Raw genomic sequence first — 57671 nt, forward strand, 5'->3', positions numbered from 1 at the left:
GCGGCCGCGGCGGGCGCGCCGGCGGGCGGCTTGGCGGCCGTATCGGAATGCGACACGGCGACGCCCAGCGCCAGCACCGCGGCCGCGCATCCGGCGGCGAGGGCGCGGCGCTTCATGGCTGGCCGGCGGCCACGCGGCCGTCGCGCAAGTGGATGGTGCGCTGGGCGCCGGCCGCGATGGCCGGATCGTGCGTGACCAGCACCAGCGTCTGGCCGCCCGCGTGCAGCTCGCGCAGCAGGGCCATCACGTCGGCGGCGCTGTGCGAGTCGAGATTGCCGGTGGGTTCGTCCGCCAGCAGCACGTCCGGCTGGTTCAGCAGGGCGCGCGCGATGGCGGCGCGCTGCAGCTGCCCGCCCGACAACTGGCCGGGCAGATGGTCGAGGCGCTGGCCCAGGCCGATGCGTTCCAGCAGGGCCCGCGCGCGGGCGGGCGCTTCCGGATCGGGCTGGCGCGCGTAGCGCTGCGGCAGCAGCACGTTTTCCAGCACCGTCAGGCGCGGCAGCAAGTGGAAGGACTGGAACACGAAGCCGATGCGCCGGTTGCGCACGGCGGACGCGGCGTCGTCGTCGAGGGCGCTGATCTCGTCCTGCGCGAGGCGGTAGCGGCCGCTGTCGGGGCGGTCCAGGCCGCCCAGCACGTTCAGCAGCGTCGACTTGCCGGAGCCCGACGGGCCCATGATGGCGACGAATTCGCCTTGTGCCACGTGCAGGTCGATGCCGTCGAGCGCGTGGATGTCGCTGCCGCCCAGGCGGTAGGTCTTGCGGATGGCACTCAGTTCTATCATGTCGGAAAGTATTTCCGACGAAACAACAGCTTGTCAATTCTTAAAATCGCCAGGCCGTATATTATTTTGTCATTGCAACAATCTCACCTGGCCCGCGCCAGGTCGGCCAGCCGGCGGCAATCGGCCGCGACGCGGCCCGGATCGACGTTCGTGACGCCGAGCAGCAATCCGCTCGACTGCGGCATATGCATATGCCACGGCGACAGCGGCACCGGCGCCATCCCGGCTTGCAGCGCGCGCGCCGCGACGTCGACATCGGACGCCCCGTCGCGCAGGCGGGCGACGACCGCCATGCCGGCCGTCGCCTGCACGGTGAGCGCGCCCCGCGCTTCCTCGTGCAGGCAGCGCAGCAGCGCGGTGCGCCGGCCCGCATACAGCCGCTTCATCCGGCGCAGGTGCCGCAAGTAGTGGCCCTCCTGCAGGAAGTCCGCGACGGCGCGCTGGCCGGGCGCGCCGGGTGCCGGCGCCAGGCAGGCGGCGACGTCGCCGAACAGGCGGACCAGTGCCGGAGGCACGACGAGGAAGCCCAGGCGCAGGGCCGGGCTGATGGTCTTGCTGAACGTGCCGACGTGCAGGACGCGGCCGCCGTCGTCGAGCGCGGCGAGGGCCGGGGCCGCGCGTCCTTCCAGTTGCAGCTCGCTCAGGTAGTCGTCCTCGACGATCCAGGCGCCGTTGGCCCGGGCCCAATCGAGCAGGGCGCGCCGCCGCGCGAGCGTCATCGTCATGCCGAGCGGCGCCTGCTGGCCGGGCGTCACGACGGCCAGCGGCGCGTCCGGGGCCAGCCGGATGCCGGCGGCGACGTCGAGCCCGTCCGCGTCGATGGGAACGGCCGTCACCGTCAGGCCGGCGAGCGACAGGGCCGTGCGGGTGAGCGGGAAACCCGGGTCCTCGAACCAGGCGGACTTGCCGGCCAACCCGAGCGCGCGCAGCACGAGCCCCAGCGCGCCCGCGAAGCCCGCCGTGATCAAGACTTGCGACGGGCTGCAGCGGATGCCCCGCGCGATCCCGAGATATGCCGCCACTGCGCGCCGCAGGTCCGGGTCGCCGCGCGGGTCGGGGTAGCCGACGGGGGCGGCGGCCGTGCGCCGGGCAGCCCGCGTCACCATGCGCGACCACAGCTTGTACGGGAACGCGTCCTGGGCCGGTACGCCCATCTGGAATGCCAGCGGCGCGGCGCCGAAGGCGTGGAACAGGTCCGGCATCGGCGGCGCATCCGGCGCGCGCCCGGCCGCTGCCGGCGCGGCGGGACGCTGGGTGACGCGGGTGCCGGCGGCGCCGAAGCTCGTGGCGAGCTGCTCGTCGATCAGGCGCTCGTAGGCCAGGCGCACCGTGCCGCGCGACACCCCCAGCTGGGCCGCGAGGTCGCGCCAGGACGGCAGCTTGGCTTCGGCGGGAATCTGGCCCGACTCGATCGCGGCGCGGATGGCGGCGTAGATCTGCGTCGCGAGGGGGACGTTCCGGGCGCGGTCGACGCCGATGGGCAGCGAGGTCATGGCCGATGGTACATTAAAAATGATCGAACTTGGCACTGTTTCCTGGCCACCCGATGGCGCAAGATTCTCCTGCGGCATGTGCCGCAACGTCGAACAGGAGATATCGAATGACACAGCGCATGGATTACAACGCGGCCAGCCCGGCCGGCATGAAGGCACTCGGTGGCGTGTACGGCCACGTCATGCAAAGCGGCCTGCCCAAGATCCTCGTCGACCTCGTCTACCTGCGCGTATCGCAGATCAACGGCTGCGCCTATTGCATCGACATGCATTCGCGCGATCTGCTGAAGGAAGGCGTGAACGTCGAGAAGCTCGTGCTGGTTCCCGCCTGGCGCGAGGCCGGCGCGTTGTTCGACGCGACCGAGCGCGCGGCACTGGCGTGGGCCGAGAGCGTGACGCGCGTGGCGGAGACGGGCGTGCCGGATGCGGATTACGCCGCCGCGGCGAGCGTGTTCGGCGAGCGGCAACTGGCCGATTTGACCATCGCGATCGGCCTGATGAATGCCTACAACCGCATGGCCATCGGCTTCCGCGCGGTCCCGTTTGCTGCGGCCCGGTGAGGAGCGCGTCATGACACGGATCCTGTCCGCCGCCTGCCTGGCGCTGCTGGCCGCGCTGCCGCCACCCGCCGGCGCGCACGGGACCGGGACGATAGTGAAGCCGCGGTTCCACCGCGCCGGCAATGAGCGCGGCGCCGGCGCTACAGCAAGGCGGCAATCAGGACGCTTCTGAGTGAGCCGAACACGAACCGGGGACTCGTATTCCTGATGGGCCCCCAGGCCGGCCGTCCGATCAGGTCACGGAGCGTGGCCCAACTCAACCGGCTTGGTTGCCGTGCCGCGGCGGCCACCGGTTGCGCGGGGGCGGGATCGCCTTCCGGCGCTGGAGCGGCTGACTCGCCCGATATCGCCTCGGCCGGAGCCTCCTGGGCAGCGCCTCTTTCCATCCCTGCTCCGGCCTCGGCCGCCGCCTCGCCGAATATGCTCTTGGCTGCCGCCGAACCCATTCCGCCCAGGTATCCGGCCGCAAAGCCCGTCAATCCGGCCAGCGCCAATCCGCTCGTCAGGCTCGATCCCGTCAGGGCGTCGTTGGCCACTGCCGCGGCCATGCTGGTGCCGGCGCCCGTGACGGCCATGATCGCCGTCATCGCGAGCAGCCTGGTGGTCGCTTGGGCGCCGGCCAACGCACTGCCGGCACCGACGGCGACGCCACTCGTGACGAGTCCGGTTGCCGCGCCGATGCCGACCTGTATGCCCCAGTCGTTCCAGCCGACGTGCGCGCCGTTCCCGTGCGCGGCCTGTTTGATGTCGTACGCGAGTCCGCCCACGCCCGCGCCGATCAGTGTCGATCCGGCCATTTCCGCGGCGCCGCCGCTGAGCCCGACGACCGCGATGCCGACCGCCACCATCGCTACGTCCAGCACGATCTGGCCCGCGAAGTCCCACCACGAATGGCCGTCGCGGTCGACCAGGTCGAGCGGGTCGTTCGCCACGTACGCGTAGCTGTTGAACGTGTCGCGGTCGAGCAGCCCGCCGCCCAACTGGTCGTCAGGCGTGAGGAAGCGCCGCAGCGCGGGGTCGTAGTAACGCGCGCCGAAATAGTACGCACCCGCGACCGTGTCGTATTCGCGCCCGCTGAACCGGTAGCGGAACCCGGTCGTTCCCGATGCCTGCGCGAGGCCGCCGAAGGCGTCATATTCGAGTGCGGCGGCCACGGCGCCGCCGCCATCGAGCACCACCCTGGTGCTGCCGATCTGGTCATGGATGAAGAATGCCTCGCCGGCCGCGGGAATGCCGGCGCAGGGCGTCGCAACACCGTGCTCGACCGTGGTGACGATGTAGTCGCGCCCGCCGCGCGCCCCGACCATGCAGGAGTGCTGTACGCTGCCGTCGGCGAAGCGGACGACCTCGTACTCGGCACTGACGTAATAGGTCGTGATGCCCTGTTCCGTTTTCGCGAGGCGGCGGTCCAGATGATCGTAGACGTAGTCCGCGCCGGCCGTGCCGTCCTGCCGGGTGACCGACACCAGGCGCCGTTCGTCGTCGTAGGCGTAGTCGGTGGTCGTACCCTCGCGGACCAGTTGCGTCAATTCGCCGTCGAGGTCGTAACTGGCCTCGAACGGCGCCGCGCCGTTGCCGGACACGGGCGCGTAGCCCAGGAAGTCGATCGCGGTGCCGTCGGCGCCGACGCAATTGCCGGATTTGTCGTAGGCGAACGTCTGGGCGCCGATCGACGGGCCTGCGGCCGTCTGCAACCTGCCCACGGCATCGTAGGAAAACTGCGTGCTGCTTCCGGACGCGCCGAGCGCGACTACGGCGTCGTCGGCCGCTCGCGTGACGTCATGGGCGAACAGGATGGCACCGCCTCGGCCCGTCGCCCGTTGCGTGGCATAACGCCCGTAGGCATCGTAGCCCAGGTCCAACGTGACGCCATTGCCGAACGCGACCTGGGCGGGATGGTCATAGGCATCGAAGCCGCCGTAGCCGATGACCTGGCGCGCCGTCGCGCCCGGCGCGCCGAAAGCGATCGCGGCAAGGACGCCGGACTGGACATACGTATTCGTCCGCGACGAACCGTCCGGGAACACGGTGGAGGCACGCCGCCCGTCGGGCAGGAAGGCGTGGGTGACGGTCCACGTGACGCCATCGATCGTGACGTGGCGCTGGGTCACGTTGCCGTCGGGGTCGTAGCCGTAGCGCAGCACATCGCCGGATGGTAGTTGGACCGTCGTAAGCCGACCTTTGCTGTAGGGCATATCCGTTTCGTCATAGACGAATGTCGTGTCCTGGCCGCTGCCCGTGCTTTTCCTGACGATCCGGCCGAACCCGTCGCGCAGCAGCGTCAGGGCCTTGCCTGCGGCCGTGGTCTCGGACGCGGTCCTGTCCTTGTCGTCGTATGCGATGGTGCGCGCCGAGAATACGCGGCCGGACTGGCTGGTCGAGGTCGCGACCTGGCGTCCCAGGCTGTCGTAGCTGGCCTCGGTGACGATGCCGCTCGGATCGGTAAGAGCCAGGAGACGGCCCAGGGCGTCGAATGCATAGCCGCAGGTCGCGCCGGCGCCATCGGTCTTGGCGATCGGAACCCGTTTGCCGCCGCAGAGCGCATACTGGACGGTCGTCGTCCGGGCGCCGGCGGTACCGGCGGCGACGGTGGCCGTGACGGTGTCGACGCGCGGATAGACGGTCGTCGTGGTGACGGGCGTGCCGTCCGCGCCCGGCCCCGACACCGACACTTCGCGCCCGAACGCGTCATATGCCCACTGCGCCAGCGCGGCGGGGGCCGCGTCGAACCGGGGCAGCGACTGCGACAGCCTGGCGCCGGCGGCGTTATAGGTGCTCTCGACGATCACCGGCGCGTCGCCCGCCGCCGGATCGCGCTCCGTGCGCACGACGCGCCCGAGGCCGTCCGTGAAGACGCGATGCACGCGCCACGCGTCGGCCAACCAGTCCAGGCGTTGCGATCCGGACTGGCACAGCATGCCGTTTTCCATCGACCAGGTGTTGCTCGACGTCTCGACCAGCGTCCCGTCGGGGGCCGTGCGGGATTCCGCGACGACGCGGCCGAGCCCGTCGATGACGCGCTTGCGCCAGGCGCCGTTGGGGTCGGTGGTGCCGGTGCATTGGCCGAAAGCGGGTTCATGCGTGTATGTCTGGACCAGCACGTGCCCATCGCCATCGGCCACCGTGTCGGCGGCCACGAACGTCATGAATTCCGCATCCCAGGTCGTGGTGCTGACCCTGCCGCACGGGTCGACCATGCTCGTCCGGTTGCCCAGCCCGTCATAGCCGAAGGCAGTGGTGAGCCATTGGCCCGTGACGTCGTCGTAGCGGTCGTGCGCGGTCATCAGCGCCGTGGCGGGATCGTAGGCGTAGCGGTCCTGGCGCAGCGTGGCCGGGGCGGGACCGTCGGTCGTTTCGCTGCGGGCCACGAGCAAACCCAGCTGCCAGGACGGTTCGTCGACCGTGTATTGCTGCACGACGGTCGATGCGGCGGCGAGCGCATTACCGCTCGTGTCGGTCCGCACGGCGTTGCCGAAATCGTCGTAGGCGGTAACGGTCGTCAACGACGTATCCGGGACCGGGGTCCCGTCGGGGCTCGCGAAGCTGTAGCCGGCGGCGGTGCCGCCGGTGGCGAGCACGAGCCACGCGGCGCCGGCCTCGGGTGTTTGGTAAGTCGCGGTGGTCGCGCGCATCAAGGCGCCGTCGGACGTGCGGGTGAGCAGTGACGCGCTCACCGTCTGGCTGAGCGGGAACATCTGGTTCAGCGTCGTCCTGGTGGTCGTGCCGGCGTCGCTATCGTCGGTTTCGACGGCGGCAAAACCGAGCCAGCCGCGGCCGCCGCGATCGATCAGCGCGCCTTCGTAGCGGTATGCGGATTGCCAACTGCCGCCGATCCCGTCGGCGGTGCTGCAAGTGCGCACCACGTACTTGGGGATGGGTGTGCGTTGCAGCACGTGGCGCGCGCCCACCGACGCGGGCCGCGGGACGGCGCCGCAGCCATAGCTCGCGCCGCCGATGGCCGCGTGCAGCAAATCGCGCGGTTCCATCGCGTCGCCCTGGCTCGGCGCCGGCGTGTACACGGCCGGATCGGTCAACGGCGCATAGGCGGCGCCGTAGCATGCGCCCACGCCGTTCGTCGCGCTCAGCAGCAGGTCGGGATACGGTCCCAGCGCGGGCATGACGAAGGCATCCTGCACGCCATCGACGTCGACGGCATAGACCAGGTCGCTCAAGCCGATGCCGCGCAGGTCGAGCGGCATGGCGTTGCCGCCGACGCGGCTGCCGGCGGGAGGCTGGGTCAGTCCGGGCAAGGGCACGATGCCGTCGGCCGAGGTCCGGAACGCGGTAAGCGCGAGGCCGTCGCCACGCGGGGTCAGCAACAGCAGTTCCGGTGCCGCCGAGCCTGTCAGCGAAGCGGGCACCGCCAAGCCGCCGTAGGGCAGGCCGGTCGACCCGGACGCGCCCGCATTGAAACGGCATCCGTCGTTGACCAGGACCTGGCACAGCATGTTGCCGGTGTCCGGATCGGCGCGCAGGTACACGATGTCGGTGTTGCCGTCCGCATTGACGTCAAGCGGGATCAATTGGCCGCCGTATCGCACGCCGGGCGCCAGCGCCGCGCAGCCTTCGGCAAAGCCGTCGCGCCCCTGCGAGCGGAAGACGGTCAATGCCAGGTCGTTGCCGTCGGCGGTCGGGGTCGCGTACACCAGGTCGTCCATGCCGTCGGCGTTGACGTCGCAAGCGAACAGGGTACCCCCATAGCTCACGGTGAGCGCCGGCTGCGCCGTTGCCGCAGGCGTGAACGAGGTTCCGTTCGAGAACAGCGTGGTCAGCCCAAGAAGGCCCTCGCTGGTCGGCCAGGAAAAGACCAGGTCGGCCATGCCGTCCCCGTCGACGTCTGCGGCGATGACCGTCGCTCCCGGTTCGATGCTCGCATGCCCGGCACCGTGGAGCGGGCCCGGCTCCAGCGTCCATGTGCCGTTTGCCTGTTTCGGCGTGAACAACGTCAGGCCCAGCGCGCCGTCGTTGCCGATCGCATAGACGAGTTCGGTCAGCCCGTCGCCATTCGCATCGAGCGTGACGAACTGCCCCCCGTACGGCAGTCCGGGTGGCGCCACGGCGACAGGCGTGCCGAACGTGCCGTCGGCCCGTGCCGGAAAAATGGTCATGCGCAGGTCGTTCTCCGGCCCGGCGTAGGCGTTGACGAAGTCGACCCGGCCATCGCCATCGATATCCATCGGCAGCAAGGTGCCGCCCCATTGGATCTGCCCCACGTCGAACGCGACCGCGGTGCCGAAATTGGCTGCGCCGTCCTGCCAGGTGAAGGTGGTCGGCGGCAATGCCTGGCCGCTCGCATCGGCACGGGTGAGCGCCACCAAGCGGCTGCGCCCGGTCGCGCTGCCGTATTCGTAGGCCAGCGTATAGGTCGACACGGTGGCGTCGTCGATCATCGTGACGACGTCATGCAGCCGCAGCGTGGTGCTGACCGGATAGCCGGCGACGAACGCGGACTCGACGTCGGTGCGTGCTTCATAGCCGAAGCGCACGCTGCGCCGGGCCGCCACGCCGGCGCCGGGATTGGCGGTGTAGTCGATCCGGCCCGGCAGGCGCGTGCCGCCCGCGCCGGCGTCGACGTAGGAGAAGCTGATGACGTTGCCGCTCCGGTCCGTGATGCTGCTCAGGTACCACGCGCGGATGCTGGGATTGTCGTCGCCGACGACCCCTTGCGAATCGGGCGTGGCGCCGTAGCGAAAGACCCGGCCGTCGCGCTGGTACACGACGAAGCCGTCGGGCCCATGCCGGTTCGGCGTACCGGCGTAGACGGGCACGACCTTGTGCCAGGTCTGGATCTCCGTTTCATAGACGGTGTCCGCGCCAAAATAACCGGCGCCGCTGCGCACGACCAGGCGCGACTGGTCGAGCATGAGCCGGTCGCCGTCGGAGAACGTGATGCCGCCCAGGTAGCCGTCCTGTGCCAGCGTCGACGGACACCGCTCGATCACGGACATGCCCGACAGGGCCCATCCCACCCCGAGGGGGCCGTTGGCCGCCAGGCTCGTGTAGCCGAAGCCGAGTTGCGGGGCGGCGCCGGCGATTCCCGGCGGCACATCGATGGCAACGTTGAACGATGCGCCGCCGTTGTGGTCGACGCGCAATGCACCCGGAAGGGTGCCGACCAGGCCGCTCATAGGGCCTCCGACAGCGCGGCGGAATGTGAGACCTGGACCAGATCCCATTGCGGCAGCGTCATGCCGACATCGAACCCGTACCACGCGATCTGGCGGTGCCATACGGTGGAATTGCCGCGGTTGCAGAAGCCGTAGAGCTGGATGTGCTGGTCGAATCCGAACTGCACCGGAAGCGGCGCGTCGCAGGCGTTGGCCGGGATCGTGTAGACGGCGGTATCGTAGAAAGCCGCACCATTGCAGGCGTTGACATCGATCGGGTTGACGTTGTCGTTGTCGTCGATCACGTTGCCCCACCAGCTTCCGAAGGTGTCCGGCGTATTCGCCAGGCCGTTCCAGTTGTTGTTGTTGTAATATGCCCACGCGATTTCGCCGGTGGCAGGGTTGCCTGTCGGCTGGACGCCCCAGTTCGGATTCGGCGCCGAGGTGGAAATGCCTGCGGCGAACTGCTGGGGCACGGGCCCGCCGTCGCCGGGCACCAGGACGGACATGACCTGCGAGACCGTGCAGGGCACGGGGTCGGCCGTCGTTCCCGGGTCCGGAGACCATTGCGTCAACGTCAACGCGCCGGACGCCACGGTCGTCGTATTGGTAAAGGTCGACAGCGCGTACACGCGCGCGCCTTCGAAGTTGCTGCACATCTGGAGGTTATTCTGCGCATCCATCTGGCAGGCATTGACGGTGCCGTCCTGGACGAGCATCACGACGTACTGGGGCTGCTGGCTGCTGCCGTTGGCGTAGTAGACGAAATACTGTTGCCTCATGTTGATCGACCACGTCTGCTTGCTACCGGCTTGGGCCCACATGGTCAGGTCGATTTCGCGCGAGGTCTGCAGGTTATAGGTGAGGATGCCGAACATGGTGCCTACCGGCGGCGCGTTGGGGGCGCTCGGCGTCGGATCGCCCAGCAGGGCGACGTGCCCGCGCAAGCTTTCGGCGATGACGGTGTCCGGCACGGACGATGCGGATGCCGGGAGTTCGGTCGCCGTGCCGAGTTCGTCGACGACGCCGGCGCGGGCCGGCGCGGCGCCGCCCTCCGGAACCATGGTGACGATGGTGTGGTACATGCCAGGATGGCCGTCGATCGGAATGCGCGTCACCGCGTGCAGCAGCAGATCGGCGGCCACGTCCATGCCCGCGCCCGGACTGACGTCGGCGAGGTGGCCTTTTTTCGCGTGAACGGTCGCGATGGTCTTCCCGGCCGCCAGCGCCGCGCGCGCGTCCGCCGCTTCGATGCCCGTCGCACCTTGCACGAGAACGAGATCGTGACCGGAAGCGTGTGCGCCGCCGGCTTGCGCCAGCGCGCTGATGACGAGATCTTCCAGCATTCCTGCAATGGCACCAATAATTTGGACAGACATTTTTATTCCCCTCGATAAGACCTTGTCGCGGCGGCCGGGATCGACTGCCAGCGCCACCTTCGCGGGCGGCACCGGCAAGTCGTCCGCAAGACGCATGCCATCGCCTGCATAGCCGGAAACGGCTTGCGCCGGCCACCGACGCTGCCGTCGGGCGGGCGCTTTACAGTAAAGCGAGTGTCGCTTTACATTCTTTTTACAGGGTATTGACAGTCGTTTTACATGCTGCCGCGGCGCGGCGCCGGCGGCGGCATCTTGTCTGTTCGAAATGATTCAGGTAGCGTTGCCGCAACGATGTGGTAACGTTGGACACATGCGCCTGCGGGGCGGGAAAGTGAAATCGGAATGCAGAAAACAAGTACGCTGACGGAAGTGGCCGAAGAAGCCGGCGTGTCGTTGATCACGGCGTCGCGCGCGCTGCGCGGCGTCGGGCGGGTCGCGAAGGAGACGCGCGAGCGCGTGCTCGCGGCGGCGGCGAAGCTGGACTATACGCCGGACATGATCGCGCAGAAGATGCGGGGCGGGAACTCGGGCCTGATCGGCGTTTTCGTCAACGGCTTCCGCTCGCTCGTGCTGCACGAGCTGCTCAGCGCCCTCAACGACGAGGCGCGCCGGCTCGGCTTCGACCTCATCGTCTTCAACGCCGAGCACTTCGACGACGCCCGCCGCGCCGGCACGGCGGAGATGCTGCGCAAGCTGTGCGACGGCCTGCTCCTGCTGCTCCCCGATGCCAACGACGGCCTGCTGGCCAAGCTGGAACGCGCGCACGCCCCGTGCGTGCTGGTGAGCTTCGCGGCGCGCCAGATCGACCTGCCCGTGGTCCTCGGCTCCAACCGTCTCGCGGCGCGGGCCGCGGTCGAGCACCTGCTCGGGCTGGGCCACCGCCGCATCGCCTTCATCGCCGGCACCTCGTTCACGGGCCAGAGCGAGGAGCGCCAGCGCGGCTACGAGGATGCGCTGCGCGCGGCCGGCATCGCGATCGAGCCGGCCTATCTGCGCCAGGGCGATTTCAACGATGCGAGCGGTTTCATGGAGACGCAGGCGCTGCTCGCGCTGCCGCATCCGCCCACCGCCATCTTCGCGGCCAACGACGCGATGGCGTTCGGCGCGCTGGACGCGCTCTCCGGCGCCGGCAAGAAAGTGCCGGACGACGTGTCCGTCGTCGGCTTCGACGACGTGATCCGCGCCGCCTTCGTCCATCCCAGGCTGACCACCGTGCGCCAGCCCCTGAACGAGATCGCGATCCGGGCCGTGGCGGAACTGGTCGATGCGATGCGCAGCGGCCGGGCCGACGGCTTCCGCATCGAATTGCCGGCCCGCCTCGTCATCCGCGACTCCACCGGACCCGCTCCCAAGGCCTGATCGCCCCGCCCGCCATGGCGCGGGGGTGGCATCGTTACCATCCCCGGCCCGCCCACGCTTCACGCAAGCACTTGATCGAAATCCTATTGTCATTTGCCAATTCGAGTGGTAACGTTGTCTCACATAACGAGGAGACGACATGAACCGGAGGGATGCGCTGACCCGCGGCGTGCAAGCGCTGGCGCTGCTGGGTTCGCCCGGCCTGCGCGCGGCGCACGCGCAAGGGGGCGGGCAGGGCGGTGCGGCACAGGCGCCGCGCGTGTCCAAGCGCTACCTGCGCACCGTCGTCGACGACGCGCTGCTGGCGCGGCACCTGCTCCCGGCCGACGCGTGGCATCCCTATCCGCAGGCGGGCGACCGCGCCGCCTGGTCGCGCGTGCCGGCCGACGTGGCCGAAGCGCTCATCGCGCGCGCCGACTCTTGGCTGGGCACCGAATGGCCGCAGCTGCCGGCCAGCCTGTTCCTCGAATTCGCGGAAAACGGCAACCGCACGCATTACGAACAACGCTATTTCGAGCGCCGCAGCCGGCTCGCCGGCCTGGTGCTGGCGGAATGCGTGCAGGGCCGCGGACGCTATCTGCACGCGATCGCGGACGGCGTCTGGCACGTGTGCGAGGAAACGTTCTGGGGCCTGCCGGCGCATACCGGCATGCAGAAGCGCGGCGTGGGCCTGCCCGACGCGGCCGAACCCGTGATCGACCTGTTCGCGGCGGAGACGGGCGTGACGCTCGCGTACGTCCACTACCTCGTCGGCGCGCAGCTGGGCACCGTCTCGCCGCTGCTCCCGGTGCGCATCGCGGCGGAAGTGAAGCGGCGCATCCTCGACCCGGGCTGGGCGCGCGACGATTTCAAGTGGATGGGCCTCGCGGTTGGGAAAAATGAGCGCAGGGAACCGCTGAACAACTGGACGTCGTGGATCGCGTCGAGCTGGCTGGAAGCGAACCTGCTGCTGGAGCCGGATCCGGCGCGGCGGCGCGCGGCCACGCTCAAGATCTGCGGCTGCCTCGACCGCTTCCTGGAAGACTATTCCGACGACGGCGCGTGCGAGGAGGGGCCCAGCTACTGGACGATGTCCGCCGGACCGTACCTGGACTGCCTGATGGCGCTCGATTCCGCGCTCGGCGGCATCGTCGATCTCGCGGCCGACCCGTTCGTGCGGCGCATGGGCCATTACGTGCTGGACGTGCATGTGGCGGGCGACTGGTTCGTGAACTACGGCGACGCGCATGCGCAGGTCCGCCATTCGCCGCCGCTGCTGCACCGCTTCGGCCGCGCGACCGGCGACGGCGAGCTGGCCGCGTTCGGCGCCTTTCGCGCGCCCGCGCGCGGCATCGCGCTGTCCGACCAGGGCCGGCTCGCGCGCGACGTGGCCGACGTGCTGGAGGTCGCGCGCATGCGCGCAACGACAGGACGGGATGCGCTGGAGCGCGCGGCGTGGTATCCCGCGCTCGGCCTGATGACGACGCGGGCGCGGGCCGGTTCGGCGCAAGGCTTCTTCCTCGCCGTGCAGACGGCGCCGAACGCGCGCAGCCATGGACACCACGATTCGGGCAGCTTCATCGTGTTCCACGACGGCCGGCCCGTGTTCGTCGATCCCGGCGTCGAAGCCTACACGGCGAAGACGTTCAGCCGCGATCGCTACACCATCTGGACCATGCAGTCGGGCTTTCACAACCTGCCGCTCGTGGGCGGTCACATGCAGCGGGGCCGCGACGCGCGCGACCGCGCGAGCGCGGTGCGCGTCGACGACGGCCCGCGCGCGACCGGCATGGCGATGGAGCTGGCCACGACGTTCGGCCCCGAGGCGGGCATCCGGACGTGGAAGCGCCGCGTCGCGCTGGACCGCGACGCCGGCACGGTGACCCTGCGCGAGACGTTCGAGTTAATGAAGTCCGCCCCGGTGACGCTCGTCTTCATGACGCCGCGCCGGCCCGACGCGGCGCAGCCGGGCATCGTGGCGCTGCCCGTGGCGGGCGGCCGGACGGTGCTGCTGCGTTTCGATCCCCGCATGTTGCGCTCGGACGTCGAGCCGCTGCCGCTGGCGGACCCGGGCCTGAAACACGAATGGGGCGAGGCGCTGTACCGCGTCAAGCTGGCGTCCACGCGGCCGCTGGCCGCCGGCGACCTGGCCATAACGATAGCGACATGACACTGAAGGAGTCAAATTGAACAAGCGAGTGATGGCGGGCATCCTGGCCGGCGGGCTGCTGCTGGGCGGTTGTGCGGACATGGCGGGCAAGCCGGCCGCCGCGCCGGCGCGGGACACACGGGCCGCGGTCCCGACGCGTGCGGAGGCGCTGGCCGTCATCGACAAGGTGAACGGCTACTGGCAGCGCACGACGCCGGCGACGGAATGGTCGTTCTGGAACGTCGCCGTGTACCACACCGGGAACATGGCGGCGTACGAGGTGACGGGCAACGAGGCCTACCGCCAGTATTCGGAACGGTGGGCCGACTACAACGGCTGGAAAGGCGCCAAGTCCGACGACAAGTCGCAGTGGAAGCTCACGTACGGCGAGACGGACGGCCACGTGCTGTTCGGCGACTGGCAGGTCTGCTTCCAGACCTATCTGGATTTGTACCGCCTCGGTCCGCAGGATCCGCGCCGGGTCGCCCGCGCGCGCGAGGTGATGGGCTACGAGATCGGCACGGACCGCGTCGACTACTGGTGGTGGGCGGACGGCCTGTACATGGTCATGCCCGTGATGACGAAGATGTACAAGCTGACGGGCGACCGCCGCTACCTCGACAAGATGGTCGCGTATTTCCAGTACGCGAACGGCTTGATGTACGACGCGGACGCCCACCTGTATTACCGCGACGCGCGCTATGTCTACCCGCGGCACAAGAGCGTCAACGGCAAGAAGGATTTCTGGGCGCGCGGCGACGGCTGGGTGTTCGCGGCGCTGGCCAAGGTACTCGCGGACCTGCCGCGCGACGATCCGTACCGTCCCCTGTTCGCGGAACGCTTCCGCGCGATGGCGCAGACGCTGAAGGACGCCCAGAGCCCGGACGGCTACTGGACGCGCAGCCTGCTCGACCCGGCCCATGCGCCCGGGCCGGAGACGAGCGGCACGGCGTTCTTCACCTACGGCATGCTGTGGGGTATCAACAACGGCCTGCTGGACCGCGCGACCTATCTGCCGGTCGCCGTGAAAGGCTGGGATTACCTGACGCACACCGCCATCCAGCCGGACGGCAAGGTCGGCTACGTACAGCCGATCGGCGACCGCGCCATCCCGGGCCAGGTCGTCGACCGCGACTCGACCGCCCATTTCGGCGTGGGCGCCGTGCTGCTGGCGGCATCCGAGATGGCCAAGCTGGCCCACTGATTCTCTCCTTCGCGGGCCACCCGCCCGTGTTCGGCCTGCCCAGGGATGGCAGGTCTTTTTTTTGCCAAAATTCGGGGTCAGAGCACTTTTTCTTCTAAATTTGGGGTCAGAGCACATTTCCGAACAATGTCCGGAATCGCAACGAATCAGCGGGCCGCAGTCCGCGCAACGAGGGTACGACGGCTCGATCTCGCGCGGGCACAGGGCAAACTTGCCGCGAAGATCGTGCAGCAAAACGTGCTCTGACCCCGAATTTGTCGAAAAACGTGCTCTGACCCCGAATTAAAAAAGCTTGCGCTTTCTGTAAGGTGGGGCGATGCTTTAGCTCTTGTTAGTGGGAAACGCGTCCATGTTGGAAGACAAAAGCGCCTACGCCGTCGGTACCTTGCGGTATGCCGGGGCGGGCCTCGCCATCGTCGTGTTCTGGCTGTTGTTCGGCCAATTCGCCATCGCCTTCCGCGACCGCTCGGCCATCCCGGGCGTCTTGGAATTACTGCGCCAGCACCACGCCAGCGACACGACGATCGCCGTGCTCGTGTCGGCGCTGCCGGCGTTGCTCGGGTGCGTGCTCGTGCCCGTCGTCGGCTTCCGCTCCGACCGCTTTCGCAGCCGCTGGGGACGGCGCCTGCCGTTCCTGATGGGGATCACGCCCGTCGCCGCGCTCGTCCTCGTCGCGCTGGGCCAGTGCACGGCGATCGGCCGCGTCACCGATCGCCTGCTCGGATCGATGTCGCCCGGCGCCGACACCTGCGTGCTCGCGTGGTTCTGCCTGTTCTGGACGGCGTTCGAAGGCCTCGCGCTCGTCACCGTGGCCCTGTACGGGGGACTCGTGAACGACATCGTGCCGCGCCCCGTCCTCGGCCGCTTCTACGGGGCGTTCCGCATCGTCGGCCTGGCGGCCGGCATCCTGTTCAATCTCTGGGTGTTCCGCCTCACGGAACACCATCTGCGCGAAGTCTTCCTCGGCATCGGACTGTTCTTCGGCGCCGCCTGCATGCTGATGTGCGTGCGGCTGAAGGAGGGCGAATACGGCCCGGCCGCGATGGAGGGGCAGGGCGCCGTGTCGTGGCGCTCGATGGGCCGGACCTATTGGCGCGAATGCTTTTCCGACCGCTACTTCCTGCTCGTGTTCCTCGCGCTGACGGCGTCCGAGCTGACCTTCATGCCCTTCAACACCTTCTCGCAACTGTATGCGGACTCGCTGGGCATGGACAAGGCCCAGCTGGGAAAACTGTTGGCGACGTCGTACGCGCTGTCGATCGTCCTGTCGTCCGTGATCGGCTGGATGGTCGACCGCTACAGCGCCGCCAGCGTCACCGTGTGGACGATGGGGCTGTATGCGTGCGTGGCGTGCGGCGGCTTCCTCGCCGTGCATGACCTGACGAGTTTTTCGGTCGTCTATGTGCTGCACGTCGTCGTGGCGGGCACGTATTACACGGCCGCCGCGTCGCTGCCGATGGTGTTGTTTCCGCGCGCGCGGTTTTTACAGTTCGACGGCGCCAAGCGCGTGCTGTTCTCCACGTCGAACATCGCGCTCTCGTTCTTGCTCGGTCCTATGCTCGACTCGACGAGCCACGACTACGGCCTGACCCTGCTGGCTGGCGGCCTACTGGCGGGCGCCAGCGTGGTCACGTTCCGGTGGCTGTCGCGCGCCGCGCGCGCGCGGGTCGGCGCGGCGTCGTCGGCGTGACGGCGGCGCCGGGCGCGGGGCCCGTCGATCCGCGCACGACGAGCTTCGCGGGGAAGGCGATGCGCGCCGGCTCCGTCGATCGTCCGGCGATCATGCCGACCACTTCGCGCACGGCATACGCGGCGATGGCGTCGAACGGCTGGTGCATCGTCGTCAGCTTGGGGAACACGCAGCTGGACGTGGGGATGTCGTCGTAGCCGATCACGGAGATGTCGCCGGGGACTTTCAGACCGCGGCTGTTGATCGCGTCGATGGCGCCGAACGCCATCTCGTCGTTGGCGGCGAAGATGGCGGTCGGCGGGACGGGGAGGGCGAGGAGCTGCTCCGTGGCCGCATAACCGCCCGGCTGCACGAACGCGCCGTTGACGACGAGCGCCGGATCGGGCGCGATGCCGGCCGCCGCCAACGCGTCGAGGTAGCCCCTTTCGCGCTCCGCGCTCTGTCCCGTGCCCGGATTGCCGGCGATGTAGGCGATGCGGCGGTGGCCCAGCGCCAGCAGGTGGTCGACGGCGGTGCGCGCGCCCAGGCGGTTCTCCGCCGCCACGACGGGGACGGAGATCGGACGCGCGTCGAAGCACAGCACGACGCTGGCCAGCTGCTGGCGCTCGATGGCGTCCAGGAAGCGGTCGTTCGCGGTCGGCATCACCAGCAGCAGGCCGTCGCACAGCTTGCCCAGCAGGTCGCAGGTGGCCATGCGATCCGGGCTGTCGAAGCGCTCGGCGTTGAACAGCAACAGGTCGTAGCCCCGGGCGCGCGCATGCGTGCTGAGGGCGCGGATAATCTCGTGCAGCACGACGGGGCCGTAGTTGTTGACGAACACGCCGAGCAGCCGGCTGCGGTCGCCGCGCATGCGCCGCGCCAGCGGGTCGGGTGTGTACTGCAGTTGCGCGGCGGCGGCATTGACGCGCTCGCGCGTCTCGGCCGACACATAGCCTGCGCCGCGGATGGCGCGCGAGGCCGTGATCGGGGCGACGCCCGCGAGCCGGGCGACTTCACTGAGTTTGCTGGCTTTACGCATGAAGGCAGTTTGACGGATAAATGAGACAACGTACATCACAAAATTGGTCAAAGGTATGACTCTTTGGCATGCCTGTCCTTACGCCGAGACACGAAAAGTGCCGGCGCATTGGTCGATATGCTGCAAAAACAAGGGCTTATGTTCAATTTGTCGCCATTCGTGCGCTATTGCCGATTAATAATCGCCTGTGGTAACGTGACCATCGACCGGCGTAAAGACTACTGCAACATGACATCAGCCGGCCCAACTGGTCCAATAACGAGACAAGAATGGAGACAAGATGAACAAGAAGTTGCTCGCCACGCTGTTGCCGGTGGCGCTGGCCGCCGCATACGGGAACCAGGCCCTGGCCCAGGACACCACGCAGAGCGCACCGCCCGCCAACGAGCCGGCGCCGCCGGCGCAGGACGCAGCCGCCACGACGACCGTCGTCGTGACGGGCTTCCGTTCCAGCCTGCAGAAGGCGCTGAACCTCAAGCAGCAGGCCATCGGCGTGCGCGACTCCATCGTGGCGGAGGACATCGGCAAGTTCCCCGAGGCGAACGTGGCGGAGTCGCTGCAGCGCGTGCCGGGCGTGATCCTGAACCGCGACGAAAGCTCGGCGGAAGGTCAGCGCATCTCGATCCGCGGCCTGCCGACCGAATACTCGGTGACGACCCTGAACGGCGCGCCCGTCAACACGACGTCGACCGGCACCATCGGCAGCGCCGCGCGCGGCTTCAACTACGACGTGTTCGCGTCCGAACTGTTCGGCCGCGTCGACTTCTACAAGACCCCGCTGGCCGAACTGCCGGAAGGCGGCATGGGCGGCGTCGTCGACCTGCAGACGCCGCGCCCCTTCGACAACCCGAAGCGCACGATTCGCTACGCCGCCTCGGCGGCCTACAACACGATGTCGGAGAAGACCGATCCGAGCGGCTTCGCGCTGTACTCGAACACGTGGGGACCGTGGGGCTTCCTGGCCGGCGTCGCCCATTCGAAGGCCGTCAACAACCGTTCCGGCTTCGAGGCGACCGGCGGCTACAACAGTTCGCGCCGCGGCAGCGCCTCGCCCGTGCTGGGCAACTTCGCCCTGCAGCTCGACTACGACGACCCGCGCGCGAACCTGTCCGGCTACACGCGCGACCAGGTCGACAACGCGCTGCTGCCCCGCATCTACCGCTTCTACGGCTCGCAGAACCGGCGCACGCGCGACGGCCTCGTGACGTCGCTGCAGTTCAAGCAGGGCGGCCTGAACGTCAGCCTGGACGGCCTGGCCTCGCAACTCAAGAACAGCCGCGACGAGGTGTATTACGGCATCCTGATCCGCAACAGCAAGACGACGGACCGCAGCGCGCCCGCCGGCCAGTCCGGCCACAACGGCCTCGTGCCGCTGGACGTGCACATCGATCCCGCGTCCGACCTGCTGACCGGCACCTTCGGCAATACGTCGTACAGCAGCGGCGTCACGTATGGCGAGGACAAGACCAGGTTCGGCTACCTGGCATTGAACGGCCGCTGGGAAGTCAAGCACGGCACCGTGCTGACCGGCCAGCTGTCGGCGAACAACAGCGACGCGACGAGCTACCAGGACACGTTGTCGGGCCAGATCTTCGGCATCGATTCCACCATCGACTATGGCGCGGACCACGTGTACCCGTCGATGTCCTCGCCCGTCGACTACACGAATCCCGCCAACTTCACGGGCTTCGACATCAATACCGGCTGGACGCGCGAGACGGACAAGGGCCGCCAGGCGCGCCTCGTGCTGGACCAGGACTACGACCTGTGGGGCGACTGGACCGGCCACTTCAAGGGCGGCATCGTGTACGTCGACACGACCAAGGGCGTCGAGAAGCGCAACGGCACGGCAGGCATGGTGGCGAAGCTGAAGCAGTTCGGCGACGCGGGCCTGCGCGCCAACATGGTGTCGACCCTGCCGATCTCGAACCTGGACATGGGCGACGGCTGGCCGCATCAATTCGGCACGTTCACGCGCGGCTACACGATGGGCACGTACGATCCGCTCGCGTACAACACGGGCGCCGCGTTCACGCCGGCGCAAAGCTTCGGCGCGGAAGAGAAGGTCACGACCGGCTTCGTGCAGTCCGACGTCAAGGGCCAGGTCCTGGACCGCGAGCTGCGCCTCAACGCCGGCGTGCGCTGGGCGCAGACGAAGCTCGGCATCGACAATTACAAGAAGGCGGGCACGAACAACACCTACGCGCCGAACCAGGAGCACGGCAAGTACACGAACGTGCTGCCGGCCGTCAGCGCCGCGTACGACCTGACGGACGACCTGATCTGGCGCGCGTCGTACGGCAAGACGATCAGCCGCGCGTCGCTGTCGATCATCGCCGCGCAGACCGTGATCCCGAACCCGTACGACAACACGGCCACGGCGGGCAACCCGAACCTGAAGCCGCAGCAATCGAAGAACCTGGACACCAGCCTCGAATGGTATTTCAAGCGGGGCAGCCTGCTGTCGGCCGCGTACTTCAAGAAAGAGCTGACCGACGCCACCGTCTCGAGCACGACGCAGACCACGTTCGGCGCGCTGGGCCTGCCCGACACGGCGCTGGGCGCGATCTTCCACGACGCGAACGGCCACGTCGACCCGAACCTGCCGATGACCTTGCGCACCTACGGCAACGCGGGCCAGCAGACGCTGAAGGGCTACGAGCTGGCATACCAGCAGGACTTCACCTTTCTGCCGGAGCCGTTCAAGGGCCTCGGCGCGTTGGGCAGCTATACGCACATCGACCCGTTCAACAGCCAGCGCTGGATCACGACCGCGGGCCAGGAAATCAAGGTCAACTCGGTGCCGAAATACGCGTACAGCTTCACGACCTATTACGAGCATGGCCCGCTGGCCATGCGCCTCTCGTACAACTACAAGGGCCGCTACCTGCATCCGGACAATCCGAAGAACAACGGCGACGACCTGATTCGCTGGCGCGCCGCGCGGGGCTACCTGGATGGCAATATCAGTTATAAACTCTCCGAGAACCTGGAACTCCGCATCGATGCGCTGAACCTGTCCAACACGCTGTCCTACGATTACTTCGAGGACGCGACGGGCCGCTACGGCGACGGCCACCGCACCCGCATGGACTATGCGAAGTACGACGGCCGCACCATCAAGATCGGCATCCGCGGCAAGCTGTAATTTTCGAACCCTGACGACAACGACATGACCACATGACCATCAGTTACCAACGCCGCAGTCTGCTGAAAGGCAGCGCCGCCGCCGCGCTGCTGCCCCTTACCGCCACCGTCCACGCGGCCGCGTCCCACCGTTTCGCGATCGGCGAACACGACTTCCTGCTGGACGGGAAGCCCCTGCAGATCCGCTGCGGCGAGATGCACTTCGCCCGTGTGCCGCGCGAGTACTGGACGCACCGCCTCAAGACCATCAAGGCGATGGGCCTGAACGCGGTGTGCGCCTACCTGTTCTGGAACTACCACGAGTGGAGAGAGGGCCGTTACGACTGGGCCGCGCAGCGCGACGCCGCCGAATTCTGCCGGCTTGCGCAGCAGGAGGGCCTGTGGGTGATCCTGCGTCCCGGTCCGTACGCTTGCGCGGAGTGGGAGATGGGCGGCCTGCCGTGGTGGCTGCTCAAGCACGACGGCGACGCCTTCCTGCGCACGCGCGATGAGGCCTACCTGGCGCCCGCGCGGCGCTGGCTGAAGGAGGTCGGGCGGGTGCTGGGACCCATGCAGGTGACGAAGGGCGGCAACATCCTGATGGTGCAGGTCGAGAACGAGTACGGCTTCTACGGCGACGACGTGGGCTACCTGCGCGCGCTGCGCCAGGCGCTGCTCGACACCGGCTTCGACGTCCCGCTGTTCCAGTGCAATCCGACGAACGCCGTCGCCCGCACCTACATCCCCGAACTGTTCACGGTGGCGAACTTCGGCAGCGACCCGGCCGCCGGCTTCAAGGCGCTGGACGCGGTGCAGAAGGGCCCGCGGATGTGCGGCGAATATTATTCCGGCTGGTTCGACACCTGGGGCGCGCCGCACCGCCGCGGCGGCGTGGAAGGCGCGACGAAGGACATCGCCGCGATGCTCAAGGCGAACGGTTCGTTCAGTCTGTACATGGCGCACGGTGGCACGACGTTCGGCCTGTGGGGCGGCTGCGACCGCCCGTTCCGACCCGACACGACGAGCTACGACTACGATGCGCCGATCGGCGAGGCCGGCTGGATCGGCGCAAAATTCGACGCCTACCGCGCCGCCATCACGCCGTTCCTGGCGCCCGGCGAAAAGCTGCCGGCGCCGCCGCCGCGCATGCCCGTGATGACGATTCCTCCGTTCGCGCTGGCGGAATCCGTGGCGGTGAAGTCGGCCATGCCGGCGCGCGTGATCAAGGACGTGTCGCCCCGTCCGATCGAGCAGTACGACATCAGCCGCGGGCTCGTGTCCTACCGCGTGACCTTGCCGGCGGGTCCAGGCGGCGTCGTGGAAGTGGCGCGGGCACGCGACCTGGCGTGGGTCCACCTGGACGGCAAGCAGATCGGCACGTTCGACACGCGCTACCGCCGCTACAAGGTCGACGTCCCGGCGCGCAGCAAGCCGGCGACGCTGGAGATCCTGCTGTACACGATCGCGCGCGTCAACTTCGGCCCGGAAGTCCACGACCGCAAGGGCATCCATGGCCCCGTCACGTTCACGCCCAAGGGCGGGGCCGCGGCGCCGCTGGAACACTGGGAAATCCGCGCCCTCGATTTCGATGCGGACGGCGTGCTGCCGCCGCTCGCGTTCAAGAAGGGGCGCGGCAAGGGCGCCGCGTTCTACCGCGGCGGGTTCGATGCCGCCCGCACGGACGACACCTTCCTCGACATGTCGGCGTGGGGCCAGGGCGTCGTGTGGGTCAACGGCCGCTGCCTGGGACGCTTCTGGAGCATCGGGCCCACGCAGACGATGTACCTGCCGGGACCGTGGCTGCGCAAGGGCCGCAACGAGGTGGTCGTGCTGGACCTGACCGGGCCGCGCGGGCAGGGCACGCCGCACATCGCCGGCCTGGCCGAACCGATTCTCGACCAGCTGCACCGCGAACGCGACTTCCCCCGCCCGCCCAGCACCGCCAAGCTGCACCTCACCGGCGTGAAGCCCGTGCACGAGGGCGAATTCGCGCCCGGCTCGCAGACGCAGGACGTGCACTTCGCCGCGCCAAAAGCGGGCCGCCAGTTCTGCCTGGAGTCGCTCGACGCGTTCGACGGCAAGCCGTATGCGGCCGTGGCCGAGCTGTCCTTGCTGGACAAGAACGGCAAGACCCTGGACCAGTCCAACTGGACCATCGCCTGGGTCGACAGCGAGGAAGCGACGAAGGAAGACGGCGGCGCGCTGAACGCCATCAATGGCCAGAACAGCGACTACTGGCACACGGCGTTGACGGGCGGCGGCCATCCGCATCGCCTCGTGATCGACCTCGGACGCCCGATGGAAGTGGCCGGCCTGCGCTACGTGCCGCGCCAGGGCCCGGACGGCGTCACGGGACGCATCCGCCACTTCCGCGCCTATGTCGGCGACGGCCTGGTGACGGACCAATGACGAGCAAGGGAAACGCATGAAACGACGACACTTCATGGGCAGCTTCGCGGCGGCCGCCGGCGCGTTCGGCCTGGGCGGCAACGACGCCGCGGCGGTGCCCGCGCCGGCGGCGGCGCGCCCGGGCGCGGAGCGCGAGTGGATGCTCGGCCTGCTGCAAAAGTTGGCCGAGCCGGTCCTCTCCGCGATGGCGCGGGGCGAATTGAAAAAACGCTTCCCGCTCGAACTGAGCCCCACGTGGGACGGCCGCAGCCCGCAGGTCGCGTACCTGGAATGCTTCGGCCGCCTGATCTCCGGCATCGCGCCGTGGCTGGCGCTGCCCGACGACGCAACGGCGGAAGGCCGCCTGCGCGCGCGCCTGCGCCAGCTCGCGCTGCAGTGCTACGCGCATGCCGTCGACCCGGCGAGCCCGGACTACCTGGGCTGGAACGCCGGCGGGCAGGCGCTCGTCGACTCGTCCTATTTCACGAATGCGCTGATCCGCGCGCCCAAGGCGTTGTGGGAGCCGCTTGACGCCGCGACGAAGCGCCGCATCGTCGGCGAGATCAAGGGCTTGCGCCGGATCGAGCCGCCCTACATCAACTGGATGCTGTTCGCGGCGATGAACGAGGCCTTCCTGCTGTCGGTGGGGGAGGACGCCGATCCGATGCGCACGAACGTCGCGATCCGCAAGGTCAACGAGTGGTATGTGGGCGACGGCTGGATCAAGGACGGCGAGACGTTCCACTTCGATTACTACAACTCGTACGTGATGTACCCGATGCTGTTCGAGATCCTCGAAGTGCTGGAACGGCACAATGCGCCGTTCTGGAACGGCAAGCCGGCGGAGCTGCGCGCGCAGGCGGGCAAACGCATGCAGCGCTATTGCGAGCACCTGGAGCGCTTCATCTCGCCCACGGGCACGTATCCGCCGATCGGCCGCTCGCTCACGTACCGCACGGCCGTGTTCCAGCCGCTCGCGCTGCTGGCCTGGCGCAAGCTGTTGCCCGCCAGCCTGCCCGAGGGCCAGGTGCGCGCGGCGTTGCAAGCCGTCCACAACGCGATCTGGTCGGACCCGACCAATTTCACGAAGGACGGCTATCTGACGATCGGTTTCGTCGGCCACCATCCGGAACTGGCCGACATCTATTCCAACAACGGCAGCATGTACATCGCGTCGGAAAGCCTGCTGGCGCTGGGCCTGCCGCCGGGCGATTCCTACTGGACGAGCCCCGGCCAGGACTGGACGCAGAAAAAGGCCTTCGCGGGACGCCCGTTCCCAAAGGATTACGCCGTCAATTACTGAGTATGCAATATATGGCGCACATCGTCCTATATGTTTATGGCATGCCAGACCGTAAAGAATCCATAGTGGGATGGATTGCGCGGCTACGTACAATGGTCCCGTGCGGTCGTAAACACCTGGACGTGGCCGCATATCCGCGCAGACCGGCGCAGGCCGCCGGTCCGTGAGCAGGCGAGACCGACGCAACGAACCCCCTCGTTGCGTCGCGATGCGACAACGTTGTCGCCGCCCGCTGGGCCAGCCTGCACGGATCGATCAAAAAAACCAAGCAATCACATAAACAGAGAAAGGGAGACAAATACATGGTCAGCAACAAGCTTTACAAGACCGTACTGGCGACGTTGATCGCCGAACTGTGCGTGACGGCGTATGCCGGCGCGCAGACCACCACCGAACAACCCGCCGACGGCGCGGTGCAGCAGGTCGTCGTCAGCGGTATCCGCGCGTCCCTCTCTTCGTCCCTGATGACCAAGCGGCTGCAGGACAGCGTCGTCGACGCCGTGTCGGCGGAAGACGCCGGCAAGTTCCCGGACACGAACATCGCCGAATCGCTGCAGCGCGTGACGGGCGTGCAGATCCAGCGCAACAACGGCGAGGGCCGCTATATCTCCGTGCGTGGCCTGGGCCCGGAATTCAACAACGTCCTGATCAACGGCCGCACGATGACGAGCGATACCGGCGGCCGCGAATTCTCGTTCGACGTGCTGTCGTCCGACCTGATCTCGAAGGCCCTCGTGTACAAGACGTCGCAGGCCTTCCTGCCGGAAGGCGGCATCGGTTCGACGGTCGACATCCAGACGGCGCGCCCGCTGTCCGGCAAGGCCGGCCAGTCGACCGTGGTCAACGTGTCGGATTCGTACGACTCGAATTCGAAGAAGAACACGCCGAACCTCAGCGCCCTGTACAGCTATGCGAACGCGGAGAAGAACTTCGGCGTGTCCGGTTCGCTGTCGTACACGGACCGCGCGTCGCGCCAATACAAGGCCCTCAACGACGCCTGGAACCTGCTGGACGTGAAGACGATCAACGGCAACCTGAATTCCACGGGCCTGACGGCCGCCGACGTCACGACCCAGAAGCTGATCATGCCGCAAAGCTACGGCTTCCAGAATGAAGACGAAAGCCGCAAGCGCCTCGTCGCCAACACGACGGTGCAATACAATCCGTCGTCCAGCTGGAAGATCACGGCCGACGCCCTGTATTCGCGCCTGAACCAGCGCAACAAGGTGATCGCCATCAGCGACTGGATGAATCCGACCCAGCTGAACGTGAAGTATGACGCGAACGGCCAGGTGACGGGCTTCGACCGTCCGGGCTCGACCTTCGTCGCCAACAATCCGGGCCTGGCCGCGGCGGGCATCCTGACCGACGCCAATTCGAACGACATGATCGTCAAGGGCGGCGACCGCCTGTCGACCACGCTGGCCTACGGCCTGAATTCGAAGTGGAACCTGTCGCCCGACTGGAAGGTGGAAGGCGACCTGTCGACGTCGCGCACGTCGATCGGCTATCCCGACCTGTGGATCGTGGCCGGCATGGTGCCGAAGAACGGCGACGTGCTGACCTTCGGTTCGACGCCGACCGTGACCTTCGGCGACGGTATCGCGGACCCGACGGCCGTACGTGCCCACGCGGTCGGCAACAACATCGCCACCAACCACGACAACCTGCACGAAGCCCGCCTGAACGCGTCCTGGAATCCGGACATGGGCGTGTTCAAGGGCCTCGATTTCGGCACCGCCTACTCGCAGCGCAAGGTCGAGCACATCTCCTGGAGCGCCGACTCGTGGAACGCGTTCTCCGGCTACCACGTGTCGCTGCCGTCGTCGCTGTTCACGGTGACGCCGCTGGGCAATCCGTTCGGCAGCGGCGGCGGCGTGCCGCCGAATTTCCTGAGTTTCGATCCGTACGCCTACATGGCGTACCTGAACCAGCCATCCCTGATTCCGCAATCGAACGATCCGGCCCATTATGCGGACAAGTCGATCTATCCGAACGGTCCGATGGCGATCGACTACACGAAGCCGTCGCTGTGGGCCGTGCGCGAAAAGGTGGCGAATGCCTTCATCCAGTCGAACTGGGAAGGCGACCGCTGGTCCGGCAATGCGGGCCTGCGCTACATGCACGTGAATTCGCTGTCCTCGGGTACCAGCCGCGTCCTGTTGTCGGCGGTGCAAAGCCCGAACGACACCACGTACATCCAGAACTGGGGTCCGATGCAGACGAATTCGGTCGGCAGCAGCTATAACGCCTGGCTGCCGTCCGCCAACGTGAAATTCGACATCACGCACGACATGCTGCTGCGCCTGGCCGCATCGAAGACGCTGACCCGTCCGACGCTGAACCAGATGGGCGTCAGCAACTGGTACGGCGGCCGTACCGGCTACGTCACGAGCGGCGGCGGCAACCCGTACCTGAAGCCGATGCGTTCGACCAACTTCGACGTGTCGTACGAATGGTATCTGTCGAAGACGAACTACGTCAGCGCAGCCCTGTTCATGAAGAAGGTGTCGGACTTCCTGGAGACGTCGCTGCAGGACACGAAAGTGCCGCAGTATCCGAACGAGATCGTGCACGACACCCGCATCCGCAACGGCCAGACGGGCCGGATCAAGGGCGCCGAACTGGCCGGCCAGTATGCGTTCGACGATATCAGCCCGCTGCTGCGGGGCTTCGGCGTGACGGCGAACTACACCTACGTGGATGCGGAAGCGAACCGCGATACGTCCTCGGGTCCCGTGGAATGCGGCTATCCGGGCCTGTCGCGCCAGTCGTACAATGCGTCGCTGTTCTTCGAGAACGCCAAGTTCCAGGCACGGGCCAGCTATAACTGGCGCAATCACTTCTCCATCGATTGCGGCGGCGGCAGCACCTTGCCGCGCAACCGCGCGGCCTACGGCCAGACGGATGCGAGCCTGCGCTACAACCTGACGTCGCAACTGTCGCTGTACGCGGACTTCATCAACTTGACCAACGCCAAGGTGCACGAGTTCGCCAACAACGACTCGCAGTTCCTGACGCTGGAGAACGACGGCCGCCGCGTCAACCTCGGCCTGCGCATGCAGTTCTAAGAACCTATGGTAGGGTGGGCGCCCCGCGCCCACCATGCGTTACTGCGACGCATACGTTTGGTGGGCGGGGGCCGCCCACCCTACTAAGATAGGTTCTAAGCAATCGGGGTCAGAGCGTCACCGCTGCGCGGTGCCAGTCTCTGACCCCGATTTTTATTTGATTAGTTTATGCTCGCGCAGCCACTCCTCGGCGCGTTGCGGCCACAGCGCCGTGTCGCCGTGGTCGTGGGTCATGCCGAACCCGTGGCCGCCGTGCTCGTAGATGTGCATCTCCGCCGGCACATGGGCGCGGGTGAGGGCCTGGAAGAACATGATGCTGTTGTCGACCGGGACCGCGCCGTCGTCCTGGGCGTGGACCAGGAACGTCGGCGGCGTCTGCGGCGTGACCCGGGTTTCCAGCGACATCGCCTTCACGAGCTCCGGCGCCGGGTTCGCGCCCAGCAGCGCGTGGCGCGAACCGGCGTGCGCGTACGGCGGCATCAAGGTGATCACCGGGTACATCAGCATCAGGAAGTCGGGCCGCGCGCTGACCGCGTCGAGCGGGGCGCCCGTGCGTCCGGCCGGATCGTCGTACAGCGTGGCCGCGCTGGCGGCGAGGTGGCCGCCGGCCGAGCTGCCGATCACGCCGATGCGCTCCGGCGCGACGCCGTAGTCGGCGGCGTGGGCGCGCACGATGCGGATGGCGCGCAACACGTCCTGCAGCGGGGCGGGGTGGCCGAAATCCGACAAGCGGTACTTGAGGACGAAGGCGGCCACGCCGAGGCCGGACAGCCACTTCGCGTAGTTGCCGCCCTCGTGGTTGAACGCCAGGAATTCATAGCCGCCGCCCGGACAGACGATCACCGCCGTGCCGGACGCGCGGCCGGGGGCGGCCGGGTAATAGGTCAGCGTCGGTTCGACGACGTGGGAGATGCTCCAGCCGTCGTTCCGCTCCGGGCCCAGGTTTGCCTTCGCACCCGGCACGCCTTCCGGCCAGAGCGGAATGACGGTGGTCTGCGCCTGGGCGCAGGAGGCGATGAAAAAGAAAAATGTCAGCAATAGTTTGCGCATCGGGGGGCCTTGAAAAGAACGAGTGAAGGCGAATTCTGAGCACCGCCGGGCGCGCGGCGCAAGTGTCAAATCGGCGAATCCCGCTCATGATTTTGCTTGATTGGCCCGCCGGCGCGATTTCATGACGGGCGCTGGCGGATTTCAGCATTGCGGCGCCACGGCGCGATCCGGAGAATATCTCCCTTTTTCTCCCGAGGACAAGCCCGTGCACCGACCCGCCGCTTTCAAGAAAATAGTCGTCCTGTTGTGCACCGCCTTCTGCTGCGGCGCCGCGCCGGCCGCCGAGCCGGCGGCGTGGATGAATACGAAGCTCGGCGCGAACGAGCGCGCGAACCTCGTGCTGCGCGAGATGACGCTCGACGAGAAGCTGAAGCTCGTGTTCGGCTACTTCGGGGGGGACGACAAGTGGAAAAAGACCACGCGCCCGGCGCCGGCGTACGACCAATCGGCCGGATTCGTCTACGGCGTGCCGCGCCTCGGCATCCCGCACCTGTGGGAAACGGACGCCGGCCTCGGCGTGGCGAGCCAGGCGGGACCGAACGTGCGCCACGCGACGGCGCTGCCGTCCGGCCTGAACACGGCGGCCACGTGGGACGTGGGGACCGCGTATGCGGGCGGCGCGATGATCGGCGCGGAAGCCCGCGCCTACGGCTTCAACGTGCTGCTGGCGGGCGGCGTCAACCTGCTGCGCGAGCCGCGCAACGGCCGCAACTTCGAATACGGCGGCGAGGATCCGCTGCTGGCCGGCCGCATCGTCGGCGCCCAGATCAAGGGCATCCAGTCGAACCACGTCGTCTCCACCTTGAAGCATTTCGCGCTGAACGACCAGGAATCCGGGCGCACGACGGTGAACGTGCGGATCGACGAGGCCGCGGCACGCATGTCCGACCTGCTGGCCCTGCAGATCGCGTACGAGGACGGCAACCCCGGCGCCGTCATGTGTTCGTACAACCTTGTCAACGGCGTCCACGCGTGCGAGAACGCGCATCTGCTGAACGAGGTGCTCAAGGCCGACTGGGGCTTTCCGGGCTGGGTGATGTCCGATTGGGGCGCCGTCCACAGCACCGTGCCGGCGGCGAATGCGGGCCTGGACCAGCAGTCCGGCATGCCGTTCGACTTGTCCGACTATTTCGGCGCGCCGCTCAAGGAAGCCGTGTTGAACGGCTGGGTGCCGCGCGCGCGGCTGGACGACATGGCGCGCCGCGTCCTGCGCTCGATGTTCGCGCACGGCCTCGTCGACCATCCGGTGGCGCCGGCCCCTGACACGATCGCCGCCCGCGCCGATGCCGCGGTGTCGCTCAAGGATGCGCAGGAGGGCATGGTGCTGCTCAAGAACGATGCCCGCGTCCTGCCGCTGCGCGCGGCCGTCAAGCGGATCGCCGTCATCGGCGGCCACGCCGACAAGGGCGTGCTGGCCGGCGGCGGGTCGTCGCTCGTGTACCCGGCGGGCGGCAACGCCGTGCCGGGCATCGCGCCGACGACGTGGCCCGGTCCGGTCATGTACTATCCGTCGGCGCCGCTGGACGCCATCCGCAAGCGCGCGCCGGGCGCCACGGTCACGTATGCCGACGGCACCGACCGCGCCGCGGCGGCCGCGCTCGCGCGCGCCAGCGACGCCGTCGTCGTGTTCGCGACCCAGTGGATGGGCGAGGGCATGGACGCGCCCGACCTGTCGCTGCCCGGCGGCCAGGACGACCTGGTCGCCGCCGTGGCGGCCGCCAATCCGAAGACCGTGGTGGTGCTGGAGACGGGCGGTCCCGTCACGATGCCGTGGCTGCGCAACGTGGCGGGCGTGCTCGAAGCGTGGTATCCGGGCACGAGCGGCGGCGAGGCCATCGCGAGCGTCCTGTTCGGCGACGTCAATCCGTCCGGCCACCTGCCGGCCACGTTCCCGGCGTCGGAGGCGCAATTGCCGCGTCCCGCCGTGGACGGTTTCCCCTATGTGCCCGAGCGGCGCTTCGAGACCGATTACCTGGAAGGCGCGGCCGTCGGCTACAAATGGTTCGACCTGAAGGGCCTGAAACCCCTGTTCCCGTTCGGGTTCGGGCTGTCGTACACCGATTTCGCGCTGTCCGGCCTCGCGGCCGACGTCAAGGACGGCATCGTGCACGCGTCGTTCACGGTGACGAACACCGGCAAGGTGGCGGGCAAGGAAGTGGCCCAGGTCTACGTGGCGCCCGTCGGCGCGCGCTGGGAGGCGCCGAAGCGGCTGGCCGGGTTCGCGAAAGTCGCGGTCGCGCCGGGCGCCTCCGCCAGGTCGTCGGTCACGGTCGATCCGCGCCTGCTGGCCGTCTTCGACCCCACGACGAAGACGTGGAACGTGGCCGCGGGCGACTACCGGGTCATCCTCGCGGCCAGCGCGGCGGACGACAAGGCCGCCGGCACGACGGTGCATCTCGACGCGGCCGCGTACGACGTCAACGGCAAGCCGCTCCAGGCGCGGGCGGCGGAATGAATGAGGACTGAGGGACGCTATCACGTTGTGTAGGCGCAACGCGGCGGCGATGCGGCGTAGGTGGGCTGTTATGATGCCAGCGACGTCCCCATGAGAGGTGGCGGCTGGAGACATTCACTCACCATGCCATATGCAAGAGTTTTATAGGAAGGCACTGCTCGCGTTCATCGCCATCGTCATCCTGGATGCGCTGCTGGCGGTCGTGCTCGTCGAGCGGAGCTATCTGGCGGCGGCCCTCCTGCCGGACGGCGCGGACGGCGTGCGCTGGCGCATCGGCTTCACGGGGGACGCGGCGAACGGGGCCTCCGCCATCATCGTCGACGGCGCCGCGCGCGACCGGCTGCGCTTCGACGTGAACCTGCCGCCCGGCGGACCGGCCTCTTTTGGGTCGGCGGACCTGCTGGCGGAGGACGCGCGCGGGCAGCCGGCCCTGGCGGACCTGTCGAAGTACAGCACGGTGACGTTCGTCGCCAAGTGCGCGCCCGCCAATTCCCTCGTCTTCGTCATTTCGATCTTCGACGAACACGTCTCGAATCCCGGCTACTTCCTGACCTATCCGCCGGCGCAGACGTTTTTTTCGTGTAACGAGCAAGGCGTGCCGGTGTCGCTCGACCTGACGCGCCTGACGGTTCCCGAATGGTGGTTCGGCACCATGCGTCTCGACCTCTCGCACCAGGACTTCAAGGCGGACCACGTGGCGCGGCTCGTGTTCGGGCCGACGGGGCAAAGCCCGCGCGGCATGCCCGCGCACGTCGAGATCGCCAAGATCGTGCTGCGCGGGCGCGACTACCGCTATCTCGGCTGGCTGGCGGCCATCGTGACGGCGGGGTGGATCGCGTTCGGCATCTGGTTCTTCCGCGCCCACGCGCGCGCGATGATCGCGAACGTGGACGCGACGCTCAAGAAAGACCTGCCGCTCGTCGCCTACCGCCAGCTCACGCTGGAACCTTACCGCGACAAGGAAAAGGCATCCGTGCTGCGGTTCATCGCGACGAACTACACCAATCCCGAACTGGATCTGGAAGGCGTGGTGGCCGGGACGGGGACGAACCGCACGAAGGTCAACGAGGTGCTGAAATCGGAACTCGGCATGACCTTCACCAGTTACCTGAACAAGCTGCGCCTGACGGAAGCGGCCCGGCTGCTGACCGAGAACGGCGCCACGACCGTCGCGGAGATCGCGTACTCGGTCGGGTATGCCAACGTCTCCTACTTCAACAAGCTGTTCAAGGAAGAATACGGCTGCACGCCGAAGGCCTTCCGCACGCTGGCGGCCCAGCAGGACCAGGCCGCGCCCCCCGTCCACGAAACGACCACGCCTTGACCGCCGGCCGGCCCTGCCGGCTGCGCGACCGTCTTCCCATCCCCATTTGCCGTCTCCTCGCACTCCGTATGCGATGTCGTTGTGTGCGCCACACACATCGTTGTTTTCATGTGCGCCGTTGGTGATTTTCGGAATTGTCCTACAGATTGCCCCCAATCAAAATGATTTCAGCGCCAATACGGCGTACATACGCTTTCCGTGTCCCACATCAGCGGAAGCATACAAAAACGCAGAGGAGAAATCAGTGAAACAGTTTCAGAGAACCGCCATCGCCGTGGGCGCCGCCCAATTCGTGCTGATGGCCAGCGGAGCCATGTTCGCGCACAGCGCGTTCGCGGACGACGCCACCAAGAAGGACGACAAGTCCGATACCAACACCGTCGTCGTCGTCGGCCAGCGCGCCGCGCTGGAGTCGGCCGCGATGCGCAAGAAGAACGCGGACGAAGTCGTCGACTCGATCGTCGCCGACGACATCGGCAAGCTGCCGGACAAGTCGGTGACGGAAGTGCTGCAGCGCGTGGTCGGCGTCACCATCGACCGCACGCTGAACCGCATCGACCCGCAGCAGGGCGTGGGCGACGGCATCAACCACTTCGCCGCCGAGGGCACGGGCGTGTCGATCCGCGGCCTGTCGTATGTGCGTTCGGGCCTGAACGGCCGCGATTCGTTCTCCGCCAACGGCGGCCGCTCGCTGAGCTTCGAGGACGTGCCGCCCGAGCTGATGGCCGGCGTGGACGTGTACAAGAATCCGTCGGCCGAGCAGATCGAGGGCGGCATCAGCGGTATCGTGGACCTGCGCACCCACCTGCCGTTCGACTTCAAGGGTTTCAAGGCCGGGGTATCGGGTGACGTTTCGCGCCAGCAACTGCGCGGCAAGAACGCGCCGTCGCTGTCCGGCATGGTGTCGAACCGCTGGAACACGGACTACGGCCAGGTCGGCGTGCTGCTCGACGTCGCGCGTTCGCGCTACAACGCGCGCAGCGACGGCTTGAATATTTCGCCGTACGTGCCGCGCACGGATGCCGTGACGGGCGACACCAGCGGCGCCAAGCGCTGGATCACCAACGGCGGCTCGTGGACCCGCAACGATTTCGAGCGCGAGCGTACCGGCCTGTACGGCGCGCTGCAGTGGAAGAAGGACACGCTGTCGTCCGCGCTGACCTATTTCCGGTCGGATTACGACATGCACACGACGGAAAGCGCGCTGTTCATGGCGGGCAATCCGGCCACGATCCAGGTCGATCCGGGCGCCACGTTCGGCCCCAACGGCGCCCTGCTGCAGGGCACGATCCGCGCGCCGCAGGACAAGGGCGTCGGCCTCGGCACCGATGCCCGCAGCGCCGGCCGCAAGGCGAAGACGACCGACATCTCGTGGAACGCCCAGTGGCGCGCGACCGACCAGTGGACCTTCAGCACCGATCTGCAGCACGTCGGTTCCACCTCGAACGGCTACGACAACACGGTCGGCACGGGCGGCTTCATGCCGAAGGAAACGATGGACCTGCGCGGTTCGATGCCGACCCTCACCTTCGACGATGCCGACCGCGCCGCGCTGGTCGATCCGAAGAACTACTACTGGTCGTTCGCCCAGGAACACCGCGACACGGCCGTCGCCCAGCAGAACGTGGCGCGCGTGGACGCCAAGTTCGTTTTCGACAGCACCGTGCTGAACGACCTGCGTTTCGGCGTGCGCTTCACCAACCGCGGCGCGGAGACCCGTTCGACGCACGGCAGCGAGTGGGCCGCGATCACCCAGACGTGGCAGGCCGGCGACCAGAGCTGGCAGCCGCTGACGAGCCTCGCCTACCTGAGCGATCCGCGTTTCGCCGGCCCCACGACGACCCTGTCGTACCCGAACTTCTTCGGCGGCAAGGCCCCGATGCCGCCGACGATCATCGTGCCGCAGATGTCGACGACGAGCCCGAACGGCGATGCGCCGCCGGCCGCCTTCGCCCAGTTGCACGCCTTCCCGATCCCGCTGTGCCGCAATGCCTGCACGGCCGAGAGCCTCTGGAAACCGGCGCCGTACGGCGACGCGCAAGGCCTGAACCAGCAGCATGAGAAGACCCGCGCCGCGTACGCCCAGCTGCGCTTCGCCGTCGACACCTGGCGCTATCCGGTGGACGGCAACGTCGGCGTGCGCGTCGTGCGCACCGACATGTCGGCGAACGGCTACCTGCTGCTCACGCCGCTGTCGGCGACGGACATCACCAAGTTCAGCGGCGTGCCGCAGTTCGCCGCGATGAGCGACAAGCGCGAGTTCGACAACAAGTACACCAACGTGCTGCCCAGTCTGAACCTGCGCCTGAAGGCGAGCGACGAGCTGCAGTTCCGCGCGGCGTTCTCGAAAGGGATCGCACGTCCGGACTTCTACCAGCTGCAGACCTATACGCAGCTGAGCGAGGGGATCAAGTCGCACACCGATCCGGCGACGAAGCAGGAAATCCTGGATGGCGTCACCTTCACCGGTAGCGGCCGCGGCAACCCGATGCTGACGCCGACGCGCTCGAGCAACATCGACCTGACCGCGGAATACTACTTCGGCCATGGCGGTTCGCTGACGCTGGCGGTGTTCAACAAGAAGCTCAAGGACATCGTCATCGGCCGCACGGCGGCCTACTGGGTGAACGACACGGCCGGCCAGGCGCACGACTTCCTGGTCACGGGCCCCGCCAACGACGCCGACGGTCGCGCCCGCGGCGCCGAGATCGGCTACCAGCAGTATTTCGACAAGCTGCCCGGCCTGCTGTCCGGCGTCGGCGTGTCGGCCAACTACACGTACATCGACAGCCGCCTGAACCTGCGCGAGTCGCCCACGTCGGTGTGGTGCACGCCGAAGGATACGGCGGCAGCGAACCTGAACCGCGACATGGGCGGTTGCGACACGGACGGCCGCCTGCTGAACTACGGACAGCCGCCGATGACGGGCATGTCGAAGAACTCGTTCAACCTGGCCGTGCTGTACGACAAGGGCCCGGTGTCCGCGCGACTGGCCTACACCTGGCGTTCGAAGTACCTGCAGGCGATCAATGCCTACGGTACGGCGGACGGCAGCGGTATCGACGGCAACCCGGACAGCCCGAACTTCGGCAAGGCGTATTCGGTGAACTACGCGTTGCCGACCTGGGGCGGCGCATACGGCCAGCTCGACGGCAGCTTCCAGTACAAGTTCAACGACAACGTGACCGTGTCGGTGCAGGCGTCGAACCTGACCAACTCGCTGTACAAGACCTACATGCAGCAGGGAATCGGTATGATGGAGCGTGGCGCGTTCTACACGGGCCGCAGCTACTCGGTCCGGATGGGTTACACCTTCTGACCGGGATGATGTGAGCAGTACGCCTCCCGCATGCCGTTCCGGCTGCGGGAGGTTTTTGCGTTTCTGTATGGGAGAACAGCATGTCCGGGAAGGCCATTCGTAAAATCGTCATCGTGGGCGGCGGCACCGCCGGCTGGATGACCGCCGCGCCGCTGGCGCTCAGGTTGGGAGGATCCCTCGAGATCGTGCTCGTCGAGTCGCCCGACATCGGTACGATCGGCGTCGGCGAATCGACGCTGCCGACGATCCGTTACTACAACCACGCGCTCGGCATCGACGGCGCCGAATTCGTCCGGCGCACGAAAGCGACGTTCAAGCTCGGCATCGATTTCCGGGACTGGGGCCACCTGGGCAACCGGTTCTTCCACGGCTTCGGCGATTTCGGGCCGCCCATCGAGAACCGTCCGGCCTTCATGTACTGGCTGCGCCTCGCGCGCGACGACAAGAACATGCCGCCGTACGAGGAATGGTCGATCTCGACCGCGATGGCCCACGAGGGCCGATTCGTGCCGCCGTACGGCGACCAGCCCGGCCCGACCAATGCGTATTCCTACGCCTTCCAGTTCGACGCGGGCCTGTACGCCGTCTTCCTGCGCGACTACGCGACGGCGCGCGGCGTGCAGCGGATCGAGGGCACGGTGGGCGAGGTCGAGCAGCATCCGGAGACGGGCTTCATCACCGCGCTGAAGCTGCGCGACGGCCGCCGCGTCGAGGGCGACCTGTTCGTCGATTGCACCGGTTTCCGCGGCCTGCTGATAGAAGGCGTGTACGGGGCCGGCTACGAGGACTGGAGCGCCATGCTGCCCTGTAACAGCGCCCAGGCCGTGCCCAGCGCGCTGGCCGACAAGCTCACGCCCTACACGCGCTCGACGGCGAAGAGCGCCGGCTGGCAGTGGCGCATCCCGCTGCAGCACCGCAACGGCAACGGCCACGTGTACTGCGACGGCTTCATGTCGGACGACGAGGCGGGGCGGGTGCTGCTGGAAGGCCTGGACACCGAACCGCTCGACACGCCGCGCCAGCTGCGGTTCACGACGGGCCGGCGGCGCAAGTCGTGGGTCAAGAACTGCGTGGCGATCGGCCTGTCCAGCGGCTTCCTCGAACCGCTCGAATCGACGAGCATCAACATCATCGAACTGGCGGTCGGCTGGCTCGTCCAGTATTTCCCGGACCGCGACTGCAGCCCCGAACTGGCCGACGAATTCAACCGCCTCGTCTCGCAACGCTACGAGTTCGTGCGCGACTTCATCATCCTGCACTACAAGCTGACCAACCGCACCGATTCCGAATTCTGGCGCTATTGCGCGAACATGCCGATCCCCGACGCGCTTCAGCACCAGATCGACCTGTTCCGCGCCTCCGGCCGCATCGCCATCTACGATCCGGAGGGGTTCCAGGTCGACTCGTACGCATCCATCATGCTGGGGCACGGCATCCGGCCGGAGCGGACCGATCCGAACATCGACCGCATGGACATGGCGCGCCTGGCCGACCATTTCCGCAAGGTGCGCGCCACCATCCGCCAGGTGGTCGGCACGATGCCCGAGCACGCGGCGTTCGTCGACCAGGTCGTGCGCGCGCAATCCTGAACCCGTCCCGGCCAACCACCTCATCCGGCCCGGCGTCCCCCGCCGCGGCCGCGCCAACCTCTCCCGTTTCAACGTCCCCCGCAGTGCTTGCGCGTGGGCGGCGCCGCTGGCTCATGCATTGTTATTAGACTGGCGATATTTCCTTGAGTTTGCGTTGCGTTAATACGACGTTCATAAATTTAATTTCCGGATTGGCAAATTTAAGAATTGTCTCGCCAATGACCCACGGCCAGAATGCATTTGCCACCTTCCGTGACGTGAAGTCGTCACCGCCCGGCACCCACAAGTCCGCACGAACGGACGTACAAGAGACGCGCAAAAAACAGAATGAGGAGAATTTAGTGAAGCAGTTCCAGAGAACCGCCATCGCGGTGGGCGCAGCCCAATTCGTGCTGATGGCCAGTGGCGCCATGTTCGCGCACAGCGCGTACGCGCAGGACGCCACAGCCAAGAAGGACGACAAGTCCGACACCAACACCGTCGTCGTCGTCGGCCAGCGCGCGGCGCTGGAATCGGCCGCGATGCGCAAGAAGAACGCGGACGAGATCGTCGATTCCGTCGTCGCCGACGACATCGGCAAGCTGCCGGACAGGTCCGTGACGGAAGTGCTGCAGCGCGTGGTCGGCGTCACCATCGACCGCACGCTGAACCGCGTCGACCCGCAGCAGGGCGTGGGCGACGGCGTCAATCACTACGCCGCGGAAGGCACGGGCGTGTCGGTGCGCGGCCTGACTTACGTGCGTTCCGAACTGAACGGACGCGACGCGTTTTCCGCCAACGGCGGCCGCTCGCTGAGCTTCGAGGACGTGCCGCCGGAACTGATGGCCGGCATCGACGTGTACAAGAACCCGTCGGCCGAACGGATCGAAGGCGGCATCAGCGGCCTCGTGAACCTGCGCACCGCGCTGCCGTTCGACTTCCCGGGCGCCAAGGGTGCGGTCTCGGTGGAAGCGAGCCGCTCGCAACTGCGCGGCAAGAATTCGCCGGGCCTGTCCGGCCTGCTGTCGAACCGCTGGAAGACGCCCTTCGGCCAATTCGGCGCCTTGATCGACGTGGCCCGTTCGCGCATCAATACGCGCAGCGACGGCATGCAGATTTCCCCGTACATCCCGCGCACGAATGCCGTCCAGGGCGACACCAGCGGCACGCAGCGCTGGATCTCGAACGGCAGCTACTGGACGTCGAACAATTTCGAACGCGAACGCGACGGCCTGTACGGCGCATTGCAGTGGAAAAAGGACCGGCTGTCGTCCTACCTGACCTTCTTCCGTTCGAAGTACGACATGAACACGACGGAATATGGCATGAACACGGGTACGGCGAACCCGTCCACCAGCATGCTCGACCCCGGCGCCACCTTCGCCGACAACGGCGCGCTGCTGACCGGCACGCTGCGTTCGCCGAACGAAACCGGGATCAGCCTGAGCAGCTCGTCGCGCGCAGCGGGCCGCAAGTCCGACACCCGCGACATCGCGTGGCACACGGACTGGCGCGCGACCGACTCCTGGACGATCAGCTCCGACCTGCAGCACACCCGCGCGACCACCACCGGCTACGACAACCTGGTCGGCATGCAGGGTACCCTGCCGAAAATGACGTGGGATCTGGCCAAGTCGCCGGCTGAGCTGCATTTCGACGATGCGGACCGCGCCTTGTTGCTGGATCCGAAGACCTATTACTGGGGAACCTCGCAGGAGCACCGCGACCAGGCCGTCGGGACCATGAACGCGGCGCGCCTTGATGCCAAGTTCATCTTCGACAGCCCGGTGCTGAACGACTTGCGGTTCGGCGTGCGCTTCACCGACCGCAAGGCCGACACCCGCTCGACGCACGGCAGCGAATGGACCGCGATCGCGCAGCCGTGGATGCAAGGCTGGGCCATCAACGGCTATCCCTACCTCAGCGACCCGCGTTTCTCGAAGCCGGTCATGACGATGGGCTTCCCGAACTTCTTCGGTGGCAAGATGATCGCGCCGCCGCCGGTCATCATCGCCGATCCGGCACTGAACACCCCGAACGCGGACGGTGCGCCAGGCGGCTTCGCCCTGATCCATGGCTATGCGAACCAGCTGTGCACGAGCGATCCGTGCGCGATGAACTGGACGCCTGCGCCGTTCGGCGACGCCGAGGGCCTGAACCAGCAGCGCGAGCGCACCAAGGCCGCGTACAGCCAGCTGCGCTTCAACGTCGACACCCTGCCATACCCGGTGGACGGCAACGTGGGCGTGCGCGTCGTGCGCACCAATATGGCAGCGACCGGCTACCTGCTGTACACGCAGCCGGATATCTCCAAGATCTCGGGGGGAGTCGTGCCGGCGTTCGCACCGCTGTCCGACAAGCGCGACTTCGACAACTCGTACACCAACGTGCTGCCGAGCCTGAACGTGCGCATGAAGGTCAACGAGGACTTGCAATTCCGCGCCGCGTATTCGAAAGGCATGACGCGTCCGGACTTCTACCAGCTGCAGGCCTATACGACCCTGAACGAGAACATCAAGTCGAGCACCAACACGACGACGAACGTCACGACCCTCGATTCGATCACCTACACCGGCTCCGGTCGCGGCAATCCGGCCCTCAAGCCGACGAAGTCGGACAATCTCGACTTCTCGGCCGAATACTATTTCGGCCATGGCGGCTCGCTCACGCTGGCGGTGTTCAACAAGCGCCTCAAGGACATCATCATCGGCCAGACGTCGATCTACACGATGAACGACTTGACGGGCAAGCCCTACGACTTCAACGTCACCGGGCCGACGAATGGCGCGAGCGGCCGCGCCAGCGGTGCGGAACTCGCATACCAGCAGTATTTCGACAAGCTGCCCGGCCTGTGGTCCGGCTTCGGCATCTCGGCGAACTACACCTACCTCGACAGCCGCCTGAACCTGAATGCGCCGCCGCACCTGGCATGGTGCACGCCGAAGGACACGCCTGCCGCGAACACGGCGCGCGACCTGGCCGGTTGCGATACCGACGGCCGTGTGCTGGGCGGGCTGCCGATGACCAATCTGTCGAAGAACGCCTACAACCTGGCGCTGCTGTACGACAAGGGTCCGGTGTCCGCGCGCCTGGCGTACAGCTGGCGTTCGAAATACCTGCAGGCGGTCAATGCCTACGGCACGAACGGCGGCGAAGGCATCGACGCGAATCCGGACAGCCCCAACAAGGGCCAGGGTTATTCGGTCAACTATGCGCTGCCGACCTATGGCGGTGCGTACGGCCAGCTCGACGCGGGCTTCCAGTACAAGTTCAACGACAACCTGAACCTGTCCGTGGAGGCATCGAACCTGACCAATTCCATCTACCGCCAGTACATGCAGCAGCATATCGGCCTGATGGAGCGCGGCGCGTTCTATACCGGCCGCAGCTACTCGGTCCGGATGGGCTACTCGTTCTGATCGTCGCGTAGTATGGTGTACACCTCCCGCGGGCCCGGCCGGCTGCGGGAGGTTTTTGCATTTTTGTCACTGGAGAGATCATGTCCGACAAGGCCATCCGTAAAATCGTCATCGTGGGCGGCGGAACCGCCGGCTGGATGACCGCCGCGCCGCTGGCGCTCAAGCTGGGCGCGAACTGCGCGATCACGCTCGTCGAGTCGCCCGAGATCGGGACCGTGGGCGTCGGCGAGGCGACACTGCCGACCATCCGCTACTACAACCAGACGCTGGGGCTGGACGCGACCGACTTCGTCAAGAAGACGCAGGCGACCTTCAAGCTCGGCACCGAGTTCCGCGACTGGGGCCATGTCGGCAACCGCTTCTTCCACGCCTTCGGCAACTTCGGTCCGATGATCGAGAACCGGCCCGCTTATATGTACTGGCTGCGCCTGGCGCGCGAAGACAAGAGCATGCCGTCGTACGAGGAATGGTCGACCGCCGACGCGATGGCACGCGCGCACCGCTTCGTCCCGCCGTACGGCGACGGGCCGTCCGTCACCAACTCGTATTCCTACGGCTTCCAGTTCGACGCCACCCTGTACGCCGCCTACCTGCGCGACTACGCGGTGGCGCGCGGCGTGCAGCGCATCGAAGGCACGGTGGTCGACGTCGAGCAGCACCCGGAGACGGGCTTCGTCACGGCCGTCAAGCTGCGCGACGGCCGCCGCGTCGACGGCGACCTGTTCGTCGATTGCACGGGCTTTCGCGCGCTGCTGCTGGAAGGTGTCTACCAGGCGGGCTACGAGGACTGGAGCGCCATGCTGCCCTGTAACAGCGCGCAGGCCCTGCCGTGCGCGAGTCCGGATGGACCGCTCACGCCCTACACGCGGTCGACGGCGCAAAGCGCGGGCTGGACGTGGCGCATCCCGCTGCAGCAGCGCATGGGCAACGGCCACGTGTACTGCGATGGCTTCACGACGGACGCGGAGGCCACGCGGGTGCTGGAGGCCGCCCTCGAAGGCGCTGCCCTCGACACGCCGCGCCAGCTGCGTTTCACGCCGGGCCGGCGGCGCAAGTCGTGGATCAAGAATTGCGTGGGCGTGGGCCTGTCCACGGGCTTCATCGAGCCGCTCGAATCGACGAGCATCAACATGATCGAGCATACGGTCGGCTGGATCGTGCAGTTCTTCCCGGACCGCGACTGCCGTCCCGAACTGGCCGACGAATTCAACCGCCTCGTCTCCCAGCGCTACGAGTACGTGCGCGACTTCATCATCCTGCACTACAAGCTCACGAACCGCGACGATTCCGAGTTCTGGCGCTATTGCCGGAACATGGCCGTGCCGGACATCCTGCAGCACCAGATCGACCTGTTCCGCGCGTCGAGCCGCGTCGCCATCCTCGACCCGACGGGATTCCTGGAAGATTCCTGGGTGTCGATCCTGATGGGACACGGGATCCTCCCCGAAAAGAACGACCCGTTCATCGACCTCATGGACAAGGCCAGCCTGGTGGAGCACTTCCGCAAGATCCGCCAATCGGTCCGGCAGGCGGTCGATGCGATGCCGGATCATGCGGCGTTCGTCGATTACCTGGTCAAGGACACGCCGTTGGGGCGGCGCGTCGCTTGATTGTCGCGTCCGCGTCTGTTGAAATTATGAGGCCGTCTGGACGATTTCATAATTGCCGCCGTCCGAGGCGGCGGGCAACATCCTGTAGATCCACAAAGAGCCGTCCCGTAGCGGCCAATCGTCCCCAGCCTTGGAAAGATACAGATGAAACGACGTGAACTCTTGCAGCACCTGGCGGCCGCCGTACCGGCGCTCGCCGTGGCCCCCTATGCCGGCGCGGCCGGCACCCGTCTGCCGATGGCCACCGGCCCGTTCGAACCGACCTGGCCGTCGCTGTCCAAATACGAGACCCCCGAATGGTTCCGCAACGCGAAGTTCGGCATCTGGGCGCACTGGGGCCCGCAGTGCGAGCCTGAGCACGGCGACTGGTACGCCCGCGGCATGTACGAGCAGGGCGGCTCCCACTACAAATACCACCTGGCCAAGTACGGCCACCCGTCGAAATTCGGTTTCAAGGACGTGATCCGCGAGTGGAAGGCGGCGGACTGGAATCCGGACGAACTCGTGGGCCTGTACAAGAAGGCGGGCGCGCGCTATTTCTTCGCGCTGGCCAACCACCACGACAACTTCGACCTGTTCAACAGCCGCTACCAGCCGGAGTGGAACGCGACGAAGATCGGTCCGCGCAAGGACCTGATCGGCGGCTGGCGCGACGCCGCCCGCAAGCACGGCCTGCGTTTCGGCGTGAGCGTGCACGCGGCGCACGCGTGGTCGTGGTACGAGCCGGCGCAGGGCGCGGACAAGACCGGCCCGCTGGCCGGCGTGCCGTACGACGGCCGCCTGCGCAAGGCCGACGGCAAGGGCCAATGGTGGGAAGGGATGGATCCGCAGGCGCTGTACGCGCAGAACCACCCGGTCAGCAAACCGGGCGGCACCACCGAAGAGCGCTGGGCGTGGGGCGGCGGCGTGGTCCGGCCGGACCAGGCCTATGCGGACAAGCTGTACAACCGCACCGTGGACCTGATCGACAACTACGACCCGGACCTCGTCTACTACGACGACACGGTGCTGCCGCTGTGGCCCGTCAGCGACATCGGCACGCGCCTGGCCGCGCACATGTACAACCGCAGCGTCGCCAAGCGCGGCAACCTGGACGTCGTCGTCTTCGGCAAGATCCTCGACGAGGTGCAGCGCCGTTCCATGGTGTGGGACATCGAACGGGGCCAGAGCAACAAGATCGAGCCGCTGCCCTGGCAGACCGACACCTGCATCGGCGGCTGGCACTACGACCGCCGCATCTACGACAGCAAGAGCTACAAGAGCGCGAAGACCGTCGTGCAAACGCTGATCGACGTGGTCAGCAAGAACGGCAACCTGCTGCTGTCCGTGCCGGTGCGCGGCAACGGCACCATCGACGAGCAGGAACGCGCGATCGTCGAGGAGATCGGGCGCTGGATGGCCGTGAACGGCGAAGGCATCTACGACTCGCGTCCGTGGTCGACGCTGGGCGAAGGGCCGGTGATGGAGGAGGCGTCGGCGCCGCTGTCCGGTCCGGGCTTCAACGAGGGCAAGGGCAAGCCGTTCTCCGCCGCGGACATCCGCTTCACGGCCGGCAAGGACGCCGTGTACGCGTTCGTGATGGGCTGGCCGGACAACGGCATCGTGACCATCAAGTCGATGCGTGCCGGCGGCGCGCACCTCAAGAAAGCCGTGTCGCGCGTCGAACTGCTGGGCGGCGGCACGCTCGCGTTCCGCCAGACGGAAGCCGGCCTGCAGGTGACGCTGCCGCGCGATCGGGCCGCGCTGCCGTATGCGATCGCGCTGAAAGTCGCCTGAGCATGACGCGGCGCGTGGTTCGGGCGCTCGCGGCGTGCGTGCTGATCCTGTGCCAACACGCCGCGCTTGGCGCGATCCGGGACGTCCATGAGACCGCCCGGGGCATCGAGTACCGGGTGGACGACACCCGTCTGAAGGTCACGTTCGTCACCGACCGCATCGTGCACGTCGCGGCCACGCGCAACGAGGACTGGTCGTCGGCCGCGCACCCGATGCTGGCGCGGGTGGCCGAGCGGCCGGGCCCCGTCGTGGCGAGCGATGAAGACGGCGCCCGCGTCGTGCGCTCGGCGCAGGTGAGCGTGGCGGTGAACCGGGCGACCGGCGCGCTCGAGTTCCGCGACGCTGCCGGCGCGGTCCTGCTGCGCGAGGACGCCGCGGCGCCCCGCGCGTTCGAACGGGTCGCCGTGCTCGAGTCGGCGCCCGATCCGGCGACGGTGTCCATCGTCAAGACCGTCGACGGCGACCGCCAGGTGGCCGGACAATATGTCCAGAAGAAGGACCGCGACGCGTGGAAGGCGACGGCGCGCTTCCGCCTGCGCGACGACGAAGGCCTGTACGGCTTGGGCTTCGACGAGACGGCGGACCTGGACCTGCGCGGCAAGACCAAGCGGCTGTACCAGCACAATCTGCGCATCGTCATCCCGTTCGTCGTGTCGACGCGCGGCTACGGCGTCCTGTTCGACACGTACAGCGCGATGACGTTCGACGATGGGAAGGCGGGGACGGCGGTCACGAGCGACGTCGTGGACGATCTCGATTACTACTTCATCCTGGGGCCGTCGATGGATGGCGCGATCGCCGGCTATCGCCAGCTGACGGGCGCGGCGTCGATGTTGCCGCGCTGGGCGTACGGCTACGTGCAGTCGAAGGAGCGCTACAAGACGCAGGACGAAGTCGTCGACACGGTGAAGGCGTTCCGCCGGCGCCGGATTCCCCTGGACCTCATTGTCCAGGACTGGAATTACTGGACACCGGATCATTGGGGCAGCCCCGTGCCGGAAGCGGCGCGCTATCCCGATCTGGCGGCGATGACGAAGGGCGTGCACGACCTGAACGCGCACGTCATGATCTCGATCTGGCCGAATCCGAGCCCGCTCGATGCGCCCGGCAAGGAGCTGAAGGAGGGCGGCTATCTGAGCGGCGGCACGCCGTACGTCGACTTCTTCCGGCCCGAGGCTGCGGCCGTGTATTTCCGCAACGTGTGGAAGTACCTGGGCCGTTACGGCATCGACGCGTGGTGGTGCGACTCGACGGAGCCGGAAGTCGCCGACTGGACATGGGACCCGAAGCGTTCGGACCGCGCCGACGAGATCAACGTCGCCGGCCTGGCGCGCGTGATGGATCCGCAATACCTGAATGCCTACGCGCTCGTCGATGCGCAGAACTTCATGCGCAACTGGCGCAGGCAGGCGCCCGACAGGCGTCTCGTGAACCTGACGCGGTCCGCCTATCCGGGCAGCCAGGCGGCGGGCGCCGTCGCCTGGACCGGCGACATCGCGGCCAAATGGTCCGTGTTCGCGCAGCAGGTGGCGGCGGTCCAGCGCTACAGCGCTTCGGGCAACCCGTACGTCACCTTCGACATCGGCGCGTTCTTCACGGCCCGCGGCCGGCCCTGGTTCATGGACGGCGACTACGACAAGGGCGCCGCCGACCTGGGATATCGCGAGCTGTACACGCGTTGGCTGCAGTTCGGCGCCTTCCTCCCCATGTTCCGCAGCCATGGCACGGACACGCCGCGCGAGCCCTGGCACTTCGGCGCGCCGGGCACGCCGTTCTACGACGCGATCGTGGCCGCCATCCAACTGCGCTACCGGTTGCTGCCGGCGATTTATGCGCAGGCCGGCCTCGTGCACCTGCGCGGCGCGTCGTTCATCCGTCCGGTGGCGTTCGCGTTTCCGGACGATCCGCGGACGCGCGACCTCAAGACGCAGATGCTGTTCGGCGACGGCATCATGGTCAGCCCGGTGACGGCGCCGACGTACTATGCGGCCGGTTCGACGCCCATCGAGGGCGCGGCGCACACCCGCGACGTGTATCTGCCGGCCGGCACGTGGTTCGATTTCTGGACGGGCGAACGCCTGGACGGCGGCCGCACGGTCACGGTGGCCGCGCCGATTTCCCGCATCCCGGTGCACGTGAAGGCCGGTTCCATCGTGCCGATGGGGCCTGCCGTGCAGTACGCGTCGGAACGGCCGGACGCGCCGGTCGAACTGCGGATCTATCCGGGCGCCGACGGCGATTACACGTATTACGAGGACGCGGGCGAGGGCTGGGGCTACGAGCGGGGCGAATACGCCCTCACCAGGATGCGATGGGACGACGCGGCGCGTAAGCTGACGATAGGGGCGCGCAGCGGGACGTTCCCCGGCATGAAGACGCGGCGCCGTTTCAAGGTCGTCGTCGTGGGACGGGACGGGAAGCCGGCCGACGTGACGTACGATGGCCGCGCCGTGATCGTCGCAACATCATCCACCATGGCGCCGGCCCCGGTCGCGGCGCCGCCATTTTCGGGACCCGAATCATGAAACTCCACATTGCATCGGCCTTGACGGCTGCCGTTCTGTGCGCCCTCGGCGCTTGCGCGCATGCGCAGGACCGCGAGGTCAACGCGGACCGGGCACGCGCCAATTTCGCCCGTCCCGTCGTCCTCGCGGCCGACGACGTGCGCGCCTTCGCGCCGCCGCCCGCGGGCTTCGCGGACGCGCACGCCGGCATCGCGCAGGGCAAGGTGGAGCCGTTCACGTACGACTCCGCCGTCACCGGCAAGCGCCGCACCGCGATGGTGTGGCTGCCGGCGGGCTTCGACAAGAACCGCCGCTATCCGGTGCTGTACCTGTTGCACGGCATCGGCGGCAACCAGGACGAATGGCGCGGCTATGTGCGCGCCAACGAGGTCCTCGACAACCTGCTGGCGGCCGGCAAGATCGTGCCGATGATCGTCGTTATGCCGAATGGCCGCGCGCTGCCGGACGACCGCTCGCCGCCGCCCGACAAGGTCTTCACGCAGGAAAACGCGGCCGGCTTCGCCCGCTTCGAGCATGACCTGCTGGACTCGCTGATCCCCGCCGTCGACGCCGCGTATCCGACGCAGGCGGACCGGACCCACCGCGCGATCGGCGGGCTGTCGATGGGCGGCGGACAAGCGCTGAACTTCGGCCTCGGGCATCCGGACACGTTCGCATGGGTGGCGGGTTTTTCGCCCGCCCCGAACACGGAGGACCCGGCGAAGCTGGCGGGCGAGGCGGCGCAGGCGAAGGACAAGCTGAAGCTCCTGTACCTGTCGTGCGGCAACCGCGATGGGCTGATCAACGTCGCGCAGGGCGTGCACCGCCAGCTGCGCGCGCGCGGCGTCGCCCACGTGTGGAACGTGGACGGCTTTTCGCACGACCGCGACAGCTGGGCGGAAAACCTCTACCACTACGCCCAGCTGCTGTTCCGTTGAGTCTTACTTCTACTTCTACTTCTCTTCGACGATGACGAGATCCCACGGCGCCAGGGTGATCGTCTCGTCCCCCTTCACGGCGCGCGCCGTCAGCAGGTCGGTGCCCGCGTTGTGGCGGTACGTGAACGTCGCGGGCGCGCCCGAGTAATTGAAGTAGTAGCGGATCGTCTTGCCGAAGCGGTTCACGCCCGCGCGGGCCTGGATGTGCGGCGGCAGCTGCTGGTCCGGTCCGATCAGGCCCTGGTCCCGCAGCACGGATTGCAGCACGGCCTTCTGCAGCTTGTCCGACAAATACGTGCCTTCGTAGACGGCTTCGCCGGCGCCGTACCGGTTCGTCGTGATGGCGGGCCAGCGGCCGAAGAACGGGTGGTCGTACCAGGCGAGGGCCTTCGCGGTGTCGAGCTGCAGGAACTCGGCCCAGTACTGCACCTTGTTGTCAGCGCCGGCCTGGAACGGGTCGCCCTTGAGCGCGAGCGGCTGCGCCAGGTTCGAGAATTCCTGGTAGTGGAAGCCGAGCATCTGGCGCAGCGGGCCGGGCGCCATCGTCCAGCGCACGGCGGCGTTCTCGTTCGTGAAGCCGCTCTTGAACGTCATCACGACGTGGCCGCCCTTGCGCACGTAGTCCGAGATGCGTTGCAGCAGCGCGTCGTCCGCCACGTACAGCATCGGCACGATCAGCACCTTGTACGCGGACAGGTCGGGGGTGTCCGCGAACACGAAGTCGGTGCCGACGTTCAGGTCGTACAGCGCGCGGTGCAGTTGGCGCACCTGCGAGCCGTAGTCGGCATGGCTGCCGGCCGCGCCCCATTGCGTCTGCTTCGCGAACGGCATGTCGTTGACGGCGTTGAGCGAATCGCGGCTCCACAGGATCGCCACGTCGTTATGGATGCGCAGGCCGGCCAGGCGCGAGCCGATCTTCTGCAGCTCGCGGCCGGTGCGGCTCATCTCGGCGTACGCGCGGTTCGGCTCCAGGTCGTGCGAGAGCACGCCTTTCCAGTACGTCTCCTGGTTCGCGTGGATCGACGCCCAGTGCCAGTACTCGACCATGTTCGCGCCGTTCGACAGATGCGTGTAGACATCCTCGCGGAACTGGCCGTCGTACGGCGGGTACTGGAACGAGGAGCTCCAGTCCGTCGTCTGCGCATTCGTTTCCGTGACGAGGAAGTTGCCGCCCTTGAGCGAGCGCGTGAAGTCCTCCTGCAGCTTCTGGTCGGCGCCGTTGTACTGGTCCTGCGTGCCCCAGTGGTAGACGTTCACGCCGGGGATGTCGAGGCCGCGCGCGACGGCTTCCTCGTTCACGTCCGCGTGCAGGGCGCCGGCGAAATCGTGCGTGACGAACTGGCGCGGACCCGCGCACTCGCGGATGAGCTGCGCCTGCCAATGCAGGAAGTCGGTGACGCGCATCTGGCTCCAGCGCGACCATTCCAGCTTGTAGCCCGTGCTCTGCGCGCCGTCCGGACGGGGCAGGTCTTCCCAGGTGTGGAGGTTCTGGCCCCAGTAGTTCAGGAACCAGGCGCGGCTCAGGTTTTCCGGCGTGCCGAATTTCTTTTCCAGGTAGTGCTGGAAGCGGATGAAGACGTCGTCGTTGGCGGCGCCGTAGCTGCCGGTCTCGTTGTCGACCTGCCAGCCGATGACGTTCGGATTGTCCTTGTAATGGGCCGCGATGCGGCGGATCAGGCGCTCGGCGTAGAAGCGGTAGGCCGGGGCGTCCGTGTCCATGTTCTGGCGCATGCCGTAGGTGTTTTTGGCGCCGCCGAACCGCGTGGCCAGGATCTCCGGATGCTGGTGCGCCATCCACGCGGGGATCGAGTAGGTGGGCGTGCCCATGATGACCTTGATGCCGGCCTTGCCCATCGCGTCGACGACGCGGTCCATCCACGCGTACTCGAAGCGTCCGTCTTCCGGTTCCCACAGGCTCCACGTGGACTCGCCCAGGCGCACGACGTTGAAGCCGGCCGCCTTGATCATCTGGACGTCCTTGTCCAGCCGCTCGTACGGCATGTATTCGTGATAGTAGGCTGCGCCGTACAGGACGGTCGGGAAATCCGGCTGCGCGGCCGCCGCGCCCGGGCACGCGCCGCCCGCGAGTGCGCACGCCAGCGCGAGCGGGAGGAGTCTCCGTATGAACATTCGTTACCTTTCTTATGGATACAAGTGTGGACAGTAAGCCATTTTGACGCGTCGCGGCAGTGCGGCGCAATTACTAAATTCGTCTGCCGCGCGAACGATTTGTCGCAGGGCGGGGCGCTGTGCAATTTCATAGTTGCCGCTGGCGGTTTTCACAATTGCGGCGGCGCGGCAGGGCTCCGACAATGGCGATCAGCAGCGTAATGACGCCGGCACGACACGCACGACGCGGTCGCACACGGCAGGCGCTGCAGATCGATTTCCACGGGGTTGCGAACCGCAAGTTCGCAACCCCGGCACCGTGTAGTCTCCTACCGCCTGGCATGGTAGGTTTTACGGGGCGGCCCTGGGCCGCCCCTTTTTTTTCGCCGGCGCCCGCCGCCCTGTTATGATCGCGGCATGCGCCGCCGCACAGGCGGTGCGTGGAGATCAACAACCGGCCGTACGACCATGCAAGAGTTTTACAAGAAGTCGCTGCTCGTCCTGATCGCGCTACTGGTCGTGGATGCGCTGATCGCAATCCTGTTCATTTTCCTCAGCCAGCCGACCTACACATTGTCGCCGTGGCTGCGCGACGGCGTGCGCTGGGAGGCGGTCACGACCGCGGACAGCGCGCAGGACGGCACGTCGACCAGCAAGCTGCGCAAGTCCGGGCCCGGCATGCTGTCGTTCGACTACAGGCTGACGAAAGTGGGCAAATACCCCTTCGCCGGGGCGCGGTTCATGGCGAAGGATGCGAAGGGCAACCTGGCCACGGTCGATCTGCGCAAATACGACACCATCACGTTCGTCGCCCGCTGCACCCCCGCCGATCCGATGTTGTTGGGGATGACGGTCTTCGACGACAAGATCTCGGTCCCCGGCCAATTCCTCACCTACCGGTCGCCCGGCACTTATTTTTCTTGCAACGAGCACGGCGTGCCCGTGTCGCTCGACATACGGCGGCTGACCATGCCCGGCTGGTGGTTTTCCGTGATGAAGCTACCCCTCGCGTCCCGGGATTACAAACTGGACAAGGTGGCGCAGTTTTCCTTCGGATCGACTTTGCAGGCGCACTTCGATACCGATGTACGCGTGGAAATCAGCAATATCAAATTGCGCGGACACGATTATCGCTATATCGCCGCGCTCATCGTGATTCTGCTGGCCGGCTGGATTCTGTTCGGCGTGTGGTTTTTCCGGACGCATACGCGCACCTTGGCCGCCAGCCTGAATGCCAAGCTGAAAAAGGATTTACCGCTGGTCGCGTATCGTCAATTGACCGTCGCGCCGTATCGCGACGAAGAAAAGGCGTCCGTGCTGAAATTCATCGCGACGAATTACACGAATCCGGAACTGGATCTGGAAAGCGTGGTGGCCGGCACCGGCGCGAATCGGAACAAGGTCAACGACGTGCTGAAGACGGAACTCGGCATGACATTCACCGGTTATCTGAACAAATTGCGGCTGACGGAAGCGGCGCGCCTGCTGACGGAAAAAAACGCCGCGACCGTGGCCGAAATCGCGTATTCCGTCGGCTACGCCAACGTCTCCTACTTCAACCGCCTGTTCAAGGAAGAGTACGGTTGTACGCCGAAGACGTTCCGGACGATGGCGCCGGCGTCGATCGCCGGCCGGGGCCTCTTCGAGCAGGCGGCGACCGAAAAGGTGGGGAGCGCCTGATCAAGCCTTCAACTCCTTACAAAACTGATCGTACTTTCTGCACGGTGAAAGAAATCGCCTTCTGGGCGTTATAGGCGCTGTTGGGCGGCGACCTATCCTTGAGCTGAAGGGGCCGCCACCGGCGCCCCGGTCCACGCTACGAGGAACCGATCCATGACCGTGCATGCCCCGTGTCCAACTCATTCCAGTCGCACGCTCGCAATGAGCGACATGTTCTCGCGATTGCGACGTTTCGATTCTTCTTCTTCCGAATCTGCAATGCTCCGGCCCGCGCTTGCGCGTCGCATATTCCGGCGTGGTCCCATTTCACATTTTGTTTTTTAAATATAAAACACCTAAAGCCGGGAGATATAACCCGGCATTAAAACAAAACAAAAAAGGCATCACAGGGAGACGACCCATGTTTTTGAATTCGAAAACCGCACAGCCACGCACTCTGTCGTTGGCGGCGTCGTTTGGCGAATAGGCGGAGATTCGTATGAAGACGACGAAAGCCTATCGTATCGCGCTGCTGTTCAACGGAAATAAAACCTTCGACCGCGAAGTCATCGCCGGTATCGCGGCCCATTTGGGCGGTACCCGCGTGGCCTGGGATTTATTCCTCGAAGAGGATTTTCGCCTGCGCCTGGCCGGCATGGACCGCTGGCAGGGCGACGGCGTGATCGCCGATTTCGACGACCCGGCCGTCGCCAGGGCCATGTCCGGCTGCTCCGTGCCCGTCGTGGCCGTGGGCGGCTCCTACGCGGACGACGCCGCGTACCCGGCCGGCGTGCCGTACGTGGCGACGGACAATAACAAGCTCGTCAAGCTGGCCCGCGACCACCTGATCGACGTGGGCCTGCAGCGCTTTGCCATGTTCAGCCTCCCCGAGGCGCAGGAATGCCGCTGGGCGCAGGAACGCGAGCGGGCGTTCCGCAGCCTGATGGCGGACGACCGCATGGAGGCGGAGATCTTCCGCGGCTGCGCGACGAGCGCGGCGTCGTGGGACAGTGCAGTCCAGGGCCAGATCGAATGGCTGCGCAGCCTGCCCAAGCCGGTCGGCGTCATCGCCGTCACGGACGCGCGTGCGCGCCAGCTGCTGCAGGCATGCGCCATCGCCGGCATCTCGGTGCCGGAGCAGGTCGCGCTGATCGGCATCGACAACGACCCCCTCGTGCGGATGCTGACCCGCATCCCGCTCAGTTCCGTGATCCAGGGCGCGCACGAGATGGGGCGCACCGCGGCGCATCTGCTGGAACAGATGCTGCACGGCGTGCGGCTGACGAACACGCGCATCCTCGTCCCGCCGTCCGGCATCAACGTGCTGGCGTCGAGCCGCTACCAGGCCGTCAAGCATCCGCACGTCATGCGGGCCTGCCACTACATCCGCCAGTACGCGTGCCAGGGCATCAAGACGCACCAGGTGGCCGAGTACGTGGGCGTGTCGCGCTCGTCGCTGGAAGTCTACTTCCGCCAGGAGCTGGGCTGCAGCGTGCACGACATGATCCTGCAGTCGAAGCTGGAAGCGGCCAAGGCGGGCCTGGAGAGCGGGGAGCGCAGCATCGCCGACGTGGCGCTGGGCTGCGGCTTCACGTCCACCCAGTACATGCACCTCGTGTTCAAGCGCGAACTCGGTTGTACGCCGCGCGCGTGGCGCGACCGCGCGCTGGGCGAGCGGCCGGGGATGACCGCGGCCGCGTGAACGTCGGGGCGGGGCGGGCGTCAACGAGAATCGTTCGCCCCGTTGGTGATTTTCATACTTGAAAGGCCGTGCGCCGGCCGGGAGAATGGCTTCATATCCGACATCGGGAAGCCAGACTGCAATGACGATCCACATCATCCCGGGCGCCCCGGCCGTTCTGGCCGGCGAACGCTCGTTCATGCTCGAGAACGCGGCCGGCATGACCGTGACGATAGGCGAGCGGGGCGCCCAGCTGCGCGCGTGGCACGCGCCCGACCGCTACGGCCGCATGGCCGACGTGCTGCAGGCGCATGCCCCCGGGCCGGCCAACGGGCGCGCCGCCCGCTGGGAAGGGCGCCAGGCCGACGGCGTCGTCTCGCTGGCGCTGACGGCGGGCGGCGACGGCGCCGGGATGCTGGTCCATTACCGGCTCGACGACGACGGCGGCCTGACGATCGACTACCAGGCCGTGGCCGGCGTCCCGATCCCGCTCGCGGCGCTGCCGCAGCCGTGCTTCAACCTCTCCGGCGGCGCGGCCGACGTGGCCGACCACATGGTGCAGATCGACGCCGACTATTTCGAGGAAGCGGGGGCCGCCGGCACGCCGGCCGGCGTGGCCGCCGCGGGCGGCACGCCGTTCGACTTCCGCCACCCGGCCGCCATCGGCCCGCGCCTGCACTGGACCGACACCCAGCTCCACCGCGCCGGCGGCTTCGACCACTGCTTCTGCGTGCGCAACCACTTCGCCGGCGGTCAGGGCGCCCTGCGCGAAGTGGCGCGCGTGTTCGATCCGGCCTCGGGCCGCCGGCTGCAGGTCTACACGACCGAGGCCGCCGTGCGCTTCACCAGCGGTCCCGGGACGCTGCCGGGCATGGACGCCTTCCGCGTCGAAGCCCACGCCCGCCCGGGGCTGATGAGCGCGGCCTGGCCGCGCGTCATGCTCCATCCGGGGCAGGTGTACCGGCAAACGACCGTGTACCGCCTCTCCTTGCAGGGCTGATCCGGGGCCGATTCAGGGCAGGGTGATGGTCAGGTTGGCCGCCCGCGGCGCCATCTTGACGACGTCGCTGTACGCGTTCATGCGCGCCTCGCTCGTCCGCCCGAGCGACGTGCGCAGTCCCGCATAGCCCAGCACGCAGATCAGGCCGAACACGGAATACAACACCCACAACGGCAGGTCGCTGCGCAGCTTGTGGCGGATCTGGTCCGGGCGCTCCGCGTGCGGCGCGAAGCCGCCGCGCCGGCCCTTCATGTGCGCGATCTCGTCGCCCAGGCGCGCCGTCAGGTAGTTCAGCTTTTCCGTCCCCTCCAGAATGTAGCGGCCCTGGAAGCCGAGCAGAAGGCACATGTGGAACACCTCGAGCGCTTCCACGTGCGCGCTGCCGCGCTCGCGCAGCCGTTCCAGCCGCTCGAAAAAATGTTCGCCGGCCAGCTGGTCGCCGAACAGCTGCAGTTGCAGCGGCCGGCGTTCCCACGCGTCGCGGATCGCGAAGCCGGAGCGCAGGATGATCTCGTCGACCGCGGCGCAGAACGCATAGATCGCGGCGTCGACGTCGTCCGGCGCGGCGTTGCGCCGGCGCGCGTTGCGGCCGAAGTCGTCGAGGAATTGCGTCATCTTGCGCGCGAACGCGGCGTCGTCCTGCGGACCGTTGCCGTTCTTGAGCATGAACAGTGCGTAGAAGCCGTCGTACATCAGGTCCAGCAAGGTTTGCGGCGCGGCCTGTGCCGGCGCGAGCGTGCCGGCGGCGATGAGGGAAGGTGCGGTTGCGGTGGTCATGGGAAGTCTCTCGGATTCAGGAGGTCACGGCGACCAGGTCGGGCTTCACGTCGGCCATGCTGCCGGGGACGTAGATCGAGATCGACTGCGCCTGCAGCATGCGTTCGTACATCTGGCCCTTGGCCTCGATGGCGAAGTAGACGGCGTCCGGGCGCACGGGCACGGCGGCCGGCACCTGCGGCGCGTGCACGAGGCGCACGCCGGGCATCGCCGACAGCACGAATTTTTCCACGTCGTCCGGCGCGCCGATCTTCAGGCGCAGGGGCACGACGTCCACCAGCTCGCTCGCCGGCATGTCGCCCGCCACGGCGAGATAGAACGTCGTCTTGTCGTCGATCTTGTCGGAGTCGAGCATGCCATGCCAGTACGACGGCTTCACTTCGCGCAGGGCGATGGCGAAATAGCGCGACGAGATCACCGTGTCGAGCAGTTCGCGGATGATCTGGTACAGCGTCGCGAACGCGGGGCCGGGGTCGGCGTGCTGGTACGGCGGCAGGTCGGCCAGCGTCCAGCTTTTCGAGAACGTCATCAGGCTGCCGGCCAGGGACAGCAGCTGTTCGTACAGCCGCTCCGGATGCAGCGACGGATGGTGGAAGTAGTGCGCCAGCGTCGCGCACGCCGTGCTCGCCGTGTGCAGGAGCCAGAACGACGACATGTCGCCCGAGCGGAATTCGATCACGTGCCGGCTCGGCTCGCGGTGGTGGCCGTACAGCGCGCTCACCTTGGCCTGCAGCGCGTCGAGCAGGCGGCGCAGCTGCAGGAACAGCTGCGGCGCGCTCTTGATCGTGAGGCTGGGCGGCACGAACGCGGCATCCGGCTCGAAGCCGCCCGTGGCCGCGCGGCGCAGCCGCAGCACCGGCACGTGGACGTAGGCGTCGAGCGGCTCCGCGTCGGCGACCAGGCGCACCGTCTTGCGCAGATACGTCAGCCGGGCGCTCGCGGCCTGCGTGTACAGGTCCGGCGTGTCGCGGTCGAGCTGGGCGAAGCGCGCGGCGCTCGCCCCGTCGCCGCCGTTCGTTTCGTGTCCGCTGAAATTGGCGCCGTACGGTTTGAAGCCGGGCAGGGCGGCGTGGTACGTCACGGTCTGCACCGACTGCGGCAACTGGCCCAGGTCGATGGCGTCCGGGAGGTCGTCGCCGCCCGGCGCCGAATACAGCTCGCCGTCCGGAAAGCGCAGCGACAGCTCGAGCAGGCGCAGCGTGTCGTTGGCCAGCGAGTCGCGGTCGACCTGCAGCGCGCCCACACCCCAGGCATACGGGTGCAACAGGGCCGCCGTGCGATGCAGGCGCTCTTCGTGGTACTGGTCCTGCCGTTGGAAATGCTGGGGGCGCAGGAAAAGTCCCTCGCCCCATAAGATTTTGCCGCTCATGCGTTGCTCACCCCTTGGCGCCGCTGAAAATGAAAATGGCAGAACAGTAACATTTCTTACGGATATGGTGCGCACGATTTCGACACAAATTTTCTTTGTGACAATCCGTGATATTTCTTGATTTCAATGGTGAGTTCTCTGCGGTTACGAAGGGGAGTGCTGGGAAATAGTGGGAATTGGTGAGCATTTCACTACTCAGAGACCCGCGTACGATTGTAAATAAAATTGAGGTTGATCAATAAAACATTTCTGATAATATAAAAAAAGTTTTACAAAGTTAATAGCTCTGCATCAATTTGTTGACAATTGCGAGGACCGCATGATCGCTGTAATTCCGCTCGGCCGCATCGGCCGTTTCCTGGGCGCCGCCGCCTGCGCCATCCTGCTTTCGGCGTGCGCCATGATGAAGAAGCCCGAGGTGGCCGAGACGCCGCCTCCGACCCCGACGATGGACGAGCTGCTCGCCAAGGCCGATGAAGCCAGCGGCGCGGGCCGCAAGGAAGACGCGGTGGCGCTGTGGAAGGAGGCGGCCGCCGCCTACCCGGCCGACAAGGCGCCGTGGTCCAGCATCGCCCAGACCCGCTACGACGCCGGCCAGTACGGCGAAGCCATCGTCAATGCCCAGGAAGTGCTCGTGCGCGACCCGAACGACCGCCTGGCCAACAGCATCATCGCCATCAGCGGCCTGCGCCTGTCGACGCGCGCGCTGGCCGACCTGAGCCGGCAGAACAATCTGTCCGGCTCGATCCGGACAGAATCGCAGGATCTGGCCAAGCTGCTGCGCGAGAGCCTGGGCGAGCAGGTGCTGGTCCCGCCGCCGGCGCCCATCCCGCCACCGAAGCCCGTCGCCAGGAGCCGCGTCAAGGCGCGCGTAAAGCAGGCCGCCGCCCGCGCGTCCGCCGCCGATCCGTTCGGCGCGCTGAAATAACAAGTCCGCTACTACCCAAGGGGAATCCCATGTCCAGAAATTCCAGTGTGCAGAAAAAACTGCAGAAAGTCCGCCCGCCGCGCGTGCAAATGACGTACGACGTCGAGATCGGCGACGCGATCGAGAACAAGGAGCTGCCGCTGGTCGTCGGCGTCGTCGGCGATTTCGGCGGGAATTCGGACGTCCCGCAGAAGCGCCTGAAGGAACGCAGCTTCGTCGGCATCGACCGCGACAACTTCGACGAAGTCATGAAGGGCATCGAGCCGCGCGCCGCGTACCGCGTGAACAACGAACTCACCGGCGAGGGCGGCCAGTTTGCCGTCGACCTGACGTTCCGTTCGATGGACGACTTCCGTCCCGAGGCCGTCGTGAACCAGGTCGAGCCGCTGAAGAAGCTGCTCGAGGCGCGCACCAAGCTGGCGGACCTGCGCAACAAGCTGGCCGGCAACGACAAGCTCGAAGACCTGCTCAACGACGTGTTGAACAGCACCGAAACGATGGCCAAGCTCGGCCAGCCCACGACGAAAGCGTGATCATGTCCGCACTCCAGAACACAGCCCTCGCGGTCGACACCG

35 protein-coding genes (2 of these 35 running past the window's edge) are annotated in these 57671 nt (G+C 67.1%); 25 read left to right on the forward strand and 10 right to left on the reverse strand.

Going from position 1 to position 57671, the window contains the following annotated elements; translation table 11 throughout:
* From ISF28_RS10105 to pdxR, 3 genes are all read right to left on the reverse strand, one after another.
* On the reverse strand, positions 1-116 hold the 5' portion of the coding sequence (locus tag ISF28_RS10105) for an HlyD family secretion protein (protein WP_198117051.1). The gene continues 1867 nt to the left of window position 1, outside the view; 116 of the gene's 1983 nt are visible here — the first part of the coding sequence; it begins with the start codon at positions 114-116; its stop codon lies beyond the left edge, outside the window.
* On the reverse strand, positions 113-784 hold the full coding sequence (locus tag ISF28_RS10110; RefSeq protein ID WP_198117052.1) for an ABC transporter ATP-binding protein: 672 nt from the start codon (positions 782-784) through the stop codon (positions 113-115). The genes ISF28_RS10105 and ISF28_RS10110 overlap by 4 nt, the downstream gene beginning before the upstream one ends.
* An 83-nt stretch (positions 785-867) precedes the next feature.
* Complete coding sequence (pdxR, locus tag ISF28_RS10115) at positions 868-2277, reverse strand: MocR-like pyridoxine biosynthesis transcription factor PdxR (protein ID WP_198117053.1); 1410 nt, start codon at positions 2275-2277, stop codon at positions 868-870.
* Between the two features lie 107 nt (positions 2278-2384).
* Between pdxR and ISF28_RS10120 the strand changes: the two genes are divergently transcribed.
* Both ISF28_RS10120 and ISF28_RS10125 read left to right on the forward strand, forming a co-directional pair.
* Positions 2385-2837: a carboxymuconolactone decarboxylase family protein gene (locus ISF28_RS10120; protein WP_198117054.1), complete on the forward strand. Its 453-nt coding sequence runs from the start codon at positions 2385-2387 to the stop codon at positions 2835-2837.
* 10 nt (positions 2838-2847) lie between these two features.
* Positions 2848-3009, forward strand: coding sequence for a hypothetical protein (locus tag ISF28_RS10125; protein ID WP_198117055.1), 162 nt, complete (start codon positions 2848-2850; stop codon positions 3007-3009).
* Here ISF28_RS10125 and ISF28_RS10130 read toward each other — a convergent pair.
* Together ISF28_RS10130 and ISF28_RS10135 are read right to left on the reverse strand one after the other, a co-directional pair.
* Positions 2978-8965: an RHS repeat-associated core domain-containing protein gene (locus ISF28_RS10130; protein ID WP_198117056.1), complete on the reverse strand. Its 5988-nt coding sequence runs from the start codon at positions 8963-8965 to the stop codon at positions 2978-2980. The genes ISF28_RS10125 and ISF28_RS10130 overlap by 32 nt on opposite strands.
* Positions 8962-10401, reverse strand: a complete 1440-nt coding sequence (locus ISF28_RS10135; RefSeq protein WP_198117057.1) for a hypothetical protein — start codon at positions 10399-10401, stop codon at positions 8962-8964. The genes ISF28_RS10130 and ISF28_RS10135 overlap by 4 nt, the downstream gene beginning before the upstream one ends.
* Before the next feature lie 264 nt (positions 10402-10665).
* Between ISF28_RS10135 and ISF28_RS10140 the strand changes: the two genes are divergently transcribed.
* From ISF28_RS10140 to ISF28_RS10155, 4 genes are all read left to right on the forward strand, one after another.
* On the forward strand, positions 10666-11682 hold the full coding sequence (locus tag ISF28_RS10140) for a LacI family DNA-binding transcriptional regulator (RefSeq protein WP_198117058.1): 1017 nt from the start codon (positions 10666-10668) through the stop codon (positions 11680-11682).
* A 139-nt stretch (positions 11683-11821) separates the two neighbouring features.
* Complete coding sequence (locus ISF28_RS10145; protein WP_198117059.1) at positions 11822-13831, forward strand: heparinase II/III domain-containing protein; 2010 nt, start codon at positions 11822-11824, stop codon at positions 13829-13831.
* A 16-nt stretch (positions 13832-13847) separates the two neighbouring features.
* A complete protein-coding gene (locus ISF28_RS10150; protein ID WP_229518985.1) occupies positions 13848-15014 on the forward strand; it encodes a glycoside hydrolase family 88/105 protein in 1167 nt (388 codons plus the stop codon).
* 349 nt (positions 15015-15363) lie between these two features.
* Positions 15364-16704, forward strand: coding sequence for an MFS transporter (locus tag ISF28_RS10155; protein ID WP_198117060.1), 1341 nt, complete (start codon positions 15364-15366; stop codon positions 16702-16704).
* Here the strand turns inward: ISF28_RS10155 and ISF28_RS10160 are convergent.
* The gene (locus ISF28_RS10160; RefSeq protein ID WP_198117061.1) at positions 16643-17722 is read right to left on the reverse strand and encodes a LacI family DNA-binding transcriptional regulator; all 1080 of its coding nucleotides are present in this window, start codon (positions 17720-17722) and stop codon (positions 16643-16645) included. The two genes, ISF28_RS10155 and ISF28_RS10160, sit on opposite strands and share 62 nt — an antisense overlap.
* Positions 17723-18002: 280 nt before the next feature.
* On the opposite strand from ISF28_RS10160, the gene ISF28_RS10165 reads away from it, so the two are divergent.
* The 4 genes from ISF28_RS10165 to ISF28_RS10180 all read left to right on the forward strand — a co-directional run bounded on the left by ISF28_RS10165 (position 18003) and on the right by ISF28_RS10180 (position 27610).
* Entirely contained in the window at positions 18003-20870 is a 2868-nt protein-coding gene (locus ISF28_RS10165; RefSeq protein WP_198117062.1) for a TonB-dependent receptor, read from the forward strand.
* 32 nt (positions 20871-20902) lie between these two features.
* Positions 20903-23257, forward strand: coding sequence for a beta-galactosidase (locus ISF28_RS10170; RefSeq protein ID WP_198117063.1), 2355 nt, complete (start codon positions 20903-20905; stop codon positions 23255-23257).
* Between the two features lie 16 nt (positions 23258-23273).
* On the forward strand, positions 23274-24539 hold the full coding sequence (locus ISF28_RS10175) for a DUF2264 domain-containing protein (protein ID WP_198117064.1): 1266 nt from the start codon (positions 23274-23276) through the stop codon (positions 24537-24539).
* Between the two features lie 302 nt (positions 24540-24841).
* On the forward strand, positions 24842-27610 hold the full coding sequence (locus tag ISF28_RS10180) for a TonB-dependent receptor (RefSeq protein WP_198117065.1): 2769 nt from the start codon (positions 24842-24844) through the stop codon (positions 27608-27610).
* Between the two features lie 153 nt (positions 27611-27763).
* Here ISF28_RS10180 and ISF28_RS10185 read toward each other — a convergent pair whose 3' ends face one another.
* The gene (locus ISF28_RS10185; RefSeq protein ID WP_198117066.1) at positions 27764-28660 is read right to left on the reverse strand and encodes an alpha/beta hydrolase; all 897 of its coding nucleotides are present in this window, start codon (positions 28658-28660) and stop codon (positions 27764-27766) included.
* A 298-nt stretch (positions 28661-28958) separates the two neighbouring features.
* On the opposite strand from ISF28_RS10185, the gene ISF28_RS10190 reads away from it, so the two are divergent.
* The 9 genes from ISF28_RS10190 (at position 28959) to ISF28_RS10230 (ending at position 47573) form a co-directional block, all read left to right on the forward strand.
* Entirely contained in the window at positions 28959-31115 is a 2157-nt protein-coding gene (locus ISF28_RS10190; RefSeq protein WP_198117208.1) for a glycoside hydrolase family 3 C-terminal domain-containing protein, read from the forward strand.
* A gap of 130 nt (positions 31116-31245) precedes the next feature.
* Entirely contained in the window at positions 31246-32439 is a 1194-nt protein-coding gene (locus tag ISF28_RS10195) for a helix-turn-helix domain-containing protein (protein ID WP_198117067.1), read from the forward strand.
* 244 nt (positions 32440-32683) lie between these two features.
* Complete coding sequence (locus ISF28_RS10200) at positions 32684-35758, forward strand: TonB-dependent receptor (RefSeq protein ID WP_198117068.1); 3075 nt, start codon at positions 32684-32686, stop codon at positions 35756-35758.
* 80 nt (positions 35759-35838) lie between these two features.
* On the forward strand, positions 35839-37347 hold the full coding sequence (locus tag ISF28_RS10205; RefSeq protein ID WP_198117069.1) for a tryptophan halogenase family protein: 1509 nt from the start codon (positions 35839-35841) through the stop codon (positions 37345-37347).
* Positions 37348-37688: 341 nt separating this feature from the next.
* The gene (locus ISF28_RS10210) at positions 37689-40745 is read left to right on the forward strand and encodes a TonB-dependent receptor (protein ID WP_198117070.1); all 3057 of its coding nucleotides are present in this window, start codon (positions 37689-37691) and stop codon (positions 40743-40745) included.
* Positions 40746-40825: 80 nt separating this feature from the next.
* On the forward strand, positions 40826-42355 hold the full coding sequence (locus tag ISF28_RS10215; protein ID WP_198117071.1) for a tryptophan halogenase family protein: 1530 nt from the start codon (positions 40826-40828) through the stop codon (positions 42353-42355).
* A gap of 144 nt (positions 42356-42499) precedes the next feature.
* Positions 42500-44131: an alpha-L-fucosidase gene (locus ISF28_RS10220; RefSeq protein ID WP_229518986.1), complete on the forward strand. Its 1632-nt coding sequence runs from the start codon at positions 42500-42502 to the stop codon at positions 44129-44131.
* A gap of 2 nt (positions 44132-44133) precedes the next feature.
* Entirely contained in the window at positions 44134-46656 is a 2523-nt protein-coding gene (locus tag ISF28_RS10225) for a glycoside hydrolase family 31 protein (RefSeq protein WP_198117072.1), read from the forward strand.
* Complete coding sequence (locus ISF28_RS10230; RefSeq protein ID WP_198117073.1) at positions 46653-47573, forward strand: alpha/beta hydrolase; 921 nt, start codon at positions 46653-46655, stop codon at positions 47571-47573. The genes ISF28_RS10225 and ISF28_RS10230 overlap by 4 nt, the downstream gene beginning before the upstream one ends.
* Positions 47574-47588: 15 nt before the next feature.
* On the opposite strand, the gene ISF28_RS10235 is transcribed toward ISF28_RS10230, so the two are convergent.
* Positions 47589-49703: a beta-galactosidase gene (locus ISF28_RS10235; protein WP_198117074.1), complete on the reverse strand. Its 2115-nt coding sequence runs from the start codon at positions 49701-49703 to the stop codon at positions 47589-47591.
* A gap of 447 nt (positions 49704-50150) precedes the next feature.
* On the opposite strand from ISF28_RS10235, the gene ISF28_RS10240 reads away from it, so the two are divergent.
* The 3 genes from ISF28_RS10240 to ISF28_RS10250 all read left to right on the forward strand — a co-directional run bounded on the left by ISF28_RS10240 (position 50151) and on the right by ISF28_RS10250 (position 54022).
* The gene (locus tag ISF28_RS10240; protein WP_198117075.1) at positions 50151-51362 is read left to right on the forward strand and encodes a helix-turn-helix domain-containing protein; all 1212 of its coding nucleotides are present in this window, start codon (positions 50151-50153) and stop codon (positions 51360-51362) included.
* Positions 51363-51840: 478 nt separating this feature from the next.
* On the forward strand, positions 51841-53043 hold the full coding sequence (locus ISF28_RS10245; protein WP_198117076.1) for a XylR family transcriptional regulator: 1203 nt from the start codon (positions 51841-51843) through the stop codon (positions 53041-53043).
* A 121-nt stretch (positions 53044-53164) separates the two neighbouring features.
* Positions 53165-54022, forward strand: coding sequence for an aldose epimerase family protein (locus ISF28_RS10250; RefSeq protein WP_198117077.1), 858 nt, complete (start codon positions 53165-53167; stop codon positions 54020-54022).
* Between the two features lie 12 nt (positions 54023-54034).
* On the opposite strand, the gene icmH is transcribed toward ISF28_RS10250, so the two are convergent.
* Positions 54035-54799 carry a type IVB secretion system protein IcmH/DotU gene (gene icmH, locus ISF28_RS10255; RefSeq protein WP_198117078.1) on the reverse strand — a complete coding sequence of 255 codons (765 nt, stop codon included), beginning with the start codon at positions 54797-54799 and terminating at the stop codon, positions 54035-54037.
* A gap of 16 nt (positions 54800-54815) precedes the next feature.
* On the reverse strand, positions 54816-56168 hold the full coding sequence (tssK, locus tag ISF28_RS10260; protein WP_198117079.1) for a type VI secretion system baseplate subunit TssK: 1353 nt from the start codon (positions 56166-56168) through the stop codon (positions 54816-54818).
* Between the two features lie 319 nt (positions 56169-56487).
* Here tssK and ISF28_RS10265 point away from each other — a divergent pair, with 319 nt between their 5' ends.
* The 3 genes in view from ISF28_RS10265 to tssC are tightly spaced (at most 29 nt apart) and all read left to right on the forward strand, a layout consistent with a single transcriptional unit that may run on beyond the window.
* Positions 56488-57096, forward strand: coding sequence for an outer membrane protein assembly factor BamD (locus tag ISF28_RS10265; protein WP_198117080.1), 609 nt, complete (start codon positions 56488-56490; stop codon positions 57094-57096).
* Positions 57097-57125: 29 nt separating this feature from the next.
* Positions 57126-57629 (forward strand): type VI secretion system contractile sheath small subunit, encoded by a 504-nt coding sequence (gene tssB, locus ISF28_RS10270; RefSeq protein ID WP_198117081.1) that lies wholly within the window; start codon positions 57126-57128, stop codon positions 57627-57629.
* Positions 57630-57631: 2 nt separating this feature from the next.
* On the forward strand, positions 57632-57671 hold the start of the coding sequence (gene tssC / locus ISF28_RS10275) for a type VI secretion system contractile sheath large subunit (protein WP_198117082.1). The gene runs 1460 nt beyond the window's last position; the window shows 40 of its 1500 coding nt (coding positions 1-40); the start codon lies at positions 57632-57634; its stop codon lies off the right edge, out of view.

The sequence above is a fragment of the Massilia rhizosphaerae genome (genome assembly GCF_016093545.1).
Taxonomy (GTDB): Bacteria; Pseudomonadota; Gammaproteobacteria; order Burkholderiales; family Burkholderiaceae_D; genus Telluria; species Telluria rhizosphaerae.

Excerpts from the sequence above, each read along its gene's own strand:
- ISF28_RS10220 (WP_229518986.1), top strand. The coding sequence starts at position 42,500 with ATGAAACGACGTGAACTCTTGCAGCACCTGGCGGCCGCCGTACCGGCG.
- tssK (WP_198117079.1), bottom strand. The coding sequence starts at position 56,168 with ATGAGCGGCAAAATCTTATGGGGCGAGGGACTTTTCCTGCGCCCCCAG.
- tssB (WP_198117081.1), top strand. The coding sequence starts at position 57,126 with ATGTCCAGAAATTCCAGTGTGCAGAAAAAACTGCAGAAAGTCCGCCCG.
- ISF28_RS10250 (WP_198117077.1), top strand. The coding sequence starts at position 53,165 with ATGACGATCCACATCATCCCGGGCGCCCCGGCCGTTCTGGCCGGCGAA.
- ISF28_RS10235 (WP_198117074.1), bottom strand. The coding sequence starts at position 49,703 with ATGTTCATACGGAGACTCCTCCCGCTCGCGCTGGCGTGCGCACTCGCG.
- ISF28_RS10130 (WP_198117056.1), bottom strand. The coding sequence starts at position 8,965 with ATGAGCGGCCTGGTCGGCACCCTTCCGGGTGCATTGCGCGTCGACCAC.
- ISF28_RS10155 (WP_198117060.1), top strand. The coding sequence starts at position 15,364 with ATGTTGGAAGACAAAAGCGCCTACGCCGTCGGTACCTTGCGGTATGCC.
- ISF28_RS10195 (WP_198117067.1), top strand. The coding sequence starts at position 31,246 with ATGCAAGAGTTTTATAGGAAGGCACTGCTCGCGTTCATCGCCATCGTC.
- ISF28_RS10180 (WP_198117065.1), top strand. The coding sequence starts at position 24,842 with ATGGTCAGCAACAAGCTTTACAAGACCGTACTGGCGACGTTGATCGCC.
- ISF28_RS10185 (WP_198117066.1), bottom strand. The coding sequence starts at position 28,660 with ATGCGCAAACTATTGCTGACATTTTTCTTTTTCATCGCCTCCTGCGCC.
- ISF28_RS10215 (WP_198117071.1), top strand. The coding sequence starts at position 40,826 with ATGTCCGACAAGGCCATCCGTAAAATCGTCATCGTGGGCGGCGGAACC.
- pdxR (WP_198117053.1), bottom strand. The coding sequence starts at position 2,277 with ATGACCTCGCTGCCCATCGGCGTCGACCGCGCCCGGAACGTCCCCCTC.
- ISF28_RS10245 (WP_198117076.1), top strand. The coding sequence starts at position 51,841 with ATGAAGACGACGAAAGCCTATCGTATCGCGCTGCTGTTCAACGGAAAT.
- ISF28_RS10160 (WP_198117061.1), bottom strand. The coding sequence starts at position 17,722 with ATGCGTAAAGCCAGCAAACTCAGTGAAGTCGCCCGGCTCGCGGGCGTC.
- ISF28_RS10125 (WP_198117055.1), top strand. The coding sequence starts at position 2,848 with ATGACACGGATCCTGTCCGCCGCCTGCCTGGCGCTGCTGGCCGCGCTG.
- ISF28_RS10205 (WP_198117069.1), top strand. The coding sequence starts at position 35,839 with ATGTCCGGGAAGGCCATTCGTAAAATCGTCATCGTGGGCGGCGGCACC.
- ISF28_RS10145 (WP_198117059.1), top strand. The coding sequence starts at position 11,822 with ATGAACCGGAGGGATGCGCTGACCCGCGGCGTGCAAGCGCTGGCGCTG.
- icmH (WP_198117078.1), bottom strand. The coding sequence starts at position 54,799 with ATGACCACCGCAACCGCACCTTCCCTCATCGCCGCCGGCACGCTCGCG.
- ISF28_RS10225 (WP_198117072.1), top strand. The coding sequence starts at position 44,134 with ATGACGCGGCGCGTGGTTCGGGCGCTCGCGGCGTGCGTGCTGATCCTG.
- ISF28_RS10165 (WP_198117062.1), top strand. The coding sequence starts at position 18,003 with ATGAACAAGAAGTTGCTCGCCACGCTGTTGCCGGTGGCGCTGGCCGCC.
- ISF28_RS10110 (WP_198117052.1), bottom strand. The coding sequence starts at position 784 with ATGATAGAACTGAGTGCCATCCGCAAGACCTACCGCCTGGGCGGCAGC.
- ISF28_RS10140 (WP_198117058.1), top strand. The coding sequence starts at position 10,666 with ATGCAGAAAACAAGTACGCTGACGGAAGTGGCCGAAGAAGCCGGCGTG.
- ISF28_RS10120 (WP_198117054.1), top strand. The coding sequence starts at position 2,385 with ATGACACAGCGCATGGATTACAACGCGGCCAGCCCGGCCGGCATGAAG.
- ISF28_RS10240 (WP_198117075.1), top strand. The coding sequence starts at position 50,151 with ATGCAAGAGTTTTACAAGAAGTCGCTGCTCGTCCTGATCGCGCTACTG.
- ISF28_RS10230 (WP_198117073.1), top strand. The coding sequence starts at position 46,653 with ATGAAACTCCACATTGCATCGGCCTTGACGGCTGCCGTTCTGTGCGCC.
- ISF28_RS10190 (WP_198117208.1), top strand. The coding sequence starts at position 28,959 with ATGAATACGAAGCTCGGCGCGAACGAGCGCGCGAACCTCGTGCTGCGC.
- ISF28_RS10175 (WP_198117064.1), top strand. The coding sequence starts at position 23,274 with ATGAAACGACGACACTTCATGGGCAGCTTCGCGGCGGCCGCCGGCGCG.
- ISF28_RS10265 (WP_198117080.1), top strand. The coding sequence starts at position 56,488 with ATGATCGCTGTAATTCCGCTCGGCCGCATCGGCCGTTTCCTGGGCGCC.
- ISF28_RS10170 (WP_198117063.1), top strand. The coding sequence starts at position 20,903 with ATGACCATCAGTTACCAACGCCGCAGTCTGCTGAAAGGCAGCGCCGCC.